We start from the raw sequence: 57,671 nt of genomic DNA on the forward strand, positions 1-57,671 counted from the left end.
TCTCTTCTCCATTGGCATATCTCATGAACAATGGCTTATTAAGCCTGTTCAATCTTTCTTCATCTAAAACGATTTGATATTTATTCATAACTACCTGCAATTTTATTACCTGCTTTACAGGTTATATATATAATGCCAACTTCTCCTTGAGCAATGGAATGTATTTTCTTATGTCATCCTCCCACTTGTCGTCTACTTTCCCTTTTCCCTTCAATTGGAAAACAGTCATTGCCTCCAAAGCTTTTTCCGCAATCTGAAGCGATAGCTCATAAAATTCCTTGTATGTTATAATTGTACGTGTATCCATTACGTAAACATCTACAAGGCCTTCATCAAGCCAGATAAGATCATCTCCATCTGTCATTGGCCCCATAATAATACCGCAATATTCAGCAGTCTCACCTCTTTCCTCCAATGCATTTTTTAGAAATCCGGGAACTTCTTGAATTCTTCTCGAAAGCATAAAGCCTATACCTTCACTATCAAAATCAATCTCTTCTCCATTGGCATATCTCATGAAGAATGGATTCTCAAGCCTGTTCAATCTTTCTTCATCTAAAATAATCTGATATTTATTCATAACCTTTAAATCAGAAATGACTTGTCCATTTCGTTCGTCTTATCCACTTTAAAATTGATAATATACTTATTCAGTATAAACTATTTGCTTATTGAAACAATGCCAACTGCTCTTTGAGTAATGGAATGTATTTTCTTATGTCTTCCTCCCACTTATCATCTACTTTACCTTTCTCTTTTAATTCAAAAATAGTCATGGCCTCCAAAGCTTTTTCCGCTATCTGAAGTGATAGTTCATAAAATTCCTTGTATGTTATAATTGTATGTGTATCCATGACAAAAACCCTTACCAGTCCTTGATCAAGCCAGATAATATCTCCCTCTGTCATTGGCCCCATAGTAAAGCCAGAATATTCAGAAGCATATCCCTCTCCGTCCTCCAGTATATTTTTAAGAAGAATAGGAATTTCGTCAGTTCTTCTCGCTACGATATAACCTATGCCTTCATTATTAAAGTCGATCTTTTCTCCATTGGCATATCTCATGGACAAAGGCTTATTAAGTCTATTCATTTTATCTTCATCTAAAATGATTTGATATTTATTCATAACTGCCAGCAATTTTATTACATGCTTTACAACCTTATATATATAATGCCAACTTCTCCTTGAGTAATAGAATGAATGATAAATGTTTCATACTCATTATCAATAGTATAAATAAGGAGTTTTAATTTTTAATTTCAAATTAGGAACCGGGATGTCTTTAATAACCGCCATTGTATTGCTCTTCCAGTGGCGGTGTTATAATATTAAATATCGGAGGGGGATTGCTCTCCGGATCTTTTTATAGCTTCCAGATATGCGTTCAGGTCGAAGGCTGGATTAGGATCTGCGTCATACTCCCTGATAATGATAGATTCTTCAAGGAAGAAATCATAGCCTGCCTGAGTGGTTGTAAAATTGCTCTCCTTCAATAATAACTCTTTATTTTTCCAGCCCAACTCTTCATGCAACTTTTTAAGCAAAGCAGCTATTCTAAGATAATTCAGTTGATAGCGGTCTAGGTTCCAGGTAAAATCATAAGTTTCGAGATCCAGCATCATTGGCAACCAATGATCAGTCTTTACCGTAATAATAAAATTTTGCTCTGATTTCAGAAAACTCTCAATACATATGATGTTCTGATATACTTCCTCTCCATTGGAAGTATATATAACAGTATCTCCTGAAAAATCAATTGATGATGCTTTTTCCAGATAGCCAGACGCTTCAATCTGATCCAATAATTCATCCACAGTATCATATTCTAATGGAATATTACCACTCATTTTTTTAGGAAATAAAATCTTAGATGAAATAAGATTTTCCATTAAGATCCAGAGACTTTTCCTGATTGAAGAATGGTGCTCATAACTTACCCCATCAAACATCCAGCTTGCGCGATCTTTACTCATATGAAAATTTATAAATTAAACGTCTTCATCCTCCCAAATCACCTTAACTTTTGTACCATCCGAAAATATTAAATGAAATTCATCAATTAATACATTAGTTGGTTCCGAGACTCGCATTATCTTAAAGATTATGTTTAAACTAACCTAATACATCTGAAAAGGTTCATACGGCTCCTGCAACTTTATTGTTGTTATATTTTTAATAAGGGTAATTTTTTTGACAATTCATCCTATAAATACCTGATTATGGGATCCAACCCTTCTTCCTTCACAATTTCAAGTTAGGAACCGGGATGTCTTTAATAACCGCCACTAGATCTGGTTTTCCAGTGGCGGTGTTATATACTAACTTTTCTGGGTGTACTTCTCTCTGGCGTTTTTTATTGCTGCCAGATATGCGTCCAGGTCAAAAGCTGGATTAGGTTTTTCCTCATACTCTCTGATAATGATAGATTCTTTTATAAAGAAATCGTAGCCGGCCTCAAGTGTTATAAAGTCTTCATCCAAAAATAATAACTCTTTATCTTTCCAGCCCAGCTCCTCATGTAACTTTTCAAGTAAAGCAGGGATCCTATGATAATTCAATTGATATAGCTCTAGGTTCCATGTAAATTCGTAAGTATCATTATCCATCATCATTGGCAACCAATGATCAGTCTGTACAATAAAAAGAAAATTTTGCTCTGATGTAACGAACCCCTCGATACGTATGATGTCCTTAAGTACTTCTTCTCCATTAGGAGTATATATGACTGTATCTCCTAAAAAACCAATTTCTGCTGCTTTCCCCAGATAGCCAGTCGCTTCAATCTGATCCAATAATTCGTCTATTGTATCATATTTTAATGGAATATTAGGATTCAATGCTTTAGGAAATAAAATCTTAGATGAAATAAGATTTTCCATTAAGATTTTGAGACTTTTCCTGATTGCAGGATATTTCTCAAAACTTACCCCGTCAAACATCCAGGAGCCGCGATCTTTACTCATATGCTTGAAATTTAAATTGTCAAACTGATGAATGCTATTGGGATGTCAAAGGTACTTCTCAATAAATCCTTGTGGGCATAAATGCAATCATGTCAGTGTTTGCAGCCTCCACGTTTTTTGCTATCCCTATTATGAGAGTATAAAGCGATAGGCATGGATAAAAAATGTTCTTATAAATTGTAAATAATTACCGCCACCACCAGATCTGGTCTTCAAGTGGCGGTGTTATATACTATCTTTTTCGGGTGTACTTCTCTCTGGCATTTTTTATAGCTGCCAGATATGCTTCCAGATCAAAGGCTGGATTGGGATTTGCTTCATACTCTCTGATGATGACAGATTCTTCCAAATAGAAATCGTATCCTGCCTGAACAGTTAAATACCATTCTTCCTTAAATAATAACTCTTCATTTTTCCAGCCAAGCTCCTCATTTAACTTGCTAAGCAATGCAGGTATCCTATAATAATTCAATTGATATTGCTCCAGGTTCCAGGTAAAATCCATAGTTTCCCTATCCATCATCATCGGCAACCAATGATCGGTCCGCACAACGTAACCAAAATCTTGCCCTGATGTTCTGAAACGCTCGATACGTATGATGTCTTGATGTACTTCTTCTCCATTGGGAGTATATATAATTGTATCTCCCCAAATAGCAAATTCAAAAGCATTTTCCAGATAGCCACTTGCTTCAATCTGATCCAGTAATTCATCTACTGTATCGTATTGTAACGAAATATTACCATACAATGCTTTAGGAAGTAAAATCTTAGATGAAATAAGATTTTCCATTAAGATCCTGAGACTTTTCATAATTTCTGGATAGCTTTCATTATAGCTCCCATAATATATTCCATCAAACAGCCAGCAGCCGCGATCACTAATCATACACTTAAAAGTTTATATATTGAAGTCCCTCCATTAAGTCAAGGATCTCTTGTAATCTGCCTAACATCGTCAATTTTAACGATTCAGTTACTATGATATATAGATTTGTCTAACAATACCATAAGTCAAATCAATTACACGATAACCACTTCATTAATTTCTTTAAAATGCTTCCAATATTCCTTTTATTATTTCCAAATAATCCGATATAAATTATTCCAAAGATTCAATTACAGGATTCAATCCATCATCCTTTATAAATATAGAAAAAGAAGGTTTATGCAATATAATTGTCCCATTATCCATTAAAGCATAAACTGGAGGATCTTGATTATTCTCTCGACAATCAAAAAAATAAAACACGTAACCTTGCCATTGTCCAAACAAAAAATACTTTTCATTTATACTTGCTTTGGGTCCGGTCTTCCTATCATCAAAATTCAAAGCTGCAATCGCTTCAGACCTTGTTTCAAGCAAATATTTGATTTCAGTATAGTATGCTGTAAACAATTGCCCACTTTCTTTGCCGAAAAAAAACAAGTATTCCCGATATGCATCTGGAAGAATAATTTTAAATTCAATTTCTAGATTTTCAATTTCCGTTTCAGATATTCCTTGTATTTTTTCATACTTCCCAAAAATTTCCATATAAGGCTCCAGGAAAAACAAATATTTCATCCCTATTAATTATAGCAGATTAAGGTAATATAGCTAGTCGTCATATCTTTCTTCGTATATTTTCCATTTGGAAGGAATAAACACCTTTTCCATAATTACATTATCATGCTCGTCATACATAGAATTTTCGGCTCATGAACACCAAGACGATTAACAACTTTCCTACCGCCTATAAACATAACACCTATACCCAAACTGTATTTGATCATATATAAACTTAGGCAAGCCGTTGTCCAACCTTATGAAAATAATTATCTTCTTTACACCCCACTACTTCCATTTACCTATACATATTCTCTATATATGTCTAATGATTTAACGTAATCAGAAAAATGATCCTTTATTTTTATATACTTATCATTCCCAGACTTAAATTCATAAACTGGAGGATCATCTCCTTCATCCAGTTTAAAGAACCAAAATTTTCCATGAAGCCCAAAACAGGAAAATACAAAATTGTCTTTTTCCTTATTCATAAAGTCCAAATCATAATCTTCCGCAATCATTATAGCTTCCTGCTGCATTTCATGAAATTCTTCATATTGAAAGGTATTACCCAAATCAAAAGCAAATGCGCCATATTTTCCAAATATTAGGAAAAGTTCCCTGTAACACAATGGTAACTTTACATTCCAACTCTTTTCGATCTGATCAATTTCATCATTTGTACAACCAGTAGCAAATGATAAATGATCTTTTTTATATTCTTCTAAAAAACCTAGATATTTATGTTGCATCAATTTGGTATAAATCTTTTTGAGAAGAAAGATCAGCCAGTTATTCCTATATGCGTCCAAACATCTATTATCCGCCAGAAATCAATATTTCTCATAGGGGCTTTGTTATGGAACCATAACATACTTTCACCTCTTTCCTTTGTTACATTCACGCAAACATAATCACCCATCCCATTGGGATAAATTGCCAGCATATCATCCAGGTTAAAGTCCAATTCTCCAAGTTCATCCAGAATCCCCCATTCATCATCGCCAAGAAAACTCCACCTTTCTACAGATGCCAATCCCATCGATCTTGACGCAAAATAGAACCATCCATTATGTAGTTCATAAAAGTCAGACAATTTTTCTGGCAAATGTTTCCAATACTTACTGATGTTATCTGGAACTTTTTTGGACAGGGGATTTTGTCCTTCATAATAAAGTATTCTCGTTTCCTTCTGAATACCATATAACAGTGAATATCCATGGACCTGATGGATAAGCTCAACACTTCTCAGATTTTCATGCAGATACATCAATACATTCCCCAGTTCTTTACTGAAAGGTTTCCATAGTTCCAGTGTCTTATTTATCCGTTCTTCCCCTTTTACAGATAACAGATCCAGCCAGGAAGCTGGCAACACAGTAGGATCAGGCAGATCATCAACAGTAAGTATCTGCAGCTCAGCCGAATGTTTTTTTATATAGTCAAGTCCTTGTTTATCCATAATATTATCAGACAACACTTATATTCTTTAAAATTCAAGGAGTCAAAGCATTCCTCATCCATTAATAGAGAAAACACAGCATCATTCTAACAATCCAGGATCTTTAAATAACCAATCCTTATCGTAAGGGTATTTACTAAGCCGTTGCATTTCTTCCCAACCATATACCCACTTAGATAAATCAAACCAGAAATACTCATCTGGGTTTAATCTCAAATATTCATAACAAAAACGATAGAACAGCTCGTATGCTTCTTCATTTAAATCTTTAATGGAAGCTAGATTACATAAATTCTCCCCTGGTTTTAAAAAATCAAACTTTTGAATTGATCCAGAAGATATGCCTCCAGGATTAACACCCTGAATTTCCAAAACAAAACACTTATTTTGCTTATCATAATTTACACTAAAAAAATCATCCGCAATAAAAACAGATAAATGACTGAATTTCCCATCCGGAAAATATTCTTTATCATTTTTATATTCGAAAAAAAAGTTAGCATTAAAAGCAACTTCTGCTATATCCCTCACCATTTTCTGCGCAGAATGTTTTTCCCAGTTTTTCAATAAATAAATTAAATACCCCATAAATATTATTGTTATTCTTTCGCAAATAGTATCCTCCTTAACTATATTACGTCTTTTAATAACCAATCCTTATCATAAGGATACATACTTAGTTTTTTCATTTCCTCCCAACTAAATGGCCTGGTTGAACTATCAAGGTATATATACTCATCAGTATTTATTTTCAGATATTCATAGCAGAAATGATAAAATAACTCGAATGCATCTTTATCCAATTTATCAATATAGGCCAGGCTACATAATTTTTCCCCGGGTACTAAATAATCGAAATCTTTATCAAAATCCAGTGCAAAAAATGTAGGATCAAGCCCTTCAATTTCAAAAGTGAATCCATTATCTTCATCAATATTCTGGATACTATTTCCAATATAGGTTGTAAAATGGCGAATGGAGCCATCAGAAAAAAACTTTTTATCATTCCTGTAATGATATAAAGCATCAATATTAAAGGAAGCCTCCGCTATATCTTTTACCATTTTAAGTGGAGAATGCTTTTCCCAATTCTTTAATAAATGAACAAAATATCCCATAAATTATTTTATTACCTTTTCAAGCTCTTCCAAAGAAGTAACAACGGTTATGGATTCCCCATTAGTACCTCTTAATGCCTTTATACCATCAAGAATATCTTTTTCATTCGGAGAGATATTTACCAATGGTTCATCAACAAACAATATAACCTTTTTATTATATGGATTACAAAATGAACCTTCAGTGGAAATTAAAAATTTCTCAAACTGACCTTTCTTCATAGCACCCCAGGCAGCTTTCACTTCTATTATTTCGTGCGCCGTAATATTATCGAATTCAGCGATTGTTGCACTTCCATTCTTCATCTTTAACCCGTAGCCCAATAATTGTTTCTTGCTCGCCACGAACTCACCAACTTTAGCCTCGGCAAGAGCTCCCTTGTTAATATTATTTATAGGTAGAGCCTTTGCGTCAGCTATTCTTTTCGAAATTACATCCGGAGTCTGTTCTCCCCAACTCATTGTCTTTCCCGATGGATTTGTATAGTATGCTTCTCTACCTAAACGAGTTAACGTGCCCATTACCTCCATTCCTTCTTCCGCAGCTACAAATGTTGAACTTTTACCCAATCTCACTATTTCTCCAGTTGGCATTTCACCAGACCCAATTCTGATTGTAGCTACTTCTGCCTCTTCAACATGAGGGCTTACCTTTACAAAATCATACTCCCCTGCTATTCCTCCATTTGTACCTAAATCCACCCAACCATGACTGGCATATATTGGGCGATCCATAAAATCTGCCAGAAGATGAGCTGACTTAAGATCACTACACGAAATTAATACAATATCAGTATTGACAGGAATTTGTTTCTCTAATAAGTGTATAGCTAAAGAAGTGTTGGATAATTCCTCCTCTACTCCATTTATCGTTACAAAGAATTTATCTCCTTCACCGTGAACTGCTACATATAGATTCTTATCTTTTATGTTATTTAACGATGCATTTAGATGCCGCATTTCGCCCTCGCTTACTATTACTACTCTTTCGGATAGTGCATGAGCATCTTCAGCAAAATAAGCTTCCACTACTCTGGCAGGAGCTGTAACTTTTGCCATTGCATATCCTGCATAGCCTACTCTTCCTAACGTATAGGCATAAGTAAGATAATTGAGATTCTGAACGAATTCCGGATGATCCTGATATAACTCAGGAGCCATGTTTGCAAAAATGGTAAAATCAGATAATGTCAGATCTACCGCAAACCCGATATTTGCCCAGATACCCGCTGAAGATAATCCGCTGGCTCCAATCATGCAGAGCGCTGTATTGGCAGCTATCGCTGAAGTTGTAACTACGGCTTGCTTAGTATCTATTTTAAACAATGTATACACCCCAATGGCTGGCAATACATACGGTATCCCTTTAATTAATGTAGTACCAAATGCTGTTACATCCCTCTTAGGAATCACTATGATCATTTCAAGCGGGTCAAACCCATTCTTGAACAATTTTGCTCTTCCATATCCATTCCCCAACGCCCAATCAACGATAACACCAGCTCCATTCTTTACTTCAAGGCTTATTTTTTGATTCTTTGTATCAAAATCTTCTATATTCCTTGCTGTTAATAAACCATTATCAAACTCAAGCCATTTACCCTTATTTATTGGTTCTATAGGGAAGAAAGCCGGATTAGTGCCTGGTCGCTCTACATCAATAACTGATATTGTAATGGCATTAGCCAGCTGAGTAAAATTACCTTCCGATAAATACAGGTAATCATACATTCTGCTAAGCAATGAGAATAACGTTTTGTTATCATCAAAATGCTTTATTACCGCATATATTTCCGCCGTACTCTTACAATTCCTTACTATTTCAACTATAATATCCTGTTCGTAAAAATCAGGGCTGTTGATCGAATAACGCTGACGCAACTCTTTAGGCTGCATTAATTTCTCTATCAGGCATATCCTGTTGTCAACCGTCAGATTAATAAATGGTATGTTCGTCAGATAAGATTTGGCAAAAACACCTCCTTTTTTAGAAGTAACTACAAAATGCTCTTTAATAAATGCCAGAATCTCAGCTGCATCATTGAATTTACATTCCTGGAAATTCTTAATGTTTGCATTTAGAGATTTAAATTGCTCATGTATCTTTTTAAGTTCATCTACTGTTATGGATGACAGCTTCTTCGAATCATACCATTGATCACCAACATCATTATAAGTATATTCAAAAAGCTGGTTATTCGTTTCAAGCACATCTGAAGGCAATTCACTCAGCGTTTGACAAATACTGTAAATCTCCTCCTTCACCGCTGGCTGATCAGATCCTACAACTATTTTTGTAAAGAGATCATAATTTCTCTTGTAAATCTTATTTTGACACAGACATCCGGGATTTGGATGCGTTACTCCATCAATCGTTACCTCACAGCGCACATCATCATCTGATACGCCAATTTCAGTAACAACTTCTCCGGAGTTTAATTTACTTGAATTATAATAGGTTTTACTATCGTAACTATATCCCGCAAATGCACCAGTACTTGGATAATAAAATGCATCATATTCTTTTCCATTATAAATGAACGATGCTAATGAGCCCTTCTTAGCAGAATTGGAGGTACTCAAATCTTTATAATAAACAGAAGCTGGAACTGCGTTATCCGGTAATTTAATCACATTCCCATCCGGAGCATAGAATATATGTTTACCATTCCATACGTCTGCAGGAATACCATTCAAACACTTGTACAATGATTTACCCCGTTCCATATTTGACTCCCCATCTCCCTCAAACACTCCCCACACATGCCCCGGATCATGCACTATATCCCATTGGTATTTCAGCAACGTATAACCGTTGTTATAATCCATCAGGTTATCCGTGCTACCCTGAGATAAGCCTATACCACTGCTAAACGTATGCTCCAATGTATAAGCACCATGCCCCGTTTCATGTGCTACTGTGCGGCTTATTTCATCAGTAGAAGCGCCTTTTACAAATATGAAACCAAACTGACTCTGACGGGGCATTTTACCTAACAGATCAGACCCACTCATCGCTGCCTCATTCACAACAAACAGATAAGTTACCTCATCATCAATGTCATGTGTTTTAGCATACGCTTTCTTCATCGCCTTCTCCTCACCGGTAAAGCCGTTACTAAGGAAAGCACTCTTACTATCCTGTAATACTTCATCACCATCAAGATCCCAGCTGGTATTATCCCGGAATGTATTATCCGTTTCCACGGTATAGGAAATTCCGATCCTACCATAGGCCTTTTCAAGACTGCTCTTAATAGCAGTTTCCGGTACAGAAGTATTCTGTCCTACCGGGATCAACACAACCTTCTGCTGAATTGGTGCATAACTCGCTACCAGCAATTTACCTATGCTTGTATACCCGCCACCTGCTTTAGGATACACGGCAAAGACCTCCTGCGCATCACTGGCAGGACCGCCTGTGATCGTCACAGTATATTGATTACCTGTTTTTGTTGATGGATACACAATCCCCATCCCGCTAACAAACTTAATTGTAGAAGTATCTGAACTTCCTTCCAGGGTAGCTATTACATCTTCATGTGCTCCTGGTATGATAGCCTTAGCACTAACCCGGTACTGACCATTAGCCAGGAGTTCATAACTGCTGTCAAGTACTGCTTTTCCGGTGTACGCTTCCTTCCATGCATCAAATGCATACTTGTTATTGGCAGCTGCACTAAATGTAATCCGGCCTTTACTGAGATCCAGATTATTTAATGTTGTAGTATTAATGCTCTTATCACGAATACCGGCATCGGTTACAGTGCCATTCTTATCTATATTGAAAAGATGACCATCGGCATCTTCAATCACCAATGGTAATGTCTTACCTGTTTCAGTATAATTTACTACCTCTTTTCCTCCTTTACCATCTGTTAAAATAATGGTGCCGCTTAACGTATCTACTGTAATATTCTCCTTCGTGAAAATGTGGAGATTGGTAGTGATATCTGGTACGATGTCGCCAGTCTTCACCTGTCCTACATCATCTCCTCCATGCTGGTTTTTCAATTCATCACTAACGAATTTATCTATGCCACTGGTGACTGCCTGCATCTCTCCACGTATTACAACAAGGTCTGTATTAATGGAGATGCTATTAAAATACATAGGTAATCCCATTCCAAATCCTGGAGTGATCACCCGACCGGTACCACTGAACACACCATTACCTCCGGTCACTTCCGTTAGCATCACATCAAAAAGACCTATACGAACAATATTACCTGCTATTGCTGAAGGAAGCGGCTGACTGTTTGCCGGTAGTTGTAATTTACTGCCATCTCCACAACTAAAAACTCTCAGAGAATCTGTGGTGACTGTCACCAGTTCACTATATGGGCCATACACACCGGATATACGCCATTGTAACCGTGCTTCATAACGACGGTTGGGTTCAAGGCTATGCAGTGTTAACGCGCTATCTGTCTGCGTTTCTTGCGTAAACCAATCGTACTCCACTCCATCTTTGGCTGCGGCACGGTACTGCAGCCGGTAAGTCTCAACACTATATCTGTTACTGGATGCCCGTGGCCACCACAGTTTGATACTACGTTCGCCATTTGATACTCCGTATAATAAAGGTTTATTGATATTATTAACCTGGAAAGGATTCGTACCTAAATACGTGAATTTGCAACTCTGACTATATCCCTGGTTGCTGAACATATCACGACCACTCTTATCACGTGCCTGGACAATCCAAACGTATTCCATGCTGTCGATCAACTGCGGCTCACCGGGACCATAGATTAATGTATTACTTTCTGTAGTTACAGTATACAGCGGCCGGGCACTACGAACAATATAATCCGCATTACTATTCTTCGGTTTGATCTCGTATAAAGAGAAGATATATTCTGTGCCACTACCGGGTAAAGGATTCGGAGTATTACGATTGCTCCAGTTAAATGTAAGAAACTGGGGATCGATCTTGTCGACACGACTACCACAAATAGGCAGATTCAACAAAGGTGGTTCACTCTTCTGAAAGAAGAAGATATTCGCACCCGTATTACTTACCTGCACTGTAGGACGACGATAGTCAAATGCTGTGAAAGAGATCCTGTAAGCTCCTTCCGGCAAGGCTTTGGTGCGGTCGTAATTATCACGACTAAAGCCTCCGCTGAAGTCGATATTATTAGTATTCAGGTAATCGGAGAGATCTGCACCACTAATAATAGTAGGTACACCAGCCGTGAGCGTAAGTGCCCTTGGATGAAAAGCTCCCGAAGTACGCATAATCAGCGTTCCATTCTGCTCTACCGTCATCTGCAGGATCACATCATAAGAAGGCTGCGTAAGATCGTTCTGTACCAGGATTACACGTAACTTATCACTGCCAGGCACTGCATAATCAGGTAGATAAACACTATATGGAGGAATGATCTGAGTGCTGGCTGTAACAGGGAACTGCTGCGCCTTCACGGATAATCCTGCAATAACGAACAATATCACACTGAAAAATACACGGGATATACTTGATCTCATGGTCAAAACGAATAGGTATAATTAATGGTACTGGTCAACTCATTATAGCCGGGTTGAGATGCAGCAGCACCCCGTAACATCCACATCACAGATGCCCCGATATTATGCGTTGTTTTATGGGCGGCACCTTCCGGTTGCTTCCCTTTGGGAGAATAATTTACATTCAACCCGGTATTAAATAAAGTATTGTTAGTTGTATTCGACTCGCTGGTGGCCTTTGTTACATTATAGGTAGCTGTTACACCCGTACGGAATGTCTTATCAAAGAACTGCTTATTCACATTCACACTGGGCCCCATGAATGTAGTATTCAAACCTGCCGATGTATTCCTGTAATAGTTTACAGATCCCGTCATGGACAAGGTCTTTGGTGGCAGGTTATAACTGTAGCTTAAATTGGAAGTAAAAAACTTACTCAGATTCGCTACCGCATCTTTAGCACTGCTTTTATCACTGGCATATTGATAAGATGAATTAAGGGTGATAGCCTGTTGCTTGTTCTGATCACCCGTACGGTACATCAGCATAGCATTGTAACTGTTATTCACCTGGTAAAAATCAAGCGTATCCAGCGGATTATTGAAATAGGGATCTATAAGCGGTCGCACACGTGTATAATTACTGAAATTGGAATACCCTGCATTGATAGTCCAGTGTTCGTTGGGATTGATTCCAGTATTGATATTCGCTACAAGACGCTTTGCATCGCTGGCTTTACTGTTATCCAGGTTGTTCACCTGCATCCCCGCATTGGCAGATACGTTTACTTTACCACCAAACAATTGTACCGTAGGTGCTACCGTAATGTTCCGCATATCATTCACCACATTGTAAGCACCAAGTGTTACAAAGTCGGGCGCTACCCGTTCGTAACGCAACTGGATTGTATAAAAGCTACCGGTATACCCCAGCCCCGCCTGGATAGCATCAAAATACCGGGTGGTATTAGTTGGCTTCAGTAAATTACCTAAAAAGTTAGATGTTCCCCTGCTGCTGTCAAATGCATTCTTTTCCGAGCGGAGATCACGGTTCAGGGCAGACACTGAATACTCGGCATCCACAAATATATGTGTAGTGATATGCTGACGGATATTAACGGCAACGGCTACATTCTCCTTTGGAGAAATGGTTGCATCGGCGGGGATGTATGGCAACGAAGTAATATAATCCTTTGCATGAAATAAGGAAACGGAATACATATCACCATTACTTTCATACCCCACTTTCACACCGGCGCCATTCCGCTGAAAAGCTGCACGATTGTAACTCTCCGGCACCAACGGATCAAAAGGTACAGCCTTAAGCAATGTGCCATACATGGCAGATACTCTCCATTTACCAGGACTCAGCTCCACCCCCACTCCATTAAACATATGACCTGCCAGTGTATAATTACTGAAGTTCATACTTGTACTGCCCAAATAAGCCCTTGCCCATTTGTACGAAGGTGCAAACCGGAACTGGTTAAAAGGTTGTGAATAGTTCCTTCCCTGGTTACTGTAACTGAATGAAAATGGCATTGCATATCCAAACATATTGATGTTGATATTACCATTCAGATACCAGGCCAGCGGATCTCGCCTGCTCTCAATACCATTGGCCTTATAGGCAGTGGTACTGGCATTGATGGACCCGTTCATACTAATCCCCTTTTTTACACCCAGCTGATCCAGTGCCTGCGAATAAGCCTGCCTGGAAGCTGTGAGTAATATAAAACAGAGTAATAATCGTTTCATTTTCTTTCTACTTGCTGATGATAAAACGTACATCCCTGCTATCATTTTCTGTGATTACCCTTAACAGGTAAGTACCACTGATACTGTTCCCCAGCGAGAAGGTGTCATTAATCAGCAATGTTGGCGAATATTGTTTTCTATCAACTAACCTCCCGTTCATGTCATACACATATACCACTACCTGCTGTTTTTTAATCAGCTTCACCTGGAAACCGAAATTTCCGTTGTTGGGATTCGGCGATAACAACACTGTATCTATTACATGAACAGGCAATGTATATACTGGTCCGGCCAGCGGATCATAGGTGCTAATCTTCAGATCTTTTTTCAGGGTATAGGTACAGCTTCCGAAAGTTGCAGTCATCTGTACCCAGTAGTTACCTGGCTGACTAAACTTTATCATGTTATTTCCTAAAATGACTGCTTCGGGTGAATAAATCCAGCTTACATTATCGGGTGCGGGTACACTGATCTCTTTTATCACAAGTGTATCCAATGCATTCTTCTGAGAGGCCACCAGGAAATTCACTTCCGGTTTCACATTGGACTTTGCTATTACAATATCCTTACGCACATTACATCCGTTAACATCCTGAACCACCAACTTGTAATTACCTGCAGTCAGGTTTTCAAAGACTGGCGATATACCCCATGCTCCATTATCAAGGGCATATTGATAAGGAGAAATACCTCCCTGCACGGTTGCGTTAATATGACCGTCACTCAGCCCGTCGCACACAGCGGGGGCTGTTGTGGCAAGAGTAAGCAGATCCGGTTGCGGTACTTCATAACTGAATATTTGCATACACCCTTTACCATCAGTCAATTTCAATGTATAATTCCCGGTGGGCAAATGCTGTGGATTACTCCCGGACACTCCTGCCACATTCCACTGATAGATATAATTTCCATCTCCACCAGCCACATTCACTTTTACAGCTCCATTAGCTTCTCCGTAGCAATTTACAGGTGTGATATCTTCATCCGCTGTAATGGCAGGGTTCAATGCCTTCACAGTGGCATTATCTACCACCATACAGCTGTTTTTATCTTTAACCCGCACAACATAACTACCGTTTGTTAAAGACGGGAAAACGGGCGTTTCCTGCCATTCTCCATCCCCCAACTCATATTGGTAAGGTATAATACCTCCTCCGGCCTGAAGGGTGATCTTCCCGGTAGGATCGGCACCGCACGACAAATCCACAATTCCCGCGACGGTAAGCGTTACAGCTTCAGGTTGCTGCATAGCTGCATTCCTGGTGATCACACAACCGCGGTTATCTTTAATTTTTACAGGATAAGTACCTGCTGCTAAATGATCATAGCTGCTTATATCCGTATAGGCACCATTGTTAAAACTGTATTGATAATTAATACCTCCACCTTCGGTGGATATAATAAATGCTCCGTCTGTAAGACCATTACATGATATCTGTGTACCATTGAAATCTGATGTAGTAATAGTAGCCGTAAGCGGAGATGATGGCGTTGTAATAATACCTGCATCAACAACTGTTGAATAACAACCGGGTCCGTCTTTTACACGTACGGTATAACTTCCTGCGTTAAGTCCTGTGGTATTATTAAAGGTCGTATAAGCACCTCCGTTAAAAGCGTATTCACTAATGAGTGTACCTGCTCCACCATGTACCTGGATGTTAATCGTTCCTTTACTGTCGTAACAAACAATATCATTCAGCGTTACCTTGTCGATCACAATAGCCGGATCCTGAGAATTAATCTTTACCGGGAGTCCAATACTACAACTGTTTGCATCCTTTACCAGGATGGTATAATTACCCGCTATCAGATTATAAAAGGAAGTAGTTGGCTGCCAGCTAATATTATCAATGCTATACTGTAACGAACCTACTCCTCCACTTCCTGCAACAGTTACATTCCCTGCAGGTGTTGCCGCGCAGATCACATCTGTTTGACTAACCAATCGGAGATCAATTGCCTGGGCTGATTGCGTGAAGGTATAACTGGCAGACAATGTACATCCTCTGCCATCTTTTACCGTCAGCATATGATCACCAGCATTGATATGCTCTACCAGTGAAGCATTCCCGAAGTCGCCATTATCAAGTGCATAAGTATAACCACTGTAAGTACTGCCATTTCCCCCATTTGCCAGCACCTGGGCAAATCCATTATCTCCACCTGCACAGGATATATTATATCCATTATAATCAGATAAAGTAGCTGTAAAAGCAAGTGCTGATCCAGGTGCTGTTATCAGCAAATGATCCGCATAACTGGCTGTACAACCCTGACCATCTTTTACCCGTACAGCATAATTACCAGCTACCAGGTTAGCGGCATTCGTATAAGCCGATTCTGTTATCCAGTTATCATTAGTGATAGCATATTGATAAACACCATCCCCTCCGGTTGTTGCCAGTGTAATATGACCTTGTGTGCCATAACAAACAATATCACTCACCGTTGCACTTTGAATATTTAATGCAGGATAGAGATTAATGATACTGATCGTACTATCTTTAAAACAGCCATTCGCATCTGTAATATGTAATGAATAATCTCCCGCAGGCAGATTTGGAATCACATCTGTTACAAGGGCTCCATTTAATAAGCACACATATGGAGCAGCACCACCGGATATATTCGTGACAATACGACCTGTGGATGCACCATAACAAAGAACATCCTGTTTGACTGCATTAATTTTAATGGCTGGCTGCGTAAGGATGACTGCTGCTGATAACTCGCAACCACGGCCATCTTTTACACTTACAGTATAATTGCCTGCAACCAGATCAGTAAAAATGTTGCCCGCCTGATAAAGTCCATTATTCAGTTTATAAGTATAAACACCTTCATCTCCTCCGGTTGCTTTCACTTCAATACGGCCGTTACTGGCCCCTGTACAGGAAATATTAAATCCATTATAGCCGGATAATTGTGTTGTAAAACTAAGTGGGGATGCCGGCAAAGTGATGGCATAAGAATCCTGGCTCACTACCTTACAACCTTTTCCATCTTTTACACCAAACAGATAAGTACCGGCAGTATGCAATGCATTACCTGTCGTAAAAGCTGTGAATGTGTTTCCATCATCCAGGGACCATTGATAAGTGTAATTACCATCACCACCGCTGGCTGTCATATTGATAGATGCTCCTTCTGCAAGGCATACCGCTTCATTTACCGTAATACCTGTAATCACCACTGGTGCAGGATCTGCCAATGTAATCACATTAGAAGTAACCGTACAACCTGTTGCCTTAGCATCGCTGATAATCACACGGTAATTACCTGGCTCCAGTCCTTCAATCTGTGTATCAGTACTAAACCAGAAGCTGTTGCCAGTCCAGCTACCCGCTTTGAATTGCTGCCAGGTGTAGCTATAGGAACCGGAACCTCCGGTAACATTCGATTTTAACAATCCATTGTCAGCCCCATTACATGTGATATCTGTTTTTTGCAATGATACCTGCAAAGGCTTTCTTTGATAAACACTGAATGTTTTTACTACCGCATCACTACAGCCTGTTGCCTGATTTTTAAGCGTAACCGAATAATCACCCGCTGCTAACCCGGTAAATTCGCCATTGGTATTGGTTATAGTACCAAGCGTATACTTATAACTACCAGACCCTCCGCTGGCAGAGAGTTTTAAACGTCCGTCGTTTCCACCATTACAACTTACGGAATCACTTGCTGTTAATTGTAAAGAAAGTGCGGTTACTGCATTCAATGTAGCAGTTTTCATCACGCCGGTACAACTTACATTATCAGCATTCAGAATTTCTACACTGTAATTACCACTTACCAAACCATTGAACGCATAATTTGCAGCAGTCGTAGTGCCTGATTGTTGAATCAGCGCTGCATCTTTATAGAGGTTATATTTATAATTAGTAGCACCAGTCGCCACCACGCCGATACTCCCATCTCCCGGATTAGAACACACCGGCTGAGCAACAGTTAATGTACCGGAGATAGGATCTGGCTGTTTAACTTCAACAAGAAGTGATTTTTCATCCGTACAGGTATTATCTCTTACCACAGCAGAATACAACCCTGCAGAAAGATTCTGCCATACAATAGTTGTACCTGTGATCCGTTGTTCCGCACTTACAATTGTGCCATCCGATTTTTTCAATGTAAAATAGTACCCTGTCTTAGCTCCATCTCCACCTGCAGCAATAACTCCAACACTTCCATTGGAAGCCCCATAACAGCTGGCTGCAATAGTCTGGGCGGAATTCTGGCTAATCGTTAAAGCATTTAATTCGGTTACCACAGGTACAGGAAGAGATACAAGGCAATTGCCTGCATCTGCCCCCGGATTCAGTAACCATAAAGAATATGTACCGGGAGGAATATTGTCTGCCAATACCCCTGTCGCAACCGGAATAGCTATGCTCCAATCTACCATATCTCCACAATTGGATACTCCGTTAACAAACCCCGGATCACAAGGACCGGAAACATTCCCCGGCCGCAGAATCCATCGCATGGTTTCAAATCCACCAGTAATGGCTGTACCTGGTAATTCAACTTTACCATTTTGCTGACCAGAACAAGCCGGTGTTACTACAATCTTACTGGCATCTCCAATAGGCGCTGCTGGGCGAACTGTCAAATCGCCCGTAACGGGACTATAATCTGAATAAAAAGTTTCGGTAGGATACTGCGCTTTTATTCTGCAACGAAACTGGATAATTTGTGAGGATGTTAGAACTTCTGTTATGTACTCCGAAGGTTTAAAACTTGCAAAAAAGCTATTGGTAGTATAAAACTCTTTCCAGACAGAAGAACCCTTTATACTATATTCCCAACTTACCTTTGTACTAACAATACCATCAGAAAATATGGGCCAGTTGTTTGTCGATCTAAGCGAGACCGTGGCACTGGCACAAATCTGGGTAGGTAAGGCAGGAGTAACAGTGATCGCACTGGGCGCTATCATAAAGTAAACAAACCTAACCTGAAATCCCCCCATAGTAGAATAAGAGCCATAAAATGACAGATCGGTTGCGGAATTCCCTCTGATTGGATAAGCAGTACTGCTACTTAGAGTACCAATACCAAGGTCATTACGTGTTATACTTACCGGAGGCGGATACCTTGTCTGACTGGCACGGGTATAACCCGTGTTATCTTTCGTTGTAAACATCCCTGCATCCATAGTAGCGCCACCTAATTTCAACTCTCCAAAATCAGATGTATTACCTTGTAATTGACCAACAACAGTTACAGAAGAATTTAAAGGCGTCTGCCCCCATACTTTCCCACTAAATATCAATAATACAAATAGTATAATTTTTTTCATCGTTCTGATTTAATATTTCACTTCAATTACCTTACTCATCTCCGTTTTCACATCTCCTTTCAATACTGCGGTAATTTTATATTTATATACATTTCCTAAAAAGATCTCATCATCTATCCATTGTTGTACAGAACCGTTCTGTGTAGAGAATAGAATAAAGGGATCATCGTTTTTTGCCCGGAATATCCGGAATTGCTTCACTTCCGGCTGGTTATACTGCCAGTTCAATTGTATGAACTTCTTTTCCTTATCAAGTAAGGCATTGATAGTTTTAATAGCAGGACGTTTATTACCTTCAAACCAAACGTCTCCACTCATCTCTTTCGATTTGTTCTTTGAATCATCCACTACTTCCAGTTCGTAGTAATAAGTATTCCCCAACTGTAAAGCAGTGTCTGTATATGTTTCACGGCTATGAGCAGTGTCCCAGGAAATTACTTCCTTACGGATACTATCTTTTGGATTGATTCTGTACAACGTATATTTCACAATATCCTCACTGCTGCTGTTACGCCATTCCAGTATAATCCCATGCAGACTATCCGACCGGTAAGCTTTTGTTATTAGTGGTGGAGAAGGAGCAATCGTATCCGGCCTCTTCAACATCAGGTAAGGTGAGTAATTAGAAGTGTTATAATTCTTATCTACCGAAATAACTTCATAATATACTTTAGCTGTCAAGGTGTGAAGTGTTACCGTATCTGTAAAAACCGGGCTGGTAAGAATTACTCTTGTTACCTCTATAAATTCTTCCCTAAGACCATTGGCTCGGAATACACGGTAACCTTGCAGATCCTTTTCCTTATTAGCATCCCATTGCAGGAAAACGATTCCTGTAGAATCAATCTTTCCTGCAAGACCAGTGGGTATAGCCGGAGGTATTGTATCAATCACCTGCGCGAAATGCGGAAAGGAATAAAGCGCCTTTCCTTTTTTAGTAATCCCTTTGATACGATAATAATTAGATCCCAATGGTTTTTCATCTGTATAAGTATATACAGGAGACTTCAGGGTAACCAATGGGATAAATGGCCCCTTTGCATTTTCTGAACGGGTAATGACGATCTTAGATAATTGATTTGACAAATCGCCCGGCAGCAGCCAGCGCAATTGAATCTTTTTGTTATCAATGACAATAATAGTATCCATCACCGGCCTGTCTGATACGGTAGGAATACCAGTGCCTTCCACCGTCTTTGAATAAGGGCCGTAATCTCCGAAGGGAGTAATACCGCGTACCCTGTATATGTATTTATTATCATTATCGGGAAGGGAATCCTGGTAATAGGAGAACCCGGTCTTATCCGGACCAGTAGGCAATACCGGTAGATCAGTTACTGGTTTGAATGTCTTACCATCTGCTGATCGCTCAACACTATAAGCACTGTACATACTCCTTGAGAAAGTGGTTAGCCAGCCGAGTGTAGCCGTACTGTCGGCACATACAATCGCCAGCTCACGGGGAGGTGATAATAACATCGGTTCATCAAGGGAGGCCAATACAACAGCAGTATCTACCACCAGGTTCACCGGTTGCCGTGCCAGTGCTATTCTGTAGGCATAACGTTCACCTTTCTTCACATTGTTATCTTCCAGGAAAAGGCCCGCGCTTTTAGCAGCATTGACAGACAAGTCGCAGGAGAGTAATGCCATCGCCATCCGCCAGTCATTCTGATTCTGATTTTCAAAATAAGCACCTATCCCTGCTTCAGGTTTTATCTTCTCAGCTCCTTCTCCATAAATTAATTCTGCTATAATACCAATGCGTTCATCCTTATCTGCAGCCGTTTTCATTTGCTGTAGCGTATAAGGCATCAGCGGTGATGGCGTAAGTAATGTGGATTGAGGATGATCAACTAGTTCACCGTTAACAGAAATTGTAAACCGTTCTATGGTATAGCCATATTTATTACCCATTTCCCAGGAAATATAACTGGCAGGTGCCCAGCGCAACCTGATCTTACCATTGCCGGGATCTGCCATACCGGAAATCCGGTGTTCTTTCTGCTGGGCATGCGTTACACTGTACGTGCACAACAATAATAGGGATAGTATGATGCGATACATGAATGTTAGAGTTTGTAGTAAATACTTCGTGTAATGGATGACGTAATATTGTTTGTTCCCGGTAATCTGTACTTCCATTCTACCGGGTAAAACAGGTTGCCCTGAAGGTCGGGGTAAATAGTTGTCAGCAACTTACTGATAGCAGGCGTGGCTTTTCCTCCATTAACAAAGTACCGGCTTGCCTTATCCTGCAGTTCATGAAAATCGGTATATGCAACGCAGGAAATGTAATACATAAAACGGCAACTGCCAGGCAACGTTGGTGCATAACCTTCACTGATAGCAGCGTCTTCCAGCTTGTTTAGCGACGCTACACCATTATTATATAACCTTACAGCTTCCAGTGGAGGGATACCTCCCGTAATTGTCTGATCACGGGTGATGGTCATAGAAGGGTGGAATGGATAACCAGTATACAACAACGGCATAATCGTGTTTTGCAGCCAGCTGTTATTTGTTCCTGCCATCAGAGAAATCAGAGGTTTGGTAGATAAGGTATTATCTCCTTCTATTTCAAATTTGTCAAATGTTTCTTCCATATCAAAGCGCTGACCAACGACACTGATGTAATTCGTCGCAACATCAAACATGTCCTTTGAATCCGTAGCTGCACTCATTTTCTCAACAAACGTATTGTATTTGCTTGTCCTGAAACTATAAGAGATTACTTCTTTGTTTACGGCAGAAGTAGCATTTCCCTTTAATGCAGTTTGCGCTATCGTAGTGGTATCACCATCTTCTGAAACAGTAGTCTGTTCCTTATTAACAACATTATTAGCAGCAGCCGATCCATCCAGTGAGGTACGGACAATATTAAATGTATAAACAGATTCCTTTGTAAGTTCTTTAGACATATCAAAGTTCACCTGTGCCTGTGCTTCATCGTATGTAACAGTGGTAGCGACCGACTGACCTACTGGCAATGCCAGGGCTGCCGTTACCTTCCATTTCTTACCGGTTGAATCTACCGTTGAAAACAGGTAAGGCTGACCGCGTTTCAATTTGATATATCCTTTGGTATATTCTTTAGGCAGATAATTATATTGTCTTTTAACAGGGTAGGAATAAGCTACGTTTTCCCAGGGAATATAATCAGGAGCTGCACCTGTAGAGAATGAAACAGACTTCACTTCAAAATCTTCTTTCAAAGCATCCCAACTACCACCATTCTGTCGCTCTACATGCACTTTAGCAGAAGCGGTAAGTGTACTTACCGGAGGAAGAATATCTCTTAGTGTAAGAGACGCTGATGTTCCTTCTGCACTGACAGTCGCTGTTCCTGTTATTTCCGTTTTATCTTTTAGTAATTTCAGTTCATCCAGCTGAATACGGTAAGTTGCAACCTCATCATTATTATTTAACATAGAGAAAGGCTTCTGCACCGGCATATTGAATGCAACCTGTGGTGTAGCAAACACGCTGACACCAGAAGTCTTATCATCTGGCTTGATATCACTGATGATGGCTATATTCAATTCTTTTGCACTGACTAATTCACATTGAGAACCTAACTCCACTTTGATGTTTGCCGAGCCTTTAATCATTCCTCCCAGAATAGCATATTTCACACCTACCATTCCCCTGAACCAGCTTGGATTAGGAAATTTAGCTTGTAACAGCACTGCTGCTGATAAACTGGCGATCGAGAATCCACGTTTTTTTCCTAATATCTTAGCGCGGATACCTACATCACCTTTCAGGAAAGCATATGCCTGTCCGGATGCATACCATCCGTTAAATCCAATCACACTATTACTACCCTTACATCTGGCATCTCCATAATCACGTAACAGGATATCTGACCCTGCTCCTATCGCAAATTCTCCATATACTCCATAATCGAATTTAAACCCTGCTCTGAAATGCATCCCGAAACCAAATCCACCACCACTCTTCATGGAGTTTTCCATCGCCATAAAATCTGTATTCACATCATCAAATACTTCACTCACTTCCTGAGGTAAAGGAGGCATGTCTTCCACCTTTGTTCCCATCATGAAATAGGTTCGTACCTCTGCCAGTCCGGCTATTGACAATCCAAACATCTCAGAAGGGCGGCCAACATAGAACCACCAGTCGTCAGGACCAATATGCAGTGCAGCTTCACCTACCAGTCCACGGTCATTAACACCTTTGAGAATCCCGAGTATATTGATATATGTTTTTGAGCTGGCATCGAATGTGTGATTAACATTGTCATACCGCATCATAAACTTCACCCAGATGGGAGCTGATTCATCCTCACCTGCTTCCGATTTACTTTTCGCTTTCAGAGCCTGATGTAATACATATCCTGCACCGTCAAACTGTGCATAACGGAAACCACCGTCTGTTCCAAACTGAACTTCAAGTGCTACGTTAGCATTCACTACCACATCGACAGTAAGAGCAAGAGATACACCGCCCATAAAGCCCAACCCGGCTTCTTTCACAGGTACATACTGGAATATTTCATTTACATCTTTCAAACCACCTGCCTTATCAATGGAATTCCTGCTATCATATGGATCAAACTGTGGTGGTCGTTCCATATGATAGGACATACCTCCCATCAGCCCATTAATCTTAAATATTGGCGTGATTTGTATGGTAACCCCTATATAAGCATCTACGTGCCAGTAGCGGTAATCATCCTTTGACCCGAAATAAGCAGTCGCCTTCGCCTTTGGTATAGGCCCGGGGATAGAAAATTCCAGGAAACCACGGAAGCCATTTCCATATACCGGATGGTTATCGAAAATGGTGAGCACACCATTCATCTTAAATGCCATAACGGCTACCGCCAGTTTAATATCATTCACCGTTACTTTATCCAGTTTCCAGTGGGTATTGACTTTAGTTACGGCCTGCCCTTTTACATACACTGTTTCGATCTCTTCCTCCTGAACAGCGGTCACTACAAAAGAAGTACTACCTGCAAATCCTTTATCTGATGAATTCATCAGATTCAATTTTACAGTCGCACCTATACCTATCTTACCTTCTGATATACCAATATGCAATGCATCAATACCAACAGGGAAACCGCTTAGCTTCGAGCTGCTGCTAATGGCAATATCAAATGTTCCACTGTGAACATAAGGTTTTTGGGTAGACAACGTGAGATCCTGAAAAGTGATATTATCGATCTTCAAGAAACTCTTGTTGAGTGTAACTTTTCCATTCAGGACAGCCATTGGTAAAAAGTCCTGCTCCGTTTTGGAGATCTGGATCCGGGAATCTTTACTGAGGGTGATATCTCCTGCAAAGAATGCGTACTTTTTGTCTGCCGTTGTTTTTAGTGCGAAAGAATAATAAGTATCTCCACCACGCATATTTACGGAGGCATCATATCCTAAAGGATCTTCACCCAGGAAGCTGATTCTCATCATACCTCCCAGTTCTCCCCCGTTAAGTTTATTTTTGCTGAAACTAAGTCCTACTTTATCAATTGATAAAGGCCATCCACCAGCGCTGGCATCTCCCAGTTTAATAATGTTCTCTGCAGTGATATTACCACTTACCCCCTGATCATCAATAAAAAAGTTCCTGACAGTAAGTTTGGGTCTTCCTCCTTTCGAAGATAGTTGCTGTGGCAGCCCTACCTCCATTTCCTGTAAATAAAAACCTCTCCATAAATTCGGGCTACCCGGATCTTCCAGCATATCACTGGTCATAATCAATCCACCCGGATTTGCAATATCACTCATGTCTACAACTGCATTCTTTACTTTAAAGCTGAAATCACTCAGCCCGCCGATATGAAATGCAGGTATGTCGATCGTCGCCATTATATTATTCAGGTCTTTTACATTCACCTGAAGGGCTGCACGTACTTTATCTGTCTGCGGATCTTCAGGCTGTATCATCGATTGATCAAATTCAAATACGCCAATCAGGTTAGCCGCTTTAAAACCGTTACAATCCCACTCTACGTAGTTGGAACCATTGCCGGGAAACAGAAGATCTAAGTGGTCGTTGATATTGATCAGCTGATCATTCAGTAATACCAGTTTAGTAGAGGAAGCCACACTGATACCGCCAGGCGTAAAGCCTATATTTTTACCGCCAAAAACAAGCTCTTTGGTGGTACCGGGAAAGGTGAACCTGAAATAGGCATTGAAATAAGCACCACTGGTAGTCATGCGTGCACTATCAATAGCAATAACATACACTTTACCATTGATCTCTCTTACCAAACCTACCGGTAAGGCTCCCATATCTTCACTACTAAGCGCGTTTACAAATCTTCCTTTGTCTTTAATTTCTTTGAAAACACCGTCGACATAAGCATCAACGTCAACTGTAACAGCGGTATCGGAATCAGACTTTAACTGAGCAGAAAAAACAATGTACGGCTTCAGAAAAAACACTAAAAAGAATAGTAATGCGGCGGGCATCACAGGTAGAGGGGTACCTCGGCGTATAAACATTAGTAAAAGAATATTGTCCCTGAAAAATTTCTTACATTAAGAAATACAAATATACGAAAAATAGCATTATAAATAAATACCAATCTTTAAATGACTATATATCAATCTATAACAAGTCAGCGAATCGATTTCTTCGCTGATTATAATTTGCAGGCTAAAACAACTATATTTACGTAACGCGCTATGAAATTTGAAGCTGTAACTATAAAAGATATTGCAATCGCACTGGGGCTTTCTACCTCTACTGTATCGCGTGCATTGCGCGATAGTCACGAAATAAGTGTCGCCACTAAACAACTGGTGCTGGAATATGCTACCCGGATCAATTATCATCCGAATCCTATTGCACTGAGTCTCAAAGAAAAGAGAAGCCGCTCTATAGGTGTGATCGTTGCCGAAATTGCCAACAGTTTTTTCTCACAGGCTATTAATGGAATTGAATCTGTAGCTAAAGATAGTGGCTATAACGTTATCATTTCCCAGACACATGAATCTTACGAAAAAGAAGTCATGACGCTGCAATACCTGGCCTCCCGATCTGTAGATGGCTTGCTGATCTCTGTATCCAGCAGTACACAGAATATGGATCACCTGAAGGCATTGCATGACCGTGGATTTCCTATCGTATTCTTCGACCGCATTGTAGAAGATATCCAGACGCATAAAGTGATGGTAGATAATTTTCGCGGGGCTTATGATGCCACTCTACACCTGATCAATAAAGGGTATAAACATATAGCCGTACTGGCTGGGCCCGAAAGCCTTTCAATCAGCCGCGAACGTGTAGCCGGTTATATGGAGGCACTGGCGCAAACCAGGGTGAAACCTGGCAAAGCACTGATCAAATACTCCCGCTATTCCGGGCTCCAGCTGGAGGAAGTGGAACAGGCAGTAAGCCAGTTGCTGAAGTTACGTCCGCGCCCGGATGCAATCTTTACTGCATCTGACAAACTCACCACCAACACAATGAGGGTATTGAAAAGTAAAGGGATCCGTATTCCGCAGGATATTGCGCTAACAGGCTTCTCTAATTCAGACCTGATAGAACTACTGCATCCCCCGTTGACGGTTGTACGACAACCGGCATTTGAAATGGGAGAAATAGCCACCAGCCTGCTATTACAACTGATAGAGAGTAAAAGACCGGTAAGAGAGTTTGAGCGGAAGATTCTTGCAACGAACCTCATCATACAATCATCAACGTAAAAAAGAAACCCGTATCATAATAACGATACGGGCTTTTTTTTCTGAAAATAATTCTTATTTTAATTGCAGCAGATACTGATGCATATCATCTTTAGGATTTACTCCGATACTTTTTAGTTTGTTCAGATAATAATACCGGACATCTTCCCAGCGATAATAAGGGTAGTGAGCGGTTTTTACAGGCAATGCCACCTCCCTTTCATTCAATAATACTTTTACCAGTTTTTCTTTTCCATTCGAATAGATGATCCACTGGATATTAGCGCTTAAAGGAATAATAGAAGATGCTTTCCAGTGCCTGTTATAATTATACACGGATGCAGCAGGCACACTGGCAGTACGTATTCCCAGCAATGTAGCAAAAGGTGAAATAGCTTCTGCATGGGTAAAACGCAGTACAGCATCCTTTCCTGTCGGGTTTTCTGTGCTGTTTAAGAAATCTGCCAGCAAAGGAGCCGCGATTCTCACCTGGATACCCAGCGTATCTATACCAGCACCTTTTTCCAGAAAATCAGCTGCACCGTTTTTAAAGTTGAACCATTGCAGTTCTTTTTGATCTAATACTATCCCAAAATCAATACTATCCCGGGTATATCCTTTTTTCTTCATCTCCAGCGGAATCGACAACTGTACGCTATACAGATCGTAAACACATGCTGCGATTGCCGCAGCATCCATTACCACCGGCTTCTGGCGCACAGTTACCTTTACTCCGTTCTTTATAAAAGTACCGGTGAAGATCTTCGCACATACACTGGCAGCAGTCTGTTTCGTCCGCGGGTCTTTTTCAAGAGAATCAAGTTGTACTGACAGACTGTTTTTGAAAACCTGGTAAGCAGGAGACAGGTCATAAAACCGTAACACATTTTCATCAGAATCCTTTACTAAGGCAAATTCACTTTTTTGCCCTGCAAAAGACCGCAGAAAAGCATCTGCACTTTGTTTAGTCCTGACCTTATGTGTAATCTGTACTTCCATTCCACGACCTTTAAACGCCGGCTTATAGTTATTGTACAAACGCGCTCCTATGCCGGCCTGTTCTTCCTCTCCCAGTAAACTGATGTTCTCGTAATTGTTATTTTCTATAGACAGAAAACGTATTACCATCGCTTTCAGTAAAACCCCTTTCTTCGTCAGTGCATGTTCTTTTTCTGCTTCTGATAACACCTGTAACAGCGTAATATCACTTCCTGCTTTCGTTAAGAACCTGGCTCCATGCCTGCCTACATAATTAACAAATACAGGTTCAAAGCCCGCGGGGGCTGGCGTATATTGCTGCTGTGAAAAGGGGTATGGTGTCTTGGTTCCTGCTTCCTGCGCAGATAGATTTATAGTAACGATTAAAAAGTAAATAATTAAGCTCCACTTCTTCCCCATCATTATTTATTTAATATACTTGAGGTATAATGTTTATTCCCTGAACCGTCCGACTGATAAGCGCCCATATCCACGCCAGGTTCGTCTGTAGTGGCCCCGTAAAGCCCTCCCTGCGTCACAACTTTCTGTGCCTGAAAGATATCAGCATCTGCTTTGCGAAGAGCCGGAGAACCCGGTAACAGGCTAAAGTTATACTGTTGTGCAGTGATAATAGCAATCGGCATGGCAGAGATATCCAGTGGCGGTGTTACAGTTGAAAAATCAAACTGGTCCACATCGTATAAAGCAAACAACGGATTATTACTTTTAGGCGTTGTACTCATGATATCATTACTCTGTTTTACACCTCTTCCATCTGAAGTATAAAATGCAGATATCTGGTACTGTGCATTAGAATAAAAGAAATTGTTGTTGTAATTAATGTGCAGGGTATCCGCATCAGGTGTGATCCTCAGGCCATAGCGGCAGTTAATGATCATGTTGTTATAGATCTTGCCCTGCGCACCTTTTTCATAGTTGATAGAACCACCCCGACCTGATTTCACCTGGCGCATACCACTATTCAGGATAGTATTGTTATACACATATACATTTGTCTGCACCGTACTTCCTCCACTGTTAGATACTTTGAATGCATTGGTTGCACCACCTATTGAAACATTGTATGCCACATCTCCTATAGAACCTGCTTTTAAGTTCAGGGACTCTCCACCTGCTTTAGCACAGGCTTCGAATGTATTACGCATCACACTCACCTTACCATGCAGAATACGGATACCATCATCTGTACTACCATAAAACCATGAATCTTCTATAATAACATTACCATCAATATTAGTATAAGATAGGAAATTCCTCGGATCTCCTGCCGCAAACACTGCCGGATCTGCAGATGCTCCTGCTGGTCCACCGGCAAATTCCATATGTGTCCATTTGATGATTACATCTCCACTTGTTGCGCCACACTGGATACCTCCCCAGAATCCTTTGCCAATACTGGCAGTAGTACGCAAGCTGTCTAATACCGTAATATAGTTATTCTCATTGGCAGTCCCTAAACTGATAAATGTACCGTTGCAGGTAATTTGCGGACTGGTAGCTGTACTTTTACCGTCACCCAGGGCTATCAGTTTAGAGCCAGCCTGCATCAGCAGGGTATCGCCCGCATTGATAGTAATATCGGCACTAAAGTAATAAGTTTTACCAGTGCCCAGGGTTCCCTTCACAGAACCTGTGAGCGTATCTGAAGTGATCGTCTGACCGGCAGAGATAACTGCCGTTGATATTTTTACTGATTCCTCTTTATGACAGGCACTCAGGATAAGTGCTGACGCTATATATAAATGTAATTTTTGCATGGTAATAATTGTTTAAAGTTTGAATTTTACACCCAGCAGGTAATTAGATCCGTAGGTATCCTTGCGTACAAAGGTATTTTTACCGATCTCCTGGTGAGGTACTGCTCCTACTGTTCCGCTGCCGGTAAAAGGCTGTCTGATCTCCAGCTCATAAGGGGTATCGAAGATATTATTCACCTTTGCATATACAAACCAGCGTTTAGTAATTCTCTTCTCTACAGAAAAGTCCATCTGTGCAAATCCTTTCTGCCAGATATCATTGTCCAGGAACTGAGATACCGTATTGATCCTTCTGCTGGTATAACCAAATGCCAGTTGTGCATTTAATCCTAACTTATTATCATCTTTAAATAACAGGGATAAGTTAGCAATATGAGCTGATTGCCCCTGTAACGGACGACTTTGATTCACCTGCATCTGCGAGGTACCGGTGCCCGTGCTGTAATATTTAATCTTGGATGTAGTGATCTCAGAGTGTGTATACGTGTAGTTTGCTTTTATACCAAACCACCTGAAGTATTTGGTGATATCCAGCTCTGCACCATAGTTGCTGGCCTTACCAAAATTATCCGGTGTATAATAAACGTTGGTTCCTACATTTTCCAATGCATATTCAATAGGATTGTTCAGTCTTTTGTAGAATATACCTGCCAGTAATTGATCTAATCCTTTAGGGAAATATTCATAGCGCAGATCAAAGTTATCTGCAGTAGTCCTTTTCAGATTAGGGTTACCTATTTCCTGGTAATCAGCATCCGGATCTCCACCATTGTGAGGTATTACTTCATAGAAGTTTGGACGGCTGATAGCGGAGTAATAAGAAAGGCGGATAGCCTGTTTTTTATTTAATGAATATTTCAGTAATGCACTGGGTAATACATCATAATAAGTAATAGACCCTGTTCTTCCTTTTACAGTTTGCGGTACGGCACTTTGCCAGGAAAGATCTGTATTCTCGTATCTGGCACCGCCGGTCAGTTCAAATTTCTTCCAGTTGATCTTCACCATAGCATAAGCAGCGCCTACGTTTTCTGTAGCGGAGTAATTTAATGCATTATCAACCGTTCCTTCTCCATTAAATACTGAGAAATTATTGTGGGAGATATCCCCGTCATATACCTGGTTGCTTGGATCTGTAGGACGCAAACTATAATCATCATAGCTGCTGGTCCTTGATTTATTACGGTACATACCACCTGCTGACCAGTTTACATCCGCTTTCCCAATTTCTGATTTATAGGTAAAATTCAGGTAACCGCTTTTATCTTCATCCGAATTACGGGAGAACTCCCTGTGAGATACCGGATCAAGATTTAACGGAGCTTGTATTAAAGCACCACTGGCGTCTTTTGAAACACCTGTAACCAGACCCAATGTAGCTTCGTCAGGACGGTTATCACTGGCTTTTGAATAAACAGCAGACCAATCCATCCCGAAGTTCTTCGCGATCTTATGTGTACCATTCAATGTGATATTGAAGATCTGCTGCACATCGTGATAGGTTCTGTAACTGTTGCTGATCCTTCCCGTGCCGGCTCCAGACCTTCCTAATTGCAGGTTGGTGTCCGATGCACTTCTGAACTCGTTTTTCTCCAAATTGAGATAAGCAGCATACAGCTTGATCTTATTATTATCATCGATCTTTAAATCGAGTTTGGTATGTAAACCACTTCTCTGCTGCTGGATGGAATATTGTCTGGATTCTATGCTGGTTACCTGTGCATTACCGTTATTCATATCTGTCTCAGTCCCGAAGAATACGGAGCTTACATTACGGTAGTTATTCTGGTAACTTCCTGCTACTATAATTCCAAGCTTATCTTTCCACACACGACCACCTACAGATAATCCCAGCAAGGATGCAATGGGATTATGTTTATCCGAATGAGAGAAGGCGCTGTTCGGGAAATCTTTCATCGTAGCCTGGTAGGTAGTTCCGTTTGTGGCACGTGGAGAACGATCCAGGCTGGCACTGTTGTCAAAGGTGGTGAAGTCCTCGCTGGTGAATTTACCTGCGAATCCTGCAGCAACATTTGCTTTTACACTTAACTGGTTAGGCGCATCTTTCATGACCATATTCACAGCACCGCCAATAGCATCTCCTTCTCTGTCCGGGGTAAGGGATTTTACTACCTCGAGGCGGTCCAGCAGGTCTGCCGGGAAGATATCCAAAGGCACGTAACGGTTCTTGTTATCCGGACTAGGGATCTTAATACCATTTACGAGGGTGTAGATATAACGTTTGTCCATTCCCCTGATAATAGGGTATTGGCCTTCACCGTTGGTGCTTCTTTCCAGAGATACACCGGAAATACGCTGTACTACGTTTGCCACGGAGAGGTCGGGGGAGACTTCTATTGTACGGGCGGAAACAGAGTTCTGAACCAGGGTAGCTTTTCTGTCGGCCTGCATAGCAGATGCATCAGTGCTTTTATCGTGTTTACCCGCTACATTCACCTCTGCCAGGTCATTGTTCTTTTTTTCCAGTTCAATGACCATATTGGGAGGTGTTCCGTTTACGGTTATTTCGTTTTTATAAGAGTTGTAACCAACATAAACTGCCTTTACTTTCCAGTTGCCGTTTGGAAGATTCTTTAAAATGAATGTTCCATTCAGGCCGGAAACAATAAAATGTTTTTGCTCCGAGATTTCTACGCTGATAGTTGCACCCGGTAAAGGCTCTCCGGATTGTTTATCAACTACCTGGCCGCTCAGGCTGACTTTCTGCGAGTGGGCAGAAAACCCGATCGCTGTCAACAGGATAAACAGAAAAAATAATCGCTTCATTGTAGCAGTTTTTTGATGCTGCAAATGTGAATAAAGGCAAACAGTAAGCGTAAAAACTACCGTATACAAAATGATACATCGTGAACAAGAGCGTATACAAAGAGTGAACAAGGGAAAATAATCAGTTGATTATCAATTAATACAAAGACGACGTACGCTACATTAACAAATTGTTACCGTAACATCACTTTATAAAGAATTGATAAATGAAGTGAGACTTTCCCCTTCTTCCAGCAGCAGTTTTTTCTTCAATCTGTACTTTGATACCCTCAAACTATCTGGTGAGATAGCCAATAAAGTGGCCATATCTTTTGAATCGAGGTTCAATTTAATGAGGGCAGCCAGGCGGAGATCATTATAAGAAAGGTCATCTCTTCTTTCTTTCAGTTTGGCAAAGAATTCCTGGTGTACCTGTTCAAAGATCTCCCTGAATCCTGTCCAGTATTCATCGTAATTAAAGTTGAGATTGATTTGCTGAATGAGTTGCTGGATTTGTTTTTTCTGGTCCCGTTTATCATCTTTTACCATTAATTCCAGCCTGTTGCGCAAGTCTTCCAGCAATTGGTTTTTCTGGATCACATGGAGGGTATGTGAGGTCAACTCCTTCCCTTTCACCTCCAGGTCCTGCACCAGCTTATTTTCCTGCAGCTGTTTATTTTCAAGGGCTGTTTGCATCAATGCTTGCTGGGCCTCATGAATTTGTTGATTTTGCAAGGCCAGGGTGACCGCATTTCTAATCTTTAACCGTTGCCGGCTAATAATTACCCATCCAAGCACCAGAAGTAGCAGGATCACAATAATAGTGGAGATAGCTATAATAATATTGATGTCACGTGCATGCTGCAGGTCCACTATTTCATCATTCTTTTTATCCATATCAAATAATACACTTAAAAAGGCGGTCTGCCGGTTGTTTTCGGCAGAGTAGATATCTATAGTAGCACGGCGTGATAGTTCCAGGTAGTAATAAGCACTGTCCTTCTCGTTCAGCAGGTTGTAGGTTTTACCTATGTCATGATAAGCGGCCCCTTTTCCATATAGGTTATTCGCCTTTACCGCGAGGATCAGGGCTTTCCTTGTCTCAAGCAGTCCTTCATTATAGTGGCCTGTTTTACGGGATATATCTCCCAGGTTGTTCAATACTTCAATAATAGCTACTTTTTCACCTGACTGTTCATAGAGGTCGTAGGAATGTTCGTAGTAATAGCGGGCAGAATCGAACTTTTGCAGATCTTCATAAATGCTGCCCATATTCTCGTAGATCTTTGCGATGCCTTCTTTTTTTGATATCCGGCTATATTGTTGCAAAGCCAGGCGCTGGAAATAAAAGGCGCTGTCGTATTGATGCTGCTTTTCGTAGAGGTGTCCTATCCTGCCGTAGGTATCAGCCAATCCCTCATCATTATGCATTTGATGGTAAATGGCCAGAGCTTCTTCATATTGCTTTCCTGCCAGTGGGATCTGACGGTTGTAATAATAGAGGATACCCATATCATTCAGATTTCCTGCCAGCAGGTCTTTCCGTTCCAGATCGCGGAAGATCTTATCCGCCCGGAGGTGAAAATCCAATGCCTGCGGATAATTGCCCAGATAATAACAGATATTCCCCATGTGTTGAAGGGAAGTCCCCATTGTTAAAGGATCTTTTTGCAATGTGGCTTTGTCGTACATCTTTTTTAATTCCAGCAGAGAAGAATCTGGAAGATGCATGTCGAGTTGTCTGGTATAAGTAAGTTCTATACGGTCCCTATCCTGCCCTTTTACCGTTATGGCAAGCGCTAAAGCTGCTAAAACAAAGAAAACTCTCATAGTTGGAAGTAAATATCCGACCTCCGTCCCCGGGAGGTTAATAATAAGCTGCAGGCAAAGAAAAGGGTTTAATGTTATGTAATTGTTAAGAGGTGGATGAGGATATTAGTTTGAAGCCCATCTTTTAAAATAAAAATAAGAAATACCTTTATACAGATTTTACATTGCATAGAGGCATTTCTTTACAAACTATCACTTATTTCACTGCCAGAAAGATATCTACTTCCGCATCTTCCGGGTTTTGTGTTTTTTCTCCATACACTTCAAAATCTGCTGTATAAACCCTTGGAATATCTGAGTTCCATATTTTAGTCCACTCATTAAATACCACACCTTGCAGGAGATTTCCTTTGGCAATACGCTTAAGATAATCGCCTCCGGCTATAGTGATCCCGGTCATTCCATCCGGAATATTATCCAGATTGCTTACTTTACAACCAAGAATAGTGGTATAGGGTTTTGTATGATCTTTCTCATACTCCGCATATACGCTATAAACAGTGTTATCAATCTTATTGGGGATTTTCTCCATGATTCCTTGCGACATAAACTGATCCCAGAGAGCAGGAATATCTTTTCCTGATTGTCCGTTTTCGTTTGTGGTTCTTACTGCAATACCAAGAACATAGAATGATTTGAGCGTCTGCTTTTCCATTTTTTTATTATTTCAGTACAAATATGGGGGAGTATTGTGACAACCCTATGTCAGCAGGGACCTACAACAGTTACTACCCACTTAACTACCCACTTTTCAATTTCCCCTTAATTCGCCAATAAATCCATTTCTTCCTTAACCCTTTACTGTAAACGGTTTCAAAACAAATGAAGATATTATGTAAAATGTCCCCATCATTTTTACTACCCACTTTACTACCCAAGGGCTATTCCGAAGGAAGAGGTAATTGGTTTATTAACCATCTCCCTGATTTGTCTGATCCTTCTCTTACAAGGATACCTAAGTTTTTCAATTTATTAATATTATTATCTACAGAAGTTTTCCCTTGTTCAATTACTTGCGACAATTGATCCTTAACAGAGAACCTCAAAAATAATTTGTGAGCCTGAGAATTACTTAAACTCCTCCTGATCTCCAAAAACAAAGAGCCTGCATCCTACTTATGGATACAGGCTTCTTGCATTCGTTATAACGCGCTTCTATTCAGAACAGAAAGCTACTCCTTCAGTGCCTATTGTTTTTGATACACTCTTACATAATCTATTTCAAAGCGCTTAGGAAATGTGGTATTACCCGGATCTCCTCCATTCATTCCTCCAATGGCAAGGTTCAATAACATGTAATGCGGTTGCATGAAAGGATTGATTCCTGTTCCATCTTTATTCTGCAATTTATTCAACTCCACCCTGTTCAGCAAGGTATCGTCTACAAACAAAGCAATCGCTTTTTCATCCCAATCCATACGCCATACATGAAACTTTGCGGCCCAGGCGGAATCTACCGGACGGGTATTACTATACCATTCGGCTTTATAAGCTTTGGATGTGCCACAGGCAATATTGGCCAGCAGCTTGCCCTTGTAATACTCCATGATATCGATCTCTCCATTAGAGGGCCATTGTCCCTTTTCTCCAAGTGTCCACCAGGCGGGCCATAAGCCCTGGTCGACAGGGATACGACCTCTCATTTCAAAACGTCCATACTTCCAGCTTTGCAGTCCTTCTGTTTTGATGGAAGCGGCTGTATATGTTATGAACGGACGGTTCTTACGCCAGTCGTGGCTACCTTCTACATAACCTGGATTGGGCATCTGTTCTTTACACGCTTCAATTACCAACATACCTTTTTCAATATGGGCATTGGCCAACTGATACCACTGCAATTCTTCATTACGGGCAAAGCCTGTCTCCGGCCGCCAGTTGGCTGGATCCGGAGCACCGTCCTTATTAAATTCATCGGCCCATACCAGTTTATACCTTTGTGCCGTACCAACATTTGTAATACACAATATCAATGTCAGCAACGTTAAACCTCTTATCATGCTTTATAAATGCTTTGGATAATTTAATAGTTTCACATTATTAATCTTAAATCCCTGTTGATCCTGGATATAGTCTACTACAAAACCAACTGTTACTTTTGTTTCTTCCGTTAAAGCAAACGTCACTTTAGGCGCTGTAAACAAAGTAGAATAGATTTCTGTATTACCTGATACATTACTATAGTCTGGAATAGTGTCTTTTCCTGGTGCTATCACAATATAAGCAGGATCTTTAGTTCCCTGCCAATTGAGATTGGAAACATCAAAAGTATAAGTACCGGCAGGCAAAGTCATTGTCTGGTAGATCTTACCGTTGTGAATAGCAGGAGATCCCCATCCCGATTCGAGATTCATAGTACCACCTGCATCGCTGGAGAATCCACCGTATCCAGTATGACTTTTGGCGGCAGTGTTGGCTGTCCAGTCGGCTAGTGTTCCCCAGCGGCCTCCGGAACTCATCTCTGCTGCAATGAAAGGAAGTCCTGCATTTTTCACATACGCCGCAGTGATATTTACAGAGGGTCCTATTACCAGTGCGTCCACATTTACAATCACGATAGTGGTGGCGAGTGACGGAGCTACTTCATATTTCCCTTTGCTGCGAATAGAAACTGCCAGCGCTAGTTTCTTTCCCGCATATTGATTTTCCTTGATCTGATTAATATCTACAGAAAGGTTAAATGTACCCTCACTCTTTCCTCCTGCTACTGCTATATCAGTTGGTAACGTGTACATAGAAGATGGCATTAGTAAAGTAGTGGTATCAAGAATGCCATTTGTAAGCAACTGATTAATCGTATCTGTGTTGGTAACAATATCTACCGAGAAAGCCTCGCTGGCCTGCATACCTGCACGTGAAACGCCCAGGATAATATTTATTTTCTTGTTCTCCTCATCCAGCTGATAATTATATGTGGAAGAATCGGTACCCGATGGAACGGTATAATTCGCATTGATTCCACCAGACATATTCACTGCCTGAGGCATGAAGATATTGGTAATACCATATTTGGTTTCTTCCTTATTACAGGCAAGAATGATAAAACATGTAATTAAGAACAGACATAACTTTTTCATACAACTCATTAAAAATGTTACCAATTTGGATTCTGTTTCAACACCCCTCCGGATTTGCTGATCTCCGACTGAGGGAATGGATAGTAATACATTTTGCGGGCATCAAATACCCTGTTCTCTACATTGAATACCTGGTAGGTAATCACCGGAGGTGCCAGCGTTACACGTACGCCCTGTATAGGAGCATTCAACGCTACCTCAGCATCTTTCCATCTGATCAGATCCCAATAACGGTAATCTTCAAATGCCAGTTCTATTCTGCGCTCATGCTTTAGTGCTGTTCTGAACTCATCGGCCCCTGCTGCTGTTATAGCCGGCATTGCCACACCGGGTCTGTTACGTACCATATTGATCGCTGCACGGGCTGTGAGAGCATAGCCATTGTCGTTATCCGGACCATATGCTTCATTCATTGCTTCTGCATATTCAAGCAATACTTCTCCATAACGGAATACTATCCATGCATGTACTACTTTTTGTGCCTGTACCAGATTCAAACCGTCATTCAGGAATTTCTTCAGATAATAACCGGTTCTACTGCTGTTGGTATTCGCCATATCATCTGTGCCACCCGCTGCTTCATTGATCGTCCGACCGTTCCAGGTGCTGTTGTTTGTAACGATGGAATAACCTAAACGGGGATCCCTGTTTGCATAAGGATTGGCAGGATCAGGTGTGCCTGTATATTCATAATCTGCCACCAGGTTATGTGAAGGAGTAACTCCACTCTTACCTCCTGATGTTGCAATAGGATAATTCTGTGTTTCAGGACTATTGGATGCGGGTTCACGGATAGCATAGATCGTTTCATTGCCGGTAACTGCATTATTCTGCAGGAAGTAATTCCTGTAGTCTGCTGCCAGACCGTATTGTCCGGCTCCCTGTGCAAACACTATCAGATCATGCGCGGCGGCGGCAGCTGCTTGCCATTTAGTAACATCTGAGGTAGTATTGTGTAAAGGACTGGCGGCATATAGTAATGCTCTTGCTTTAATTGCCAATGCTACCCCTTGTGTAAATCGACCGTCATAATTGGCGTAAGAAGAGGTTTTCCAGTTCGCTTGCAGACTGTCTTTATAAGTATCAACTTCTTTTACGATAAAGCTGATAATGCTATCATATGGTGTAGCTGGCAAATTCGTATTATCGGATGTGGACAATACTTTCGTAACTAATGGAACGCCACCATAACGTTTTGACAATTCAAAATAATACCAGGCACGGAGAATATGCGCTTCCCCGCGGAACCAGGCAATATTCTGAACATCATTATGATAATTGATTTTTTCAGCGGCTGAGATGGTATCCCTGCTCGTGCCTAAAATGGCTTTATACGCTACAGAATTTTCAATAAAATAATTAGCTGCTCTGATACCAGCATAATAGCTGCTGTAATAGTTATCCGGATTAGTGGTTGCATTCCAGCTTCCCTGGTTAAACAGCAATGCAATAGATGTTCCGGATGTTTGTTCAGCTTCGTCAGTTGCAGCTGCAAACAAATTAGCATCCAGTGTTAAAAAGCCGTCACGCAGATTAACGTAAGGGGCATTTGCGAAAACGAATAACGATACATAATTTGATTTAACTATTTCGTCTGTGGGAGAAGTATCAATTCTTGTTTCCAGAAAATCTTTCGAACAGGCAGATGCTAAACCTGCGGCTACTGCTATTAAAAGATAAGTGTATAATTTATGTCGACTAAGCATAGCGATTCGTTTTTTAATGATTAAAAACTAAGACTGAGACCACTGGTATATGATTTCAGACCGGGATAACCGGAAGGTGTTTCCGGATCAAGATTGTAATCCTTTAGCAGGCTGCTCCAGGTAACAGGATTTGTTGCACTGACAAAGATCCTGCACCGCGACAAGTGTAACCGGTTCAATAAAAGCTCTGGTAAAGAATATCCCAGTTCTATATTTCGGATCCTCAAAAAGTTATTTTTCTTTATCCAGAAGGTAGAGTATCTGTAATTATTAGTATTAGCCAATGTACTTAATCTTGGATAGGTAGCAGTACTCCTTGTATCTATTCCCTGATCTGGATAATATGCCCAGGCACCATCTGCAATAGCATAAGCGTTCGAATTATTCATAAAGGCCACCGATTGTGATGCAGAAAGCAGGTTATAATCTCCTCCTGCGGCACCCTGGAAAAAGATCTGGCAATCAAACCCTGCATAAGTAGCTCCTGCATTAAAAGAGTAATACAATGAAGGGAAATCCGGGTTACCGATTTTAGTGATATCGTTCTGATCTACATAACCGCTTTTGTCCATGTCCTTATACTTGATATCTCCCGGTTGAACAGCACCGAATGCAGGCACCGCTGATCCAGCTTTCAGCGTACCATCAGCGTTAAAGTCTTCCAGTTGGTAAAACCCATCGGCCACAAGCCCCATTGGAGTGCCAATGCCCAACCCGGTGGTTTTATTGAAATCGTTGACAGGTTTTACCTCTCCCCAGTAATCAATTTTATTTTTAGTATAAGATGCCATTGCTCCAATATTGTATCTAAATTTCCCCACCTTATCACTGAAATTAACTGAGAGATCAAAGCCTTTATTCGTTACCTTACCAATGTTCTTATACATGAACGATGTACCCAATGTAGCGAGGTAGGTATTGTTATCGTAGGTGATAATACCACCGCGTTTATCCATGAACATATCAGCTGTTACACTTAACTTATTAAAAAGCGTAGCGTCTATTCCTGCATTGTATTTAATACTATGTGCAGCAAAGATGTCCGGATTAGCAATATAACTGAGTGCATAACCCGCATTGCCTGTAAAACTATTATTCCCGGTATAGAATACGCCGTTATTATTATAGTATTGTTTATAAAGGTACCTGCCTGCATCAGATGTTTCATTACCGGTTTTACCTACAGATACTCTTATTTTAAGGAGATTTACAACAGGACTGTTCTGCATAAATTTCTCATTGGAAACGATCCATGCGGCAGAAACAGCGGGGTAAAATCCTTTGTTATGCCCTGGTGCAAAATTGTCTGATCCGCTGTAAGCAAATCCGAATTCAGCTACATAACGGTTGTTATAAACATAATGAATTCTTCCGCTCAGGTTAGTATAATGATGAAAGATGTTGTTACCTGTATTTACCCCCAATCCATTCAGACTGCCATTCCAGTCTTCAACGAAACTACTGGCAAAATAATTCACAGCAGCAGATACTGCATGAACACCAAAACTACGGTCGTAACCAGCTGTAAGATTCGCTTGTTTCCAGTCGTACTGACCTACCGGAGAGTTTCCACTGGCTGTGATATCTTTGGTAACGTCTGTAGTAGTTTGTACTCCATTATAAAAGCGTGCATAGGTAGCCGTTTTACTCGCAACGTTCCTGGTCCATGTATTAAAAGACACGGCTTCATTCAGATAAAGACCGGGTGTAATGAAATCAAACTTCTCTTTCAGGTTAAAGTTGGCCTGCAGAGTTCTGTCATGTGTGGAGATCCATCCCAATGCCCTGATAGAAGCAACCGGATTATTCGCATATATCGTAGTACCCGACCAGTTTCCACTTTCATCTTTCACAGGGTAAATATTAGAAGGATAAAGTGCCATATTACTCCAGAGGGTGGGTCCGTTATAACTAGGATAACGTCTGTCTTCAATACGTCCACCCAGATCCACTTTCGCTTCAAAGATCTTAAAGAAATTAAAGTCGAGATTAGAGCGGAGGTTAAAACGCTGGATCTGTGCATTGGAAGTAGATTCGCTGTTAGAGACATCGTACAGTCCCTGATCTTTCATGTAATCTACAATCACTCCATACATCGCAGTAGAATCCCCACCGCTGAATACAAGGTTGGCATCAGTGTAGGGAGTGCTTTTCTTCAATACTTCATCATACCAGTCTACATTGGTGCCGGTACCATTCTTATAAGCATCCAGTTGCGCATTTGAATATTTAGGTGCCCATATATATTGATTCCCGTTCACACCGTATCTATCATTACTGATAGCCTGATTATACAACCGTGCATAATCATAAGAGCCCAATGGTTTATTTATATTCATACCCTGTTGGATCCCGCTTCTTACCTGGAACTGTATTGTTGGTTTGCTATGCTGTCCCCTCTTAGTAATGATCCATAATACACCGTTTGCACCTCTCATACCGAAAGTAGCCAGGGCCGCTGCATCTTTCAATACAGAGACAGATGCTATTTCTGAAGATGACAGGTACTGAAAGTAATGCGATGTTACCTGGAAGCCATCTACATAAATGGTCATTTCCCTGTTATCATATGTACCCAATCCCCTGATCACCATGGAAGCATCATCGTAACCCGGTTCTCCGGTGCCCTGCAACACGGTTAATCCCGGCAGGCGACCATAAAGTGTATTGGTGATATTAGCGGCAGGTGTTTTATACAAATCGGCCCCTGTTACAGTAGAAACAGATGATGAAGACAAAGCCGGTTTCACTTTTAATAACGGGCCTGGCTCGTAGACAATAGTATCCTGTGCTCTTACTCCTGCAAAGGAAATAAGCGACAGGAATATAATAAATGAGAGTTCTCTGAAAGTCATTTTTAATATTTTTATATTAGATTAATAACCCGGATTCTGAATAAGTGTACCCTTATTGATCTCCGATTGCGGAAGAGGGTTCAGGTATTGGCGGGGAGCCCAGAAACCTTTGTATAATACACCATCTTCATAATCCGTATTACCCGTGAGCTTTCCACCCGTTTGGCTATTGAATTTCAATGCCCGGATATTACCGCCTATCAATCCATTTCCAATGTCGCTACGTTTCCAGTGTTTGATATCGTGTAACCAGTAATTTTCATCGAAGAATTCCACAGCCCATTCCCGCTGAATAATAGTACGCAGTGCTGCCTGATCTGTTTCAGTAATAGCAGGAAGGCCTGCACGCTGATGAACTCTGTTTAATTTTGCAAGTGCTTCTGCAGGCTGTCCCATTTCATTATATGCTTCAGCAGCATTCAGATAAAGTGCCGCAAGGCGAAAGATGGGAAACTCGAACCATGACCTGGTACCTGCTTTATAATAGAACTTCACGGGTACAGCACAAGCGTTCATCTGCCACTGAAAAAGTGCCTGGTTACTCCATGAATTATCGTTCGGGTTATTCCAGCTATCTATCTGCCACGCCTTAAAACATACTTTGAAGCGGGCCTCCATCTGTTGCATTTTGGTGAGATAATCTGCAAAATCAGTAGACGTAGTTGGCCATACCTGATTGGTACCATCTGCTTTATAATAAAATTCCAGGTAGTTTGTTGTTAGACCGTTGCCATACGCCTGCCAGTTGTGCATGTTATAAAAGGTATTCATACTGCCTGTTTCGTATTTGAATGCCAGTAGTACTTCTGCATTGGAAGGCGTTGAGGTGGCAGTGCCATAATCGTCCAACGGGTTGCCGGTATTTATAATTTTAGCCCCTCCATTGGTTTCTGCTTCCAGGATTCCTGCTTCTGCTGCAGTTGCTGCCTGCTGCCATCTGCCGGGATCACTGTTGCCGAGGCAAATAAGGCTGTTATTAGCCCCTAAATCCAAATATGGAGATCCCGTATTGAATAACGGGCGGGCGGCATATAAGAGCGCTTTTGACTTAATTGACAAAACTGCTGCTTTGGTCATCCTGCCTGTGAAGGTAGCTGGCCATTGAGAAGGCAATACAGCTGCTGATGCATCACACCAGGAGATGATAGAGTCCAGCACTTCAGTTAGCGGCGCACGGGGAATATTAAGGTCATCATTTACGGTCAGACTCTTACTCAGTATTGGTACTCCCCCATACATTATAAACATCTGTTCGTACCGGTAAGCCACCAGCGCCTGCATTTCTGCTTTTACGATAGCTTTATCTGTGGCAGACATATCAGTGACCTTATCAATATTTTCTTTCACCAGGTAAGCCTGACGGATAGCTGTGAAATTAAAAGCATATCCATCCATATCTTCTATATTGCCACTGGCAGTAAGACCGGTAGAAATAGCAATTCCATTGCCCCATGTCCAGCCAAAGCCGTAAGTGAGTGCGCCGGATATATTATCCTGCACCATAGAATTCCAGGATCCCTGGTAAGGCAGCCCCTGGCATAATGCCCGCTGGTATGCATTTGCAATGGCACTCTGCGCTTTTATAGTAGTTGAAAAAACGGAATCGGTTGTTGTACTGTTTGATATCGGTAACTGCAAAAAGTCTTTCTGACAGGCTCCTATAATCACACACAGTAATAATAAATAGGCAATACGTTTCATCACGTTGGATTTAATTTGATTAGAACTGGATGTTTGTTCCAAAATTGAATGTTTTGGTAAGCGGATAGATGTATCCCATACTGGACTTCCCATCGTCTGCCAGTTCCGGATCTATACCTTTCATTACCTGTTTACTCCAGGTGATGAGGTTATTGCCATTTGCATATATGCGGATACTGCTGATGTGCGCTCTTGCCAGCAATCTTCTGTTCTGCAGGGAATAACCTACTTCGAGATTTTTCAAACGCTTGAAATCGTTGGACTTCAACCAGAAATCACTGAACAGGTTATTAGGGCCTGAGCCGCTGAAAGAGAATTCAGGATAAGTGATTTTCTCTCCTTTAGCATATTTTTCTGCAGTCCAGTGTCCATCATAATAAGGTTGAAATACAGCGCCTACATTCTTTGCATAAGGCGTACTCAGGATATAACCTGATTGAGGGAAAGAGCCTTGTGAAGAACCGATGAACAATGCAGATACATCAAATCCTTTATAGGAAAAACCAAGTGACAGGTTAAAAGCTATACGTGGCAGATTAGAATACCCGATAGGCACCTGGTCTTTATTATCAATGATCCCATCTCCATTAATATCCTTATATCTTACATCTCCCAATCTTGCATTATTACCATTGGTATTATAAGGACGGTTATTTAATTCCTGCTGTGTATTGTAAAATCCATTGGTCACATATCCCTTATACTGCCCTATAGAATAACCCGTTTCATTCATCCAGGGATAAGCATATGGAGGCTCTGCCATGTATTCGATCTTATTCTTCGCATAAGAGAAATTACCTTTTAGAAAGTAGCTCACTTTACCGATCTGGTCTGCCCAGCCCAATTCAATTTCATATCCTTTATTACTTACTTTTCCTAAATTGGAAGGCGGTACACTCGAAGAGGGTACACCATAAGTAGCGGGAATCGTTTGTAATGTTACCAGGATATTATCCCTGTTTTCTTTGAACAAACTACCTGAAACGGATAATTTATCGTTGATAAAACGTAAATCTGCTGCAAGGTTCAGTTTCTTAGCTCTCTCCCAGGTTACTTCCTGGTTGCCCAAAGCTGTTTCTGTAGCACCACTGTAGAAAGGATTGGTACTGGAGCCATTACTATTTCCAAAATGATAACCATAACCGTTATACGCCCAGGAATTAGGCAGGTACAGATATCGTCTTTTGTTCATCTGGTCATTACCCACTTCTCCATAAGAGCCTCTGAATTTAACCCATGTAACCCATTTATTTTCCGGGAAGAAAGGTTCTTTGGATGCTACCCAACCCGCCGATACTGCCGGGAAATAACCAAAACGTTTAGAAGGTGCAAAGTTCTCCGTTCCATTTAAGCCCATGCTGAACTCTAATAAATATCGTTCGCTATAATTGTAGGTAACACGGCCTACCAGTCCCATTAAACCGGAAGGTGTATTATATGCCATATTGTTGGCGGTATATTTCTGAGCATTTCCTAACACCAGGGCTGAAACGTTATGATTACCAAAACTATGCTGGTAATCTATCGAAGCTTCTACATATACTTTACGCCAGGCACCGTTTCCCCAGTTATCAGAAGTATAATCGGGATCTAACTGACCACCGGTAAAAATAATGCTATTGGGATTTGCGGGATCGCGCATCGCACTATATTGAGGAATGCTTTTCAGTTTGTAGAATCCTTTTGTGTAGCTATCGTCATAAGCGATTTTACCATTGAGGTTCAGTCCTTCTGTGAGGTAATCCATCTGGTGTTTTAACGTTACCGTGCTTGTTAACGTAGTCAGGTATTCAGTTATCACACTGGAAGATAATAATGCAACAAATGGAGATTGTCCACTACCTCCTTTTCCTATCAATGGGTTAATACCATCTCCGGAAGTGCCTATATATCGGCTAACAAGATGCCCATCTACAATACCTGGCCCAACAAAGGGGCTGCTTTCAAAGATGCTCTGGATAATATTCTGATACCTGTCTCCCATATTGCTGGGGCCATAGCCGCCGGAAGGATATCTTGAAACAGATGATTGTCCGGCGAGATTCACACTAATCTGGAAATTCCGGAACACATCTATATCAAAATTAGAGCGGAAATTATAACGCTGATAGTTAGAATTGGTATTGGCATCTCCATAACTTGTATTCGCTAAGATACCCTGCTGATGGTAATAACCAAGGGAGGTAAAGTATTTTACTTTGTCAGATCCACCGGACACATTCAGGTTATACTGTTGTTGTTTTCCCTGTCCGCCAAATGTTTCTTTAAAATAATTATGACTGCCATAATATAATGCAGGACTGTTTTTCAATGTTGCTTTCTGATCGGCCGTTAAACCCACCAAAGCATCCACTTCGTTAGGCGTGTAATCCCTGTTATTCTTAAATTTCCAGAGTTCATCTTCAGTAAACAACAGGTTATCGTAACTGGTATTACCAGCAGCCCTTGCATTGTATACGCCTTCATTTCTAAACAGCGCATATTCATAAGAGTTCAGGATTGGCAAGAGCGAAGTAGCCTTCGTATAACCGCTGTTGGCAGAAAAACTAAACTTCGGTCTGTTTGTTTTTCCTCTTTTGGTAGTAACAATAATTACACCATTAGCTCCTCTGATACCATATACCGCAGTGGCAGAGGCATCTTTTAATATGCTGATACTTTCAATCTCATTCGCATCCATTGAATTCAATACAACGTAAGGTTGTTCCGCAGGTTGCTGTATTCCATCTATTACGATTAAGGGATCCTGTCCGTTCAGTGTGGCAATCCCCCTGATGCGTATAGTAGCGGCATTCTGTCCGGGTTCTCCGCTCGATTGTACTGCGCTGATACCCGAAGCACGACCTACCAGCATATTCGCAATATTGGATACAGGAGTTGAGATCAGTTCCCCTCCTGATACGGTAGATATCGCTCCTGTAACAGTAGGCGTTTTCTGTTTCCCATATCCTACTATCACCACTTCACCTAATGCTTTATCTTCTGACTGCATCACTACATTAATCAAACTCCTGCTACCAGTGTTGATTTCCTGATTCTTAAATCCGATAAATGAAAAAACAAGTGTAGTATTAGCCGGTACCGTTAATGAGTATTGACCATTTTCATCAGTTTTTGTTGCAACCCGGGGATTGGTTTTTACGTAAATGCTTACGCCTATTAAAATCTCCGAGCCTGAAGAGACAGTTCCCTTCACGGTGTTCCCCGGCGCCTGGGCATATACAGCCGCAGTGCCAAGGCTCAACAGGAGAAATAGTGTACACTTCACCCAATGGAGTAAAATTCGTTGAATCATGTTGAATCACTTTACAGTAGTTAGAAAATAGTTTAACATTAACAGACAGAAATAAGTATCCCTTAACCTCAGTTAAAGAGATTTGTGCTTTTAAATCATAACGTCCACCCTTATATTATGGAATCTTTCTTTTGCAATCCGGGAATGAGTAATCGATTACATAGTTTAACAAATAGGTATACAAATTTCTACAGAGAGGAAAGTTATTACTTCCGGCCCTAAGCCAATTTGCAGTTTTTAACAAGGTGTGACTGGATTTTAACTTTTTATTGTAAAATTGACATTTAATTAATTCTGTAGAACTACTAAACAGTTTTGTTCCAACATGTTATCTACCAGGGCGAATAAAACGTAAATAAAACGAGGTTGAAAGTCTTTAAATCCTGTTATGATCAAATACATTGACTATCATAACAATGATAAAATAAAACTAAAGTTAAACGGCTTGAGCCCAGTAAAATACTGAACTCAAGCCGCCTTAATTAACATAAATCTTGTGCACTTCATTTTGATACCGCACAACGATAATTACAATTGATAAATGGTTATTACCTGATTACTCTGTCTAATGTATACACACCGCCAGCTTTGGTTTGCAATGCGTATATAAAACTGTTATCCGGAGTTTTCGGCTTTACAGCTCCCAGCATTACATCCACGCCACCTTTCACACGCTGAGGAACACGCAGGAAACAGGTTCCATTTTTTGTAGCATGAATTGTTACACTGCTCAGCATTCCTTCTGCCCATTTTATATCAACGGTATAACCACCTGTGGCCAGTAATCCTTTTACTTCACCTGTTGACCAGTTATCAGGAATAGCAGGCAAAATCTGTAAGGTACCGGTCTGACTTTGCAGCAGCATCTGCGCAATACCTGAAGTACCTCCAAAATTACCGTCTATCTGAAATGGTGGATGCGCACAGAAAAGATTGGCGTAAGTACCACCTGCGTTATGATAATCAGTAGCAGTATTATCTGCAAGCGTTAACAATTCCTTCAGCAGTTTATATGCATGATTACCATCCAGTAATCTTGCCCAGGTATTGATCTTCCATGCTTTGCTCCATCCGGTACCGCCATCACCGCGGATTTCCAATGTACGTTTACAGGCAGCTGCCAACTCTGGTGTAGTAAGCGGAGAGATCTGGTTGCCCGGAAATAATGCAAAGAGATGAGAAATATGACGGTGTTCAGGATCTTCGCTATCCCAGTCTTTATACCACTCCTGCAGGTTACCTTTTTTACCTATTTTAAATGGATACAGGTTATCGAATGCCTGTTGTAATGTATCACGGAAAGCACGATCTGTTCCCAATACTTCACCTGCCTGGATCATATTGGAAAAAAGATCGCGGATAATAGACATATCCATCGTGCTGGCAACAGATACCGTTTCATGTTCACCTTTTTCTGTAATGAATTTATTTTCAGGAGATGTGGAAGGTGCTGTGATCAGGTAACCTGTGCTACTGTCTTTCACCAGCCAGCTCAGACAAAATTCAGCGGCAGACTTCATAATGGGATAAGCCGTATCCTTCAGAAATGCTTTATTGCCGGTGAACTGATAGTGTTGCCACAGGAACTGGCAGAGCCAGTTACCTCCCATCATCCAGTTGGCCCACATAGGATCTCCTTTACCAAGATCTCCTACCGGATTGGACAATGCCCATATATCAGTGTTATGATGTGCTACCCAGCCTCTTGCATTGTAGAAATTACGGGCAGTCTGTTTACCAGTAATGGACAATTCTTTCATTAACTGATACAGAGGCCGCTGCATTTCCATCAGGTTACACTCCTCTGCCGGCCAGTAGTTCATTTGTGTATTAATGTTGATGGTGTAGTTAGAACTCCAGGGAGCACGCAGCTCTTTATTCCACAGGCCCTGCAGATTAGCAGGCGCGCTGTTTGTACGGGAACAGGAGATAAGCAGGTAACGGCCGTACTGGAAGTACAATGTTTCCAGAGAGACATCCTGGCCACCGGCAGTATACTTGCGTAAGCGCTCATCCATTGGCAGTTGTGTCATATCATTGCCTGCCAGAGTGAACTTAACACGGTTAAAGAAATGAAAGTAATCCTGCTGATGCCGTTTGCGTAGATCGTCAAAACTGCGGAGTGCGGCCTTTTGCAGGGCATTTACCGCCAATGCCGTTTCGTTCACCCCATTGCTGTCCGGGCATTTATCAAAGCCATTGAAGCTGGTCGCAGCAGATACAAGTACTGTTACCTCCGTAGCATTGCTGACAGTAATACCAGCTGTATCTGTTTTTACACTTCCATCTTTTGCAAGTGCACGCATGCGCAATTCAAAACGCATTCCTTTGCAACTGCCCGCTTCTTCATAAATGATAGGTTCCTTATTAGAATTGGAGTAACTCGGATCTACCTGTGAAGGGGCTTTTCCTTTCATCGCTATCTCATATTTACCTGCAATGGTGTTATGTGCTCTCAGCTGACTGGAAGGGTGAATCGTAAAATTCAGTTTCCCTTTCTGACTGGCCTTCAAGCGGATCACAATCACCTGATCAGGTGCAGAAATGAACATCTCGCGGGTATATACTACTCCCCCGCTGGTAAAACGGGTGGTAGCCGATGCATTCGAAATGTCCAGGTCACGATAATACTCTTTTGTTTCACCAACCAGCTGTTGGCTGATATGCAGATCTCCCAGCGGCAGGAACGACTGTGAATAAACGCCCTGCATTTTATGCAACAGGCTATCTGCTTTGTGGTATTGCTGATGAGACAACGCTTCCCTTACTGCCGGCAGGTATCTGGCCGCATCCGGGTTTACGTTCTTGCTTACCGGACCGCCGGACCATAAAGTAGCATCATTCAGCTGAATCAGTTCTTCATTGACACCGCCAAATACCATGGCACCTAAGCGACCATTACCTAAAGGCAGGGCTTGGGTCCATTGGGTAGCGGGTTTATTGTACCAGAGTTTCAAATTATTAACCGGCTGTTGAGCACGGGAGATACCTGTAACAAGTAGAGATAAAACAACAAATCTTAATCGCATGATTTAAATTATATAGTCGGGTCTAAAATATCCATAATAAATTATGTTTTCACTATTAATTATACCGGGCGCAAACGATTGCGGAAAAAATAATGCTATACCTTTGGTTATCCCTTTAGGGGGTATTACATTTGTCCTGGTTTTTATGGTGAATAACTCCAAATGAGAGGAATGCATCCCACAATCTTACTAATATCAATAATTTAATAAATAAATCATTGCTAAACTTTTTATGGACCTGAGTACCATAACGTGGAATTTTAGTACAGAGGTCGAATTCTTTCGACCTTTCTTTTTTTATTTATATTAGCAGTTCAGACATTAAATTACAGCACTCTACCGTATTAATCAAGTGAACAATGAGTGTTACTGAAGCTGATCCATGATCAAGAGAATATTATTACTTATCCTATTGGGTTGTTTGCCTGTATTGCTGCTAATGGCGCAACCATTACAGTCGCAGTACCAGTTTACAAGGATAGATATAACCCAGGGGCTTTCTGCAAACCAGGTGAACGCTATCCTGAAAGACAGGCTGGGCTTTATGTGGTTTGGCACCATGTCTGGCCTGAACCGGTATGACGGCTATACCTTTAAGGTATTCCGGCAGGACATCCGCGATACAGCCACTCTTTCCGATAATTTCATTACCCGGCTGGCAGAAGGTCCGGATGGACTGATATGGGTTACCCACCGTAACGGGCAGAATGTATATAATCCATCTACCGGAAAGTTTCAGCGGCATCCCAGGAACATCATGAAAAAATGGGGCATTCCGGGAGATTCAATCAGTAATATCATGACGGACCGGCAAGGCAATAGCTGGTTCATTATACCAGATTCGGGACTTTTCTGTTATGTACCTTCTGCTAAACACGCAACTCCATTTACTCACAATGCAGATCCCAATAGTCCGCAAACGAATGCTGTTGCCTGCATGGTACAGGATTCTTCGGGCAACTACTGGCTACTTCATACCAATGGGGTGCTGGAAAGAGTAGATGAAAAGCATCGTAAAGTCACTTACCGTACCCATATGCCGGAACAACCCGGTAGTAGAAGTTTGCAGAATTATGAAATGATAGCAGACTCCGATGGTGACCTATGGATCTATAGTAACAGCGATGTACAGGGGATCTATTGCTTTAATCTCAATAGGGGATTCACCCACTACGATCAGAACAGCAGCCCCTTACGGCTGGATAATAATATTGTAAGAGGGGTTGTACAGGATAACCAGGGACTGATATGGATAGGCACCGATCATGGCGGCATGAACGTGATAAATAAACGCCTTCCCGCTATGCAATACCTCGTAAATGACAATGAAAATGCGAAGAGCCTCAGTCAGAATAGCATCAATGCGCTTTACCGGGATAATTCAGGTATTATTTGGATAGGCACCTATAAAAGAGGCCTTTGTTATTACCATGAGAATATCGTCAAATTTCCACTCTATCAACACCAGGTATTTACAGGTACCGGACTCCCCTATGATGACGTGAACCGCTTTGCAGAAGATGCAAAAGGCAACCTTTGGATTGGTACCAACGGTGGTGGTCTGATCTATTTTGACCGCACCCGCAATACCTATAAACAATACCTGCATGATACTCACAACCCGAATAGTCCCAGTAGCAATGTAATTGTGAGCCTGTGGATCGACCATACAGGTAAGTTATGGATAGGTTCTTACTTTGGCGGATTAGACTGCTTTGATGGTCAGCGTTTCATCCACTACCGTCATGATCCGGACAATCCTGCCAGTCTGAGCGACAACAACGTTTGGGAGATATTTGAAGACAGCAGGCAACAACTATGGATAGGTACCCTCACCGGCGGATTGAACCTGCTTGACCGCAATACGAATGAATTCCGTCATTTCCTTAAAGGCATGCCTAATTCCATCCGCTCTGCATATGTTTCCGCATTGCTGGAGGACAAACAACATAACTTATGGATAGGTACTTCAGATGGTATAGACATCCGTGACAGCAGCGGGCATTTCACCCACTATGATAATGACAGGATCAGCAACCGTAATGTAATCTGCCTGTTTCAAGATAGTCGCGGGCTCATATGGATAGGCACCCGTGAAGGGCTTAATCTCTTCGATCCTTACACAAAAAAGTTCCGCGTTTTCCGGAAGGAAGATGGGCTACCCGATAATATAGTACTGAACATCCTGGAAGATAAGGACCATACCTTATGGATGAGTACCGCCAATGGCCTTTCTAACCTCAGCATAAGTGAAAAACAATACCAGTTCAAGAACTATGATGAATCTGATGGGTTGCAGGGCCGGGAGTTCAATGAAAATGCAGCGCTGAAAACCAGTCATGGGGAATTGATTTTTGGCGGAGGAAACGGGTTCAACCTCTTTTACCCGCATACCATTGCTGTGAATCATAACGTTCCGCCGGTAGTACTGACTGACTTCCAAATCTTTAACAAGAGTATGGAACCCGGTGAAGCCATCAATGGAAGGACACTCTTATCGCAATCCATTTCGAATACAAAAGAAATCACGCTGAAATACCGGGAAAATGTATTCTCCATTTCATTTGCAGCCCTGAATTACTTCCATCCGGAAAAGAACCAGTATATGTATATGCTGGAAGGATTCAATAATGAATGGCTAACGACAGATGGAAAGCAGCGCATGGCAACTTATACCAACCTGGATCCCGGCGATTATATCTTCAGGGTAAAGGCTTCCAATAATGATGGTATCTGGACAAAACAACCACTGGAATTACATATTAAGATCCTGCCTCCTTTCTGGCGTACACCACTGGCTTTCGTGCTGTATTTTCTATCAATACTGGGCGCCCTTTGGCTTGCCCGGCGGCTGATCCTGGAAAGGGAGCGGTTACGTTCACGCATTGAACAGGAACGGCAGGAAGCACAACGTATGCATGAACTCGATAGCCTGAAGATCCGGTTCTTCACCAATATCAGTCATGAGTTCCGGACCCCACTAAGTCTGATCATCACCCCTCTGGAAAAGATCATAAAAAAAGACCTGGAAAGCGGGTTACAGCAACAACTGGTATTGGTACAACGAAATGCCCGCCGACTGCTGAACCTGGTAAACCAGCTGCTGGACTTCCGTAAAATGGAGGCGCAGGAAATAAAGTTATATCCCACACAGGGGGATATCGTAACGTTTATAAAAGAACTAACCGCTTCTTTCTCTGATTTGTCTGAAAAGAAACAGATCCACCTGGATTTTCATAGTAATGTGAGCACACTGTCAATGTTATACGATCCGGATAAAATTGAGAAGATCATCTTTAACCTGTTAAGCAATGCTTTCAAGTTTACACCGGAACATGGCAATATATCTGTAGACCTCCAGTTGCAAAATCCGGAACTACTGGCTATTATGGTGAAAGATAACGGCATAGGTATTCCATTGGAACAACAGGAAAGGATCTTTGAACGGTTTTTCCAGCATGACATCCCGGGATCGCTGGTGAACCAGGGAAGCGGAATTGGTTTAAGTATTACCCATGAGTTTGTGAAATTACATGGCGGTAACATCAGCGTAGACAGTGCTCCGGAAATGGGCAGTTGTTTTACAATCTTATTGCCCATAATCTCTCCTGAAGATCAACCGCTGGTTACAGATCCGGTAAGGACAACTATAATGACAGCTAAACCGGCGGCGATCAGGCCGGAATACACTGGTAAGAAACCCGTTATCCTGTTAATAGAAGATAGCGAGGATTTCCGTTTTTACCTGAAGGATAACCTGGGATTACATTACCATATTATAGATGCGTCTAACGGTCTGGCCGGATGGAATATCCTGCAGCATACTATCCCTAACCTTGTAGTTAGCGATGTGAATATGCCTGAAATGGACGGACTGGAGCTCTGCCGCCGTATCCGGCAGCAACCCCGGATTGCCCATCTGCCGGTAATCCTGCTCACTGCACGTGCTGCAGAAGAGGATCAGCTGGAAGCACTTGATAATGGCGCAACCGATTACATTACCAAGCCATTTAACTTTGAGATGTTACTATCCCGCATACGTAACATTATCTCTCAACAGGTATCTCTAAAAAACACCTTTAAGCAGCATATAGACGCTCATCCGAAAGAAATAGCTATCTCATCCCAGGATGAACAATTTATTGAAAATGCCCTGCGTATTGTGGAAAAGAACATCTCTAATCCAGACTTCTCTGTAGAGGAGTTAAGCAGGGAGTTACATATGAGCAGGGTATCGGCTTACAAGAAGTTAATTCAGCTCACCGGCAAGCCTCCTATCGAATTTATCCGTTCCATCCGCCTTAAACGGGCGGCCCAGTTACTCGAAAAAAGCCAGATGACCGTTGCAGAAGTGGCTTATGAAGTAGGATTTAACAATCCTAAGTACTTTACCAAGTACTTTAAGCTGGAATACAACTTACTCCCATCCGCTTACAGGGGAAAAAGCGAATAAACTATCACTTTTTATAAAAAAACAGGCTTCAGAGGTTATACTTCTGAAGCCTGCTTTTTTATAATCACCTCATATTCAATCATCAACATATAAATCATCATACATAATTCTCATCTAAAACATATCTAAACCTGCTATGGTAGTACTCTGTAAGTGGTATAAGCCTTATATAAGCCATATTCTAGTCTTATTTTAGTCTTATATAACTCTTATCTATTAAGATAAGGCTTATATAAGACTAAAAACTAGTTTTAAACTAGTTTATATCTGGTAAATTCCACAGATTAGGTACTTATAGGATACTATCTTCAATGCTGTAAACATTCTTCATACAAGTCCTTATCAAATCATCCCCTTGTTCTTATCAAATCATCCCTATACATTACAATTCCCTTAACATTTGCACCCCTAATCTAAAACATACCCTTACCCTCGGTCTTGAGCCACTCCGCTACATTTGTCAGTACACGTTAAAACAATTACACCCTTAAAAGAGGGACTGCTAAGAACAATTCCATGTATATGAAGAAAAAGAGACTCTTCCCGCTTGTGTTATTCACGCTATGCATACAATTTTGTTATGCAGGTCATATTGAAAGGTTGAAAGATGGTTTACTGATCAGGTTGGATCAACCAACTGCCGGTGGAGTAAAACAGGTAAAGCTGCAGGTAATCACAGATAAGATTATACGGGTAACTGCCAGTGCAAATGATTCAATATCAGCAACTCCCAGTTTAATAGCTATCGTAACAGGTGCTCCCGATGTAAAATGGACATCTGAAGAGAAAGATAATAAGGTAACATTGAAGACCGGTGAACTGACAGCGACTGTCAATCTGGGAACAGGGGAAGTCCTTTTCACAGATAAGGCTGGCAATATCATTTTACAGGAGAAGAAAGGCGGTGGTAAAACCTTTACCCCGGAAAATATAGACGGGCATCCGCTGTATAAGGTCCAACAGGTATTTGAATCGCCGGCAGGAGAAGCCTTTTACGGATTAGGACAGCATCAGACCGGCCTTATGAACTATAAAGACCAGGATGTAGACCTTACACAGTACAATTCTGTTGCTGTGGTACCTTTCCTGGTGTCCAGCCGTCATTATGGAATTTTGTGGGATAACTACTCCATTACCCGCTTTGGCGACGACAGGAAATACGAAGAACTGGGCAAACTGCTCTTGTATAATAAAGAAGGTAAACCGGAAGGACTGACCGCTACCTATGCATTCAGGAAGAAACCGGACAGCATCTTTGTAAAACGCAATGAAAACAAAATAGACTATACGTTTATTCCATCCCTTAAGGATATCCCCGCCGGTTACCCGATGGCTAAAGGCATCATCACCTGGGAAGGGAGTATTTCTCCTTTGACCGACGGACTGCAAAAATTTTATATCACTTCTTCAGGTTACATCAAGATTTGGATCGACGGACAATTAATGCTGGACAAATGGAGGGAAGGTTGGAATCCTGGTCCTTCCGTGTTCCAGCATCAGTTGTTTAAAGCCCGTAAGCACGCTATTAAGGTAGAATGGATCCCAGAGTCCGATCAGGCATTTATCTCCCTGAAACAGCTCTCTCCTACCCCGGAAACACTGCATAACAAAATTGCGCTGACCTCCGAAGCCGGTGAAAAGATCGATTACTATTTTGTATACGGCAATAATACAGACGAAGTGATTGGCGGCTACCGTACCATTACCGGTGCTGCTACTATTGTTCCTAAATGGGCGCTAGGTTACTGGCAGAGCCGCGAACGGTATAAAACCCAACGTGAAGTGATCAGTACCGTACAGGCTTTCCGCAAAAAGAACATTCCACTGGATAATATCGTAATGGACTGGTCTTACTGGAAACAGGATGCCTGGGGTAGCCAGGAATTTGATCCAGCACGTTTTCCGGATGCAAAAGGCATGATAGATTCCCTGCACAGTATCTATCATACCCACTTCATGATCTCTGCATGGCCAAAATTCTATAAAGACATCGACAACTATAAATTATTCGACAATAAAGGTTGGTTGTACAAACAAAATATTAAAGACGGGCAGAAAGACTGGATAGGAAATGGTTATGTATCTACTTTCTACGATGCCTTTAATCCTGATGCCCGGAAATTGTTCTGGAGCCTGCTAAGCAAACACCTGTTCAGTAAAGGTGTGGATGCATGGTGGCTGGATGCAACAGAACCGGATATCTATTCCAATTCAACGATAGAACATCGTAAAGAACTGATGAACCCGACAGCGCTTGGATCATCTACACAATATTTCAATCCTTATGCGCTGCAGAATGCCAAAGGTATTTATGAAGGACAGCGGAAAGAAAATCCTGATCAGCGCGTATTTATTTTAACACGCTCTGCTTTTGCAGGGATCCAGCATTATGGAGCAGCTACCTGGAGCGGAGACATCGCTTCCCGCTTTGATGAGCTGGCCCGGCAGATCCCCGCAGGACTAAATTTTAGTTTATCCGGATTACCGTACTGGACTACAGATATCGGAGGTTTTTATGTTGAAGATAAATATGATCAGCCTGATCCTAAGGGAGCTGACTTACAGGAATGGAGAGAACTTAATACCCGCTGGTTTCAGTATGGCGCGTTTTGCCCATTGTTCCGTTCACATGGTCAATATCCATACAGGGAGCCATTTAACATTGCTCCGGAAAACAGTCAGGAATTCAAATCAATGCTGTACTACGATCAGCTGAGATATCGTTTAATGCCTTATATTTATTCCCTTGCGGGACATGCATACCATGATGGTTACACACTGATGCGTGGATTGATCATGGATTTCGATAAGGATACTACCGTACAGCATATTGGCGACCAGTTTATGTTTGGTCCGTCGTTACTGGTAAACCCGGTGTACACTTATAAAGCCCGCAGTCGTAAACTATACC

Annotated in this window: 32 protein-coding genes (2 of these 32 cut by a window edge); 4 read left to right on the plus strand and 28 right to left on the minus strand. The window is 41.2% G+C overall.

Annotated features, from left to right (window positions below; genetic code table 11):
- The 16 genes from BM176_RS10175 to BM176_RS10250 form a co-directional block, all read right to left on the minus strand.
- On the minus strand, positions 1-88 hold the 5' portion of the coding sequence (locus BM176_RS10175; protein WP_090102451.1) for a hypothetical protein. 368 nt of this gene lie to the left of the window's left edge; 88 of the gene's 456 nt are visible here — the first part of the coding sequence; its start codon is at positions 86-88; the stop codon falls past the left edge of the window.
- A gap of 33 nt (positions 89-121) precedes the next feature.
- Positions 122-580 carry a hypothetical protein gene (locus BM176_RS10180; RefSeq protein WP_090102452.1) on the minus strand — a complete coding sequence of 153 codons (459 nt, stop codon included), beginning with the start codon at positions 578-580 and terminating at the stop codon, positions 122-124.
- A gap of 88 nt (positions 581-668) precedes the next feature.
- Positions 669-1,127, minus strand: coding sequence for a hypothetical protein (locus BM176_RS10185; RefSeq protein ID WP_090102454.1), 459 nt, complete (start codon positions 1,125-1,127; stop codon positions 669-671).
- Between the two features lie 203 nt (positions 1,128-1,330).
- Entirely contained in the window at positions 1,331-1,975 is a 645-nt protein-coding gene (locus BM176_RS10190) for a hypothetical protein (protein ID WP_090102456.1), read from the minus strand.
- A gap of 345 nt (positions 1,976-2,320) precedes the next feature.
- Positions 2,321-2,965: a hypothetical protein gene (locus tag BM176_RS10195; protein WP_090102458.1), complete on the minus strand. Its 645-nt coding sequence runs from the start codon at positions 2,963-2,965 to the stop codon at positions 2,321-2,323.
- Positions 2,966-3,197: 232 nt separating this feature from the next.
- Positions 3,198-3,854 (minus strand): hypothetical protein, encoded by a 657-nt coding sequence (locus BM176_RS10200; RefSeq protein WP_090102460.1) that lies wholly within the window; start codon positions 3,852-3,854, stop codon positions 3,198-3,200.
- A gap of 213 nt (positions 3,855-4,067) precedes the next feature.
- Entirely contained in the window at positions 4,068-4,532 is a 465-nt protein-coding gene (locus tag BM176_RS10205; RefSeq protein WP_090102461.1) for an SMI1/KNR4 family protein, read from the minus strand.
- Positions 4,533-4,816: 284 nt separating this feature from the next.
- Positions 4,817-5,269: an SMI1/KNR4 family protein gene (locus BM176_RS10210; protein WP_090102463.1), complete on the minus strand. Its 453-nt coding sequence runs from the start codon at positions 5,267-5,269 to the stop codon at positions 4,817-4,819.
- 32 nt (positions 5,270-5,301) lie between these two features.
- Positions 5,302-5,979, minus strand: a complete 678-nt coding sequence (locus tag BM176_RS10215) for an SMI1/KNR4 family protein (protein WP_090102465.1) — start codon at positions 5,977-5,979, stop codon at positions 5,302-5,304.
- 81 nt (positions 5,980-6,060) lie between these two features.
- Complete coding sequence (locus BM176_RS10220; protein ID WP_090102467.1) at positions 6,061-6,567, minus strand: hypothetical protein; 507 nt, start codon at positions 6,565-6,567, stop codon at positions 6,061-6,063.
- A 41-nt stretch (positions 6,568-6,608) separates the two neighbouring features.
- Positions 6,609-7,097, minus strand: a complete 489-nt coding sequence (locus BM176_RS10225; RefSeq protein WP_143097775.1) for a hypothetical protein — start codon at positions 7,095-7,097, stop codon at positions 6,609-6,611.
- Between the two features lie 3 nt (positions 7,098-7,100).
- Entirely contained in the window at positions 7,101-12,590 is a 5,490-nt protein-coding gene (locus tag BM176_RS10230; RefSeq protein ID WP_090102471.1) for a fibronectin type III domain-containing protein, read from the minus strand.
- Between the two features lie 2 nt (positions 12,591-12,592).
- Positions 12,593-14,326: a hypothetical protein gene (locus tag BM176_RS10235; RefSeq protein WP_090102473.1), complete on the minus strand. Its 1,734-nt coding sequence runs from the start codon at positions 14,324-14,326 to the stop codon at positions 12,593-12,595.
- 7 nt (positions 14,327-14,333) lie between these two features.
- On the minus strand, positions 14,334-19,631 hold the full coding sequence (locus tag BM176_RS10240) for a T9SS type A sorting domain-containing protein (RefSeq protein WP_090102474.1): 5,298 nt from the start codon (positions 19,629-19,631) through the stop codon (positions 14,334-14,336).
- Between the two features lie 9 nt (positions 19,632-19,640).
- Positions 19,641-21,698 (minus strand): fibronectin type III domain-containing protein, encoded by a 2,058-nt coding sequence (locus BM176_RS10245; RefSeq protein WP_090102476.1) that lies wholly within the window; start codon positions 21,696-21,698, stop codon positions 19,641-19,643.
- 5 nt (positions 21,699-21,703) lie between these two features.
- The gene (locus BM176_RS10250) at positions 21,704-26,110 is read right to left on the minus strand and encodes a hypothetical protein (RefSeq protein WP_143097776.1); all 4,407 of its coding nucleotides are present in this window, start codon (positions 26,108-26,110) and stop codon (positions 21,704-21,706) included.
- Between the two features lie 183 nt (positions 26,111-26,293).
- Between BM176_RS10250 and BM176_RS10255 the strand changes: the two genes are divergently transcribed.
- Entirely contained in the window at positions 26,294-27,316 is a 1,023-nt protein-coding gene (locus BM176_RS10255; RefSeq protein ID WP_090102480.1) for a LacI family DNA-binding transcriptional regulator, read from the plus strand.
- 54 nt (positions 27,317-27,370) lie between these two features.
- Here the strand turns inward: BM176_RS10255 and BM176_RS10260 are convergent, their stop codons facing one another.
- The 11 genes from BM176_RS10260 to BM176_RS10310 all read right to left on the minus strand — a co-directional run bounded on the left by BM176_RS10260 (position 27,371) and on the right by BM176_RS10310 (position 47,278).
- Positions 27,371-28,696: a histidine-type phosphatase gene (locus BM176_RS10260; RefSeq protein WP_090102481.1), complete on the minus strand. Its 1,326-nt coding sequence runs from the start codon at positions 28,694-28,696 to the stop codon at positions 27,371-27,373.
- Entirely contained in the window at positions 28,696-30,051 is a 1,356-nt protein-coding gene (locus BM176_RS10265) for a hypothetical protein (RefSeq protein WP_090102483.1), read from the minus strand. The genes BM176_RS10260 and BM176_RS10265 overlap by 1 nt, the downstream gene beginning before the upstream one ends.
- Positions 30,052-30,063: 12 nt before the next feature.
- Positions 30,064-32,838, minus strand: coding sequence for a TonB-dependent receptor (locus tag BM176_RS10270; protein ID WP_090102485.1), 2,775 nt, complete (start codon positions 32,836-32,838; stop codon positions 30,064-30,066).
- 189 nt (positions 32,839-33,027) lie between these two features.
- The gene (locus BM176_RS10275; protein ID WP_090102487.1) at positions 33,028-34,647 is read right to left on the minus strand and encodes a tetratricopeptide repeat protein; all 1,620 of its coding nucleotides are present in this window, start codon (positions 34,645-34,647) and stop codon (positions 33,028-33,030) included.
- A 196-nt stretch (positions 34,648-34,843) separates the two neighbouring features.
- Entirely contained in the window at positions 34,844-35,302 is a 459-nt protein-coding gene (locus tag BM176_RS10280; protein ID WP_090102488.1) for a GyrI-like domain-containing protein, read from the minus strand.
- Between the two features lie 532 nt (positions 35,303-35,834).
- Positions 35,835-36,644 carry a glycoside hydrolase family 16 protein gene (locus BM176_RS10285; RefSeq protein ID WP_090102491.1) on the minus strand — a complete coding sequence of 270 codons (810 nt, stop codon included), beginning with the start codon at positions 36,642-36,644 and terminating at the stop codon, positions 35,835-35,837.
- A 3-nt stretch (positions 36,645-36,647) separates the two neighbouring features.
- On the minus strand, positions 36,648-37,721 hold the full coding sequence (locus BM176_RS10290) for a DUF5013 domain-containing protein (RefSeq protein ID WP_177230359.1): 1,074 nt from the start codon (positions 37,719-37,721) through the stop codon (positions 36,648-36,650).
- Positions 37,722-37,738: 17 nt separating this feature from the next.
- Positions 37,739-39,427: a RagB/SusD family nutrient uptake outer membrane protein gene (locus tag BM176_RS10295; protein WP_090102495.1), complete on the minus strand. Its 1,689-nt coding sequence runs from the start codon at positions 39,425-39,427 to the stop codon at positions 37,739-37,741.
- A 20-nt stretch (positions 39,428-39,447) separates the two neighbouring features.
- The gene (locus BM176_RS10300; RefSeq protein ID WP_090102498.1) at positions 39,448-42,282 is read right to left on the minus strand and encodes a SusC/RagA family TonB-linked outer membrane protein; all 2,835 of its coding nucleotides are present in this window, start codon (positions 42,280-42,282) and stop codon (positions 39,448-39,450) included.
- A 21-nt stretch (positions 42,283-42,303) separates the two neighbouring features.
- Entirely contained in the window at positions 42,304-43,983 is a 1,680-nt protein-coding gene (locus tag BM176_RS10305; RefSeq protein WP_177230360.1) for a RagB/SusD family nutrient uptake outer membrane protein, read from the minus strand.
- A 19-nt stretch (positions 43,984-44,002) separates the two neighbouring features.
- The gene (locus BM176_RS10310) at positions 44,003-47,278 is read right to left on the minus strand and encodes a SusC/RagA family TonB-linked outer membrane protein (protein ID WP_090102502.1); all 3,276 of its coding nucleotides are present in this window, start codon (positions 47,276-47,278) and stop codon (positions 44,003-44,005) included.
- 388 nt (positions 47,279-47,666) lie between these two features.
- Here BM176_RS10310 and BM176_RS33105 point away from each other — a divergent pair, with 388 nt between their 5' ends.
- Complete coding sequence (locus BM176_RS33105) at positions 47,667-47,744, plus strand: IS3 family transposase (protein WP_369823737.1); 78 nt, start codon at positions 47,667-47,669, stop codon at positions 47,742-47,744.
- A gap of 82 nt (positions 47,745-47,826) precedes the next feature.
- On the opposite strand, the gene BM176_RS10315 is transcribed toward BM176_RS33105, so the two are convergent.
- The gene (locus BM176_RS10315) at positions 47,827-50,307 is read right to left on the minus strand and encodes a glycoside hydrolase family 95 protein (RefSeq protein ID WP_090102504.1); all 2,481 of its coding nucleotides are present in this window, start codon (positions 50,305-50,307) and stop codon (positions 47,827-47,829) included.
- Between the two features lie 382 nt (positions 50,308-50,689).
- Between BM176_RS10315 and BM176_RS10320 the strand changes: the two genes are divergently transcribed.
- Both BM176_RS10320 and BM176_RS10325 read left to right on the plus strand, forming a co-directional pair.
- Positions 50,690-54,760, plus strand: coding sequence for a hybrid sensor histidine kinase/response regulator transcription factor (locus BM176_RS10320; protein WP_143097778.1), 4,071 nt, complete (start codon positions 50,690-50,692; stop codon positions 54,758-54,760).
- Between the two features lie 522 nt (positions 54,761-55,282).
- Positions 55,283-57,671 carry the 5' portion of a TIM-barrel domain-containing protein gene (locus BM176_RS10325; RefSeq protein WP_090103353.1) on the plus strand. Its footprint extends 452 nt past the window's final position, so the window shows 2,389 of its 2,841 coding nt (coding positions 1-2,389); the start codon lies at positions 55,283-55,285; its stop codon lies off the right edge, out of view.

This window comes from Chitinophaga sp. CF118, assembly GCF_900112615.1.
Taxonomy (GTDB): Bacteria; Bacteroidota; Bacteroidia; order Chitinophagales; family Chitinophagaceae; genus Chitinophaga.

Excerpts from the sequence above, each read along its gene's own strand:
- BM176_RS10180 (WP_090102452.1), bottom strand. The coding sequence starts at position 580 with ATGAATAAATATCAGATTATTTTAGATGAAGAAAGATTGAACAGGCTT.
- BM176_RS10185 (WP_090102454.1), bottom strand. The coding sequence starts at position 1,127 with ATGAATAAATATCAAATCATTTTAGATGAAGATAAAATGAATAGACTT.
- BM176_RS10195 (WP_090102458.1), bottom strand. The coding sequence starts at position 2,965 with ATGAGTAAAGATCGCGGCTCCTGGATGTTTGACGGGGTAAGTTTTGAG.
- BM176_RS10285 (WP_090102491.1), bottom strand. The coding sequence starts at position 36,644 with ATGATAAGAGGTTTAACGTTGCTGACATTGATATTGTGTATTACAAAT.
- BM176_RS10305 (WP_177230360.1), bottom strand. The coding sequence starts at position 43,983 with ATGAAACGTATTGCCTATTTATTATTACTGTGTGTGATTATAGGAGCC.
- BM176_RS10295 (WP_090102495.1), bottom strand. The coding sequence starts at position 39,427 with ATGCTTAGTCGACATAAATTATACACTTATCTTTTAATAGCAGTAGCC.
- BM176_RS10260 (WP_090102481.1), bottom strand. The coding sequence starts at position 28,696 with ATGATGGGGAAGAAGTGGAGCTTAATTATTTACTTTTTAATCGTTACT.
- BM176_RS10250 (WP_143097776.1), bottom strand. The coding sequence starts at position 26,110 with ATGTTTATACGCCGAGGTACCCCTCTACCTGTGATGCCCGCCGCATTA.
- BM176_RS10300 (WP_090102498.1), bottom strand. The coding sequence starts at position 42,282 with ATGACTTTCAGAGAACTCTCATTTATTATATTCCTGTCGCTTATTTCC.
- BM176_RS10315 (WP_090102504.1), bottom strand. The coding sequence starts at position 50,307 with ATGCGATTAAGATTTGTTGTTTTATCTCTACTTGTTACAGGTATCTCC.
- BM176_RS10275 (WP_090102487.1), bottom strand. The coding sequence starts at position 34,647 with ATGAGAGTTTTCTTTGTTTTAGCAGCTTTAGCGCTTGCCATAACGGTA.
- BM176_RS10310 (WP_090102502.1), bottom strand. The coding sequence starts at position 47,278 with ATGATTCAACGAATTTTACTCCATTGGGTGAAGTGTACACTATTTCTC.
- BM176_RS10210 (WP_090102463.1), bottom strand. The coding sequence starts at position 5,269 with ATGCAACATAAATATCTAGGTTTTTTAGAAGAATATAAAAAAGATCAT.
- BM176_RS10220 (WP_090102467.1), bottom strand. The coding sequence starts at position 6,567 with ATGGGGTATTTAATTTATTTATTGAAAAACTGGGAAAAACATTCTGCG.
- BM176_RS10235 (WP_090102473.1), bottom strand. The coding sequence starts at position 14,326 with ATGAAACGATTATTACTCTGTTTTATATTACTCACAGCTTCCAGGCAG.
- BM176_RS10290 (WP_177230359.1), bottom strand. The coding sequence starts at position 37,721 with ATGAAAAAGTTATGTCTGTTCTTAATTACATGTTTTATCATTCTTGCC.
- BM176_RS10265 (WP_090102483.1), bottom strand. The coding sequence starts at position 30,051 with ATGCAAAAATTACATTTATATATAGCGTCAGCACTTATCCTGAGTGCC.
- BM176_RS10205 (WP_090102461.1), bottom strand. The coding sequence starts at position 4,532 with ATGAAATATTTGTTTTTCCTGGAGCCTTATATGGAAATTTTTGGGAAG.
- BM176_RS10230 (WP_090102471.1), bottom strand. The coding sequence starts at position 12,590 with ATGAGATCAAGTATATCCCGTGTATTTTTCAGTGTGATATTGTTCGTT.
- BM176_RS10320 (WP_143097778.1), top strand. The coding sequence starts at position 50,690 with ATGATCAAGAGAATATTATTACTTATCCTATTGGGTTGTTTGCCTGTA.
- BM176_RS33105 (WP_369823737.1), top strand. The coding sequence starts at position 47,667 with ATGATCAAATACATTGACTATCATAACAATGATAAAATAAAACTAAAG.
- BM176_RS10215 (WP_090102465.1), bottom strand. The coding sequence starts at position 5,979 with ATGGATAAACAAGGACTTGACTATATAAAAAAACATTCGGCTGAGCTG.
- BM176_RS10190 (WP_090102456.1), bottom strand. The coding sequence starts at position 1,975 with ATGAGTAAAGATCGCGCAAGCTGGATGTTTGATGGGGTAAGTTATGAG.
- BM176_RS10200 (WP_090102460.1), bottom strand. The coding sequence starts at position 3,854 with ATGATTAGTGATCGCGGCTGCTGGCTGTTTGATGGAATATATTATGGG.
- BM176_RS10245 (WP_090102476.1), bottom strand. The coding sequence starts at position 21,698 with ATGTATCGCATCATACTATCCCTATTATTGTTGTGCACGTACAGTGTA.
- BM176_RS10225 (WP_143097775.1), bottom strand. The coding sequence starts at position 7,097 with ATGGGATATTTTGTTCATTTATTAAAGAATTGGGAAAAGCATTCTCCA.
- BM176_RS10280 (WP_090102488.1), bottom strand. The coding sequence starts at position 35,302 with ATGGAAAAGCAGACGCTCAAATCATTCTATGTTCTTGGTATTGCAGTA.
- BM176_RS10255 (WP_090102480.1), top strand. The coding sequence starts at position 26,294 with ATGAAATTTGAAGCTGTAACTATAAAAGATATTGCAATCGCACTGGGG.
- BM176_RS10240 (WP_090102474.1), bottom strand. The coding sequence starts at position 19,631 with ATGAAAAAAATTATACTATTTGTATTATTGATATTTAGTGGGAAAGTA.
- BM176_RS10270 (WP_090102485.1), bottom strand. The coding sequence starts at position 32,838 with ATGAAGCGATTATTTTTTCTGTTTATCCTGTTGACAGCGATCGGGTTT.